This window comes from Paenibacillus polysaccharolyticus (assembly GCF_023714295.1).
Classification (GTDB): domain Bacteria; phylum Bacillota; class Bacilli; order Paenibacillales; family Paenibacillaceae; genus Paenibacillus; species Paenibacillus polysaccharolyticus_A.
Genome location: NZ_JAMAUN010000008.1, coordinates 230,685 through 288,004, shown reverse-complemented (window position 1 = coordinate 288,004; position 57,320 = coordinate 230,685). Strand labels below are relative to the sequence as shown.

The following is a 57,320-nucleotide window of genomic DNA, read 5'->3' as shown; positions in this document are numbered from 1 at the left end:
CTCCGTCTTTCCAGTTCCCTTCAGGCGAAGAAAACAAGTATTCGGTATTAGCTACCGTTTCCGGTAGTTGTCCCAAGCTTGAGGGCAGGTTGCCTACGTGTTACTCACCCGTCCGCCGCTAACCATCCGAGAAGCAAGCTTCTCTTCAAGTCCGCTCGACTTGCATGTATTAGGCATGCCGCCAGCGTTCGTCCTGAGCCAGGATCAAACTCTCCAATAAAGATGAATTTCAAAGCGTGGTTAAACGCGGTGAAACTCATCGGGGTATTGAAAAGAGCGATAAGCTCATTTTGAATCTGACGATTCATTGTAAATCAAAAGTTACTATCCATTTGTTCAGTTTTCAAGGAACTTGTTTACCTTATCTTGTGACAACTCACGTCAACCAGACAGGAAATTTATCATATCATGTTAACTAAGTTTCTGTCAACAATCTTTTTCGTCAATCTTCAAAGCTACTCGACTACCTTCTGTTTGAAGCGACAAGAAATAATATACCACGCTGTCATTCTTTTAGCAAGCACTTTATTCAACTTCTATTATATTGCAAGTAAGATCGTTCTTAAAGCCTGGAGAGAGTGATCGAAATGAAGCGAGTTTTAGCTTTGCTTAGCTAAACAAGGGAGGTGACAGCTCGGAAAAGATCAAATTTGAAGTAAGTGATCCAAAAACTTTATAATAAGGTATCTTTAGATAAAAGGGAGTTCCCCAAGGTTGTTAACAGTTCCAACTGCGCAGCAGCAGTAGCACGTTCACTTTTACATGCACCCTTCCTACATTCATCTGAGATCCACTTTTGAATTTTTGAATATTGATCTATTGCGATTTTGCTTTCAGCCTAAGATTTTGCTTTCTAGTTCAAATCCATAACGCGAGGTGAAAACACTTGAAACAGTGGTTAAAAAAGATGCGCAAAGGTTACGGCAAAAAACTCGTTTCCATTCATGCCTGGAATGCCTGGATCGTTGTGATTCTTTCCATTACGGGTCTCATATTAGTTGGTGGCTTCTGGCGTGAAACTCTGGGTATCGGACGTGTTTGGTTAAAATGGTTACATATCGCCGTTGGCATCGCCATGCTTATGCCTGTCGTGTATTACTTATTTTTGGCCGGTAAGCATTGGAAGCAACTTCGTAATAAGCCATGGCAAAAAGCAAATACCATTATCGTTCTTGCTCTTCTGATCGGATGGCTATTATCCGGCATCGTTTTATGGCAGTTCAAGCTGGCCGGCCCACGGTGGTCCAATGCCGCGCTTCTGATACACGATTTGCTCACATGGATTGGTTTACCTTATATCATCTACCACTCCATCACACGTACACGTTGGTTAAAAGACCCTGCACGTCGTACGATCCAAACCAATGAACCATCGATGCAGAAGCCAAGTGTAAATAAACCAGCCGCTCCCAACGCTAACAAAGAAGATTTGGACACACGCGACACACCAGCAGCTACACCTATTCTGCATGTAGACAAAGAATCGGGTAGAAATCACGCACCAAACATGGAGAAACCACAACCGGTATACACTCGTCGAGCCTTCATCCGCTCTGCTGTAGGTATAGGACTCGCCGTAACTCTTGGACCTACATTTGTATCATGGGTAGGTAAAAACCTCAAATTTGATAACAGCATAGATAGCATGCTTGAGACTGACCCCAATCGGATGGTTCCACTTCCGCAACCCTTGCCTTCTTCCTCTCCGCCGATTGGCGGGGGTGCCGAGGGACACTTTCGCGTATATACGGTCACACCCATTCCATCCTTTTCCAATGCAAACTGGTCATTTCGGATAGATGGTCTGGTGGAACGTGCTCAAATCTGGAATTGGGAACAGTTCGTCAAGCTTACACGCACCGTTCAAGTCAGTGACTTTCACTGTGTTACTGGATGGTCCGTGTACAAAAATACATGGGAAGGCATTCCCCTGAAGCTTTTTCTGGAGAAAGCCGGCGTAAAACCTGGAGCGCACAGCGTCAAATTTTATTCCGGGGACGAAGTATATACAGATGCAATCACATTAGAACAAGCTCAAATGGATGACATTATGATTGCGGTCATGCATGACGGCAAACCTATTCCTGCCGATCTTGGCGGACCTGTACGGCTCGTTATCCCGCAGATGTACGCCTACAAATCGGTCAAGTGGCTTAACCGTATTGAAGTCATCGACAGCGAGCATATTGGATATTGGGAAGAGCGGGGATACGACAAAGATGCATGGTTATCCGGTGCTTCTCAGCGCTTTCCAAATATAACGGGTTCATAACAATCTCCAGCATATACAAAAGAAGCCTCCCGACACGACATTTGCGTGTTTTTGGAGGCCTCTTTTTTTAAAGCTACTAGTGGCACGTGTCTTGTAATGCCTATGACAAGTGCTGGCACAAAACTTTAGATATCAACAGTCTACGGATTCAGCAGGCGTACCAATTCGTCCTCATCTTCGATAGTCGGAATACCGAGATCACGAGCCTTCGTTAATTTGCTGCCTGCCTTCTCTCCAGCTATGACAAGATCTGTTTTTTTCGATACACTCCCCGTGACCTTCGCACCCAGCGCTTCAAGTCTCTGCGTTGCTTCTTCACGCGTCAATTGATGCAGTGTTCCTGTAAGCACGACCGTTTTACCACTAAAGAAAGAATCCTCCACCACAACCGCTGGCACTTCTGGTGCCTGTGCTTTCACACCCAAATTCAGCATTTTCTCAATAGCAGCCTGCGTGAACGGATCGGCGAAGAAATTCACGATGCTCTCCGCAACAATCCCACCCACATCGGGTAGTTCAACTAATTCCTCCACGGTGGCGTTCATAATCGCATGTAGATCACGGTAATGATCGGCGAGCATACGCGTGGTGGATTTGCCAGTGTTCGGGATACCCAAGGAATACAGGAACGAAGCCAGGTCTCGGTCTTTACTCTGCTCTAGCGCAGCAAGAAGGTTGTTCGCTTTCTTTTCGCCAAATCGCTCCAGCTTCACGAGATCATCGAACTGCAATGTATATAGATCCGCAGGTTCACGCACATTCAATTCATCATATAGCTGAATCGCTGTTTTCTCACTGAAGGTCTCAATGTCCATGGCATCCCTGGAAGCAAAATGAGAGATACGAGCAACCGTCTGCGGTTTGCATGCCAGCTTGTTATTGCAGAACAAGTGTGCTCCGCGCTGCTCCAACGGGAATCCACATGCCGGGCATTGCTCTGGATATATGATTTCTTCACCGTCATTCTCATCCGTCACTTTGCCAAGAATCTCAGGGATAACATCATTGGAACGACGAATGAAGACACGTGAACCGAGCGCATATTTCAGATTTTTACGTTCAATATCACCCACATTGTTCAGCGTGCAGTTCTGCACGGTCACTCCAGCGAGTTCAACGGCTTCTACCCGCGCCAGCGGCGTCACTTTACCCGTCCGGCCCACATTCCACACCACTTCGTTCAATACGGTTGTTGTCTCTTCCGCTTCGAACTTGTAGGCAACTGCCCAGCGCGGGAACTTATCCGTGTAGCCTAACACTCCACGAGTTCGCATGTCCGTCAGCTTAATAACCGCCCCGTCAATGAGGTAATCCAGTTGTCCCCGATTTTCCTGAATTGCTTCGAGCTGCTCCATAACGTCATTGAATTCGTGGAAGTAGGTGAGTGATGGATTAACTTTAAAACGGTTCTCGCGCAAGAAGTCCATCATTTCCTGATGATTTGCGAACTGAATGTCGTCCGAGTATCCAACATTATAGAAATAGGCATTCAACCGACGCTCAGCTGTCGTTTTCGGATTCAGGTTACGCAGCGCTCCTGCGGCTGCATTCCGTGCATTTTTGAGCGGCTCGGCAGCCGTTTCATTATATCGATTCAGTACAGAAAGATTCATAATGCCCTCGCCCTGCACTTCAATCGTACCTCCGGTATACGGAATTTTGAGCGGAACAGATTTGATGGTTTTCACTTGTGCCAAAATGCCTTCGCCCACCGTTCCGTTTCCGCGCGTAGAAGCCTGCACCAACTCACCGTTGGTATAGGTCAGGTTCAAGGTCAGTCCATCAAACTTCAGCTCAATGACATAACCCGGTTCAGGCAACGGATTATCCGGGTTTTTGCTGTTATAGTCATTCACCAGCTTTAATACACGTGTATTCCAATTGCGAAGCTGTTCAATGTTCTGTGCTTTGTCCAAACTCCATAATGGGGATAAATGACGATGCGGGGTAAATCCCTTGAGCAGTTCGCCCCCTACACGTTGTGTGGGAGAATCCGGCAATATCATACCGCTCTCCTGCTCCAGCGTAACCAGTTCATCGTATAGAAGGTCATACTCCTTATCACTGATCTGCGGCTGATCCATCGTGTAGTACTGATAGTTGTGCTGGTTCAGCTCGGTAACGAGTTGCTCCATCCGGTGCATCGGGTCCATATTGGGCCATCCCTCCGTATATTTAATATATGTAGAACGAACATGCCTATTGTAATCGAGAGACATGGCAGAATCGATGGTCATGTCAGTCCAGTATCATACAATAGGCCGTTTATTCTTATTCCACTTTGGTAATCGGGGCAAATCCAGCGAGTAGACGTTTCACGCCGACTGGAGCCGGGAATGCAATCTGCAGTTCGGTATCATTACCACTGCCTTTGACTGCAACGATGGTACCTGTCCCCCATTTGCCGTGTTGCACTTTGTCGCCTGCCTTAAATCCTGCCGCACTTTCGGAAGAGGCCGATTTCGAAGCCGAAGTTGGTGCTGCAAAGGTTGGACGGGATGTACTCGTAGTTACCCGGGACGTTGGCCCAGATGAAGCTGTTGCGGATGAACCACTTCGGCTTTGTTGCTCAAACAGCTTGGACGCACTTGCAGCGCCGCCGAAATTGCTTCCACCACTGGAGCCTAAACCACGTCCTCCATATGAACCTCCGCCTGTGCTGGTTCCTCGGCGGTAACGGTCGCGTGCAATGGACGTATCTTCTTTAAGCTCATCCGGGATTTCGTCCAGGAAACGGGATGGCGGATTGGCCGTTGTACGTCCAAACAAGGTCCGCATCTGCGCACACGAGAGAAATAACTGCTCCTCAGCCCGTGTAATCCCCACGTAAGCCAGACGACGTTCCTCCTCCAGCTCTTCATTATCCATAAAAGCCCGGCTGTGAGGGAAGACCCCTTCCTCCATACCTACGATAAAGACAACGGGGAACTCCAGACCTTTGGCACTGTGCATCGTCATCAACGTGACCGCATCGCTCTGATCCTCTTCGTCATCGTTCATGCTGTCGATGTCTGCAATGAGTGCCAGATCGGTGAGAAACGAAACAAGCGTTTTGTCTTCATTATTTTTCTCAAACTCCATCGTTACCGACAGGAACTCTTCAATATTCTCCAGTCTTGCGCGAGATTCAATGGTATTTTCCTTCTGCATCTCGTCACGATACTGGCTCATCTCCAGAATCTTCTCGGTCAATTCAGTCACGGACAGATATTCAACCATCTGGTGCAGAGCTGCGATCATATCATAGAATTCCACCAGTGCATTACGTGTGCGACCAGCGAAACCAAGATCATCAACCACTTGCAGTACACGGAAAATGGAAACCCCGCGTTCTCCAGCTGCTGCAGCCAGCTTGGCTACTGTCGTATCTCCGATGCTGCGCTTCGGCACATTAATAATCCGGGTCAAACTGATATCATCGTCCGGGTTGGACAGCAGGCGCAGATAAGCCAAAATGTCCTTGATCTCTTTCCGATCATAGAACTTAATGCCGCCGACAATCTGATACGGAATATCAGACTTGATCAAAATTTCCTCGATAACCCGGGACTGTGCATTGGTACGGTACAAAATCGCATGATGCTGATAGGATTTGCCGTTTTTCACATTTTTACTAATCTCCGAGGTTACAAAATACCCCTCATCATGCTCGGAATCGGCACGGTACACCTTGATCTTTGATCCGCCTTCTTTGTCCGTCCACAGCTTCTTCGGTTTGCGGCCCGTATTCAGGCCGATGACTTCATTCGCCGCATTCAGGATGTTGGAAGTCGAACGATAATTCTGCTCGAGCAGGATCGTCTGTGCTTCCGGGTAATCTTTTTCAAAGTTAAGGATGTTTGTAATGTCCGCCCCACGCCAGCGATAGATCGACTGGTCACTATCCCCTACGACGCAGATACGGTGGTGGCTGTCAGCCAGCATACGGCACAACATGTACTGTGCACGGTTCGTATCCTGATATTCATCGACATGAATGTATTGGAATTTCTTTTGGTAAAAATCGAGCACTTCCGGCACTTCTTTGAACAGTTGAATGGTTGCCATGATCAGATCGTCGAAGTCGAGTGAGTTGTTGGCTCTGAGACGTTTCTGGTACATCGTATACACCTTCGCTACAATGCCTTCAAAATAGTCCCCTGCCTGCTTCTCATATTGTTCAGGGCTGATCAGTTCGTTTTTGGCTGTGCTCATCATCGCCTGAACGGCTTTGGGTTCAAACTTCTTCGTATCAATATTCTGATCTTTCATACAGCTGCGAATAACGGATAACTGGTCCGATGAATCCAAAATGCTGAAGTTGGATGTAAAACCGATCCGTTCAATGTCACGGCGCAAGATGCGCACACACATGGAGTGGAATGTGGATACCCAAATATCGCGGCCCTGAGATCCGCCTACCAGTTGGGATACCCGATCCTGCATCTCCCGGGCCGCTTTGTTCGTAAACGTAATCGCCAAAATGCCCCACGGGGGCGCTTTACGTGTTGCGATCAGATAGGCGATCCGGTGTGTAAGTACCCGGGTTTTGCCCGAGCCCGCACCAGCCATAATAAGCAGCGGTCCATCCGTTGCCTCTACAGCTTGCCGCTGAGGAGTGTTCAGCCGTGCTACGGCGTCATGTATATTTACAGGTTGCATGCATGCATGCTCCTTTCATTAGTTGGTCGTATAAGTGGGTCCTGCGGTTACACTTGTCACTCCGATGACAGAATAAGCTTTCAATCGCTGTTATTCCCGGATTTTTTAAACTATTTTCTAAAGGTGAATATCCGGTAATAAAGGCGAACGCTTCGCTTCTCCAGCTTATTTCTGTCCTCTCTGTTCGCGTGTAAACATAGTCGCCATATACTTTGTGGGTAGGTAAAAACACCAAGAAAACTGTAATAAATCTTCAGTTTGTTTAACGGGAGTCTTCGTTTCTTCAGATTACTCCTGTACTCTCCGTTCCTGTGTAAACATACATCATAATGCACATGGGCGGAAGGAGATTTAGGCACCTGAAAGCAATATTACTTAAATGAAATCAAATTAAATCAATAAAGGGACAAGGATCTATTTTAACAGATTCTAAAGGGGATGTGGGGGAATGGTAAACTAAACCGGTCAGGTGTTACTTTGATCGCCTTTCACAGCTTGTACCGTCTCCAACGCTTGCTGCAAATCGCCGTAGACCACATTGCCAACAACAACGGTATCCGCAGCTTGAGCAGCTTGTCCTGCTTTCTCCGCTGTATCGATTCCACCGCCATAAATAAGATGTGCTCGCTCCAGTTGTCTATGCGTCTCGGCAACCAGCTCCATATTCCCAAAAGTTCCGCTGTACTCCATATATATAATGGGCAGATTCAGCAACCGTTCTCCTGCCTGAGCATAAGCAGCCGCAGCCTCTATCGTCAGTTCCGTATCTGCTCCGGTTAACCTCGCCACAGTCGAGTCCGCATGAAGAATAATATACCCTTCGGTAATCAGCAAATCCCACGGGATCAAGTAGCCATAGCGCTCGATAGCCTGCTGGTGGTGTCCAATCATCCATCTGCTGTCCATTGTGTTTAGCACCATCGGGATCAGATACCCGTCAAACCCAGGCACAACAGCCTCCAGATCGGAAACTTCCAGCACACAAGGGAGTTCATAGCGACGCACCCGGGACATCATATCTACGGTATTATCGTACGTAACACCCGATGATCCACCCACGATAATCGCATCTGTTCCAGACATGCATACCTGATCCAATGCCTCATCGGTAATTTCCCTGTCGGGATCGAGCTTAAATACGTGTCTCCACTGCTTAATCATGTCTATCAACGAACATTCCTCCAGAGGTTCTTCTGCATCCTAAAAAGCTTGTAAACTAAGTCTAAGTCAGCAGACAGTAGGTGTCAATGTTCGTATAAAAGGCGAACAGAAAAAACACAGACTTTTCACGATTGATCTTCATAAAAAGTCTGTGTCCTTGAATTTGAGGACCGATTTAAGGTTTCCAAGCAAACCTTGTATTCATCTCTTCCATTTCTTGCTCTGTCAGGACATCGGAGTACACACCATACACACCCCATTTTTCATAATTAGCTGCCTGCTGGGTATCATTAATGGTATGCACGTAGGTGACTGCTCCGGCCTTCTTTAGTTTGGCAACAAAGTTCTGGTTCACTTTATATTCCGGCATCGTTACAGCATCAATATCATTGTTCTCCACAAATTGCACAACTTGGGCTTCTGTATCCTGTGTGGCATATAACGTGTAAATGATGGAGGGGAAGTTGTAGACTTCCTTTACCTTTTCAAGCATAGGTTCATTATAAATCTGTACTACGACTCGGCTTAGAGCGGATGAATCATGTTTCCTCGCTGCATTGACCAAGGATCGTAGCACTTGCTGGATATCTTCGTCCTTCTGCTCTTTGGTATCCGTTACGATATACATATCCGGGTACTTGGATAATACATTCATAATTCCATCGGCATCCATAGGCTGGTACATGCCAAGAATCGGTGTGTTCATAAATTCATCGTGTGTAAGTGCACCAGCCTGTTTATGCTCGGGCAACTCTTCATCTTGTCCAAGCATTTTGCTCATGTTAGCCGTCCACTCATGTCTGGCTACAGCTACGCGATCCGAAGTGAGCATGAAGTCAATTTCGAAGACCCGTGTACCTTTTTCATAATTGGAAATCATGGCTTCATACGCGTTCGTATAAGGCTGGTCCCGAATACTCCCCATAGCATGCGCGATTAATCGATAGTTCGCGAATCCATCACGTCGCTCCTCACTCTGACTATCATGTGCCCAAAAGAGTGTTCCCACAGTAACGAGCAACAGTGTCAAAACAGCGGCAATACGTTTCATATCATTTACACATCCTTTGCAGACGGATTAGTTCAAAGTAGTTTGCAAGTATCAAAAAATGGTTCTTACTATATAAGTACAAACTCCGCAGTGATCAAGTATGATATGGCACAACAAAACATATAATGTCATATTTCATTTTGGTAACTAACTACCCGAATTGCACATAAGCAAAACAAAAAGCCGCCCTAAGGCAGCCATTATAAGTATCAGATAGAAAATGATTAGCAATCAACGATGATAAGATGATAGCAATTAGAGTCGGAATTTAATGCGTCTGCCCCGTATCTAGCTCATGTAAAAATGCAACCAGCGCTGTTCTCCAAGGTCGCATAGCTTGAAGCCCGTTTATACGAATTCCCATATGATCCATTACGGAATACGCCGGACGAGGGGCCGGACGAGGAAACTCGGCTGTGGTACAAGGCAATAGCTCAGCTGTCGCTCTAAACCCACTGTGAGTATTGGCTTCCTCCGCAATAGCCTGTGCAAATTCAAACCATGTACAACTTCCCGCATTGGAAGCATGATAAATACCATATTTTTCGCTTAAAGCCAGCTCAGCAATTAGACGAGCAAGATCAACTGTATAGGTAGGGGAACCCTGTTGATCATGGACAACCTGAAGCTGCGGGCGTTTTTCCATAAAGTTCAGCATCGTTTTGACAAAATTATGGCCATGACTGCCAAACACCCATGACGTGCGAATAATGAACCACCGTGTGCTCAGACTTTGAACCAGCCGTTCTCCGGCGAGCTTTGATTTGCCGTATACGCTTTGAGGATTGGTCTGATCATACTCCTGGTAGGGCGTTGTTCCGATTCCATCAAAAACATAATCGGTACTGATATAGATCAGTTTGGCGTTCACCTTCTCAGCAGCAACTGTTATATTGCGCGTGCCAACAGCGTTAATGGCAAAAGCTGTATCGATGTCTGATTCCGCCTGATCTACCGCAGTGTAAGCAGCACAATGAATAATGACATCAGGTCGGTAAACGAGAATCTGATCCATACATTGTCGCTGGTCTGTGATGTCCATCTGATCCCGGTCACAGCCCAGTACATGGTGGCCATCTGCTTCAAATGTTTTCACGACATCATGCCCCAGCTGTCCGGATGCTCCTGTTACCATCACTCGAACTTTCATGCGCCCGAATCACCCATTCGCTTTCCATACTGAAGCTTCACATAATCCTGATACGTACCGGATTGAATTCTTTCCATCCACTTCTGGTGGTTTAAATACCACGTGATTGTTTCTTTAATCCCCGTTTCAAAATGGTGCACCGGTTTCCAGCCAAGCTCTGTCTGTAGCTTTGTTGGATCAATACCGTAACGCCGATCATGTCCCAGACGGTCTTGTACGTATTGAATCAGACTCGCCGGTTTACCCAGTTGCTCCAGCACGGTCTCTACAATGTGAATATTGGTGCGTTCATTATTACCACCAATATTGTATACCTCTCCCGATTGGCCCTGATGGATAACCAGATCAATGGCACGGCAGTGATCTTCAACATACAGCCAGTCACGAATGTTTAGACCATCACCATATACAGGAATGGCTTCCTCCTTCAAAGCACGAGAGATAATGAGTGGGATAAGTTTCTCCGGAAATTGAAACGGGCCATAGTTATTGGAGCAGCGGGTAATGTTTACAGGTAAACCGAAGGTCTCATGATAAGCTCTGACGAGTAGGTCGCCTCCAGCTTTGCTTGCGGAATAAGGGCTGTTCGGTGTCAACGGTGTCTCTTCTGTAAACAGTCCTGTCGGCCCGAGTGAACCATACACTTCATCCGTCGAAACCTGTACGAACTTGGTGATCTGATATTTTTTTGCTGCATCCAGCAGTACCTGTGTACCCATAACATTCGTGCGGACAAAAACATCGGGAGCCAGAATGCTACGATCGACATGGGATTCAGCAGCGAAATTCACAACCACATCGACACCTTGAGCAAAAATGGCATCCATCTGCTGGACATCAGAGATGTCAGCCTTGATAAAGGTATGACACGGATTGGATTCAACCGACTGCAAATTTTCCAAATTTCCCGCATACGTCAACGCATCCACATTGATGATTTCGTAATTCGGATGCTCCCGTAGCATATATAAAACAAAGTTGCTGCCGATAAAGCCAGCTCCGCCGGTAACCAGTAATTTCATGCTGTCTCTCTCCCTTTGCCTCCAGATACACATCATACCTGCAAGGTCTTGTCATTTATCAAAATTCAGCTCGGCATCTTTCAGCATCGGATGCTTCTGATCTTTATCCGATAAGATCGGCTCCGTGACGGGCCAATCAATCGCAAGCGCAGGATCATTCCACAGGATGCCACGGTCATGTTCCGGTGAATAATAGGCATCCACTTTGTAAACGACCTGTGTACGTGGCGTCAGCGTACAGAAACCATGAGCAAACCCTTGGGGAACTAACAGCTGACGCTGATTATGCTCACTGAGTATGACGCCCTTCCATTGCCCAAAGGTGGGCGACTGTCTACGTATATCTACAATCACGTCATAAATGGCCCCCGATATCACTCTCACCAGCTTCGTCTGTGCTTTTGGATGAAGTTGATAATGAAGTCCTCGTAGGATACCCGCTTCAGCTGACAAGGATTGATTATCCTGAATAAAGGTATGATGTATCCCATGTTCCAGCAGCATCTGCTCATTATAACTTTCCATGAAAAATCCGCGGTTATCTCCGTATATCTTCGGTTCAAGTATCGCTGCATCCTTCATAAATAGCGGAATTATTCTCATGCTCTCCCCCCGCTCTGCTTTTGACAGTATTTCTTCATTTTGATTATGTATATGTGAGTTGCCCCCCAAGTGTTTGTTCATTTGCCTCTGTCATTACACGTGCAAAAACCCAGCCGACTCGTCTTACGTCGGCTGGGCTGGGATGAACAGACTTGCATATAATATGAACTATACACCACAAAATACAATATTAATGTATAAAGTATAGAAATAAACCTCTGGTTCAATTATCGTTTCCCAACAATGTCTTCCAGATACTTCAGCAAATTCTCCCTCAAATCAGGATGCTGGAGTGCATAGTGGATGGAAGTTTCGATAAAACCTAACTTCTCGCCCACATCGTGGCGCAAGCCATCAAAATGATACGCAAGGATCTGTCTTTGCTCACTCAAACGTGACAAGGCATCGGTCAGCTGAATCTCTCCGCCGACACCCGCGGACTGTCTGCCCAATATCTCAAAAATGTCGGGAGTAAGAATATAACGACCCATAATCGCCAGATTCGATGGGGAATCGTCTGTTTTCGGCTTTTCAATCAAACGATGCGCTCTGAAGACACGTTCATCCGTACGAGTTAGCAACTCCCCATCGATAATACCGTATCGGGATACCTCACTCCAATCGACAGGTTGCACACCGACGATCGGGGACTGCAATTCGTCATAGACTTCAATCATCTGTTGCAAGCATGGGTGATCTGCTTCTACAATATCGTCCCCAAGCAGGACGGCAAACGGTTCATTACCAATAAACTTGCGGGCACACCAGATTGCGTGACCAAGTCCTTTCGGTTCCTTTTGCCGGATATAATGGATGTCAGCCATCTCGGAAGGTTTACGCACTTCGTTCAGCAGATCCCACTTTTGTTTATCTGCAAGATTCTGTTCAAGTTCAAAGGAATAATCAAAGTGGTCCTCGATTGCCCGTTTCCCTTTCCCTGTCACGATAATAATATCTTCAATGCCCGAGGCCACGGCTTCTTCAATGATATATTGAATGGTCGGCTTGTCCACGATAGGCAGCATTTCTTTCGGCATGGCCTTAGTGGCAGGCAGGAACCGGGTTCCCAGTCCGGCGGCTGGAATAATCGCTTTGCGAATACGTATAGGAAACACTCCTTTGGATGGATCAAAATAGTTTAGGGGTGATACGATTAATAAGTTAGTTAAATTGCGCTTTTCTCTATACATTACCACAGTTTATTGACAAGCGTTGTATAAAAATCAAGTTTGCTCTACACCATTAACAACTCGCGAATATCCTGCTCAGATAATGTGGTTGATTCTCCATCGCCTGGTTCAATGACCTCAGCAATCAAGTCCTTTTTCCGCTGTTGTAACTCTAAAATTTTCTCTTCAATCGTGCCCTCCGTCACAAGACGAATTACCTGCACAACTTGTTTCTGCCCCATACGATGAGCTCGTCCAATCGCCTGTTCCTCCACCGCGGGATTCCACCACAAATCATATAATATGACGGTATCCGCTCCCGTAAGGTTCAGTCCGGTTCCACCAGCCTTGAGCGAGATCAGAAACAGTTCAGCTTCTCCCTCATTAAATCTGCGGCACATGTCTACACGGCTCTGGGCAGGAGTTTGTCCATCCAGATAAAACAAGCTGTTCCCTTGTGCCGAAAGGGTCTGACGAATCAGATTAAGCATACTTGCAAACTGGGAGAAAATCAGAATACGTTTGCCAGCAGCCAAACAGTCTTGGATTGTCTCGAGCAGTTGCTGCATTTTCCCGGAATCCCCTTGATATCCATCTACAAAAAGTGCAGGGTGACAGCATAACTGGCGCAGACGCGTAATACCTGCCAAAATTTTGATCCGATTTTTTTGGAAACCGTTATCTTCCATGTCCTTTGTGGTTTCATCCTGAAGCTGAGACAGATAAGCGGCGTAAAGCTTTTTCTGTTCGACCGTCAGCTCCGAGCGTTGCACCGTCTCAATCCGATCTGGCAGTTCTTCCAATACATCCTTCTTCAAGCGACGGAGAATGAACGGACGTACCATGCGCGAGATACGTTCCGGCGGCAAGTCACGAAATCTTCTGTAGCTTGGGAACAAACCTGGAAATACGGCTTCAAAAATAGACCACAGTTCATCCAGTGAATTCTCCACGGGTGTACCTGTCAGGGCAAAGCGGCGCGGTGCCTGAATCTGTTTGACTGCCTGTGCCGTCTGGGACGATGCATTTTTGATCGCCTGTGCCTCGTCCAGAATCAAGGTGTGGAAGGTTCTTCCCAGATACGTATCCAGATCACGTCGTAGCAAGGGATACGATGTCACAATTACATCTGCCTTGTCCATATCCGCCAGCATGCTGGCACGTTCATCCTTCTGTCCTGCAGCGATTAAGACGTTCAGGTGCGGAGCAAACCGTGCAAACTCGTTGGCCCAGTTGTAAGTCAATGAAGCAGGCGCAACAACCAGTATCGGCGGATGTGTCATTCGCGTACGAATGGTCAGTCCGTCTTGGTGGGAGGTGTGCCAGGCAGTATTGACCAAGTAAGCCTGCTGAGACTCATTCATGATCCAATCATTAGAGATGTTGTTGTCTGTATCAGCCGGTAGCCCTGCCTCTTGTCCCTGCTCATACACGGGTCTCTCCTGTAATGAAGCTGTGATGTAGGCGATGCTTTGTAGCGTCTTGCCCAGTCCCATATCATCCGCCAGAATGCCGCCAAACCGGTAATGTGCGAGCGTTCTAAGCCACTGATATCCGCTTGCCTGGTAATCACGCAGCACGGGCGCCAGCGTCTGAGGTAACGGAAAGTCCATCCGGTCCGGATCACGCAGATCATCTAGGAAACGTTTGAGCGATCCTCCCCATTTCACATGACCCGAAACCACATCTCTGCCCGGAAGTTGCAACGCTCTCACGGCAGGCAACCGGATATGGCTGCTCTGGATATCCTTTGCTTCCAGTCCAAGCGCGTCAGCCATGTGAGCGAAGCTGCTCGCGCCATCATTTTCAAGTGACAGAAAGACACCGCTTCGCAGGCGGAAGAAAGCTTTCTTTTCCACAATGCTGCGCATCAGTTCTTGCAACTCTTGCTCGTCGACTCCCTCCATCTCGAAGGAAATCTCCAGCCAGTCCAGTCCTTTTCCCAGATCAGCACGAACCTTCGGCGGTACCGGATACGTTGGCATCATCGCTTTCACAGCATTCGGCATATAGATATCGGCCAGCTTCTCAAACTCAGGCAACAGGTGATACATCACATCATAGATGGCGTCCTCACGCTCGCTTGCCCAGACACTCCCCTCACGCTCCAGAAAAGAACGATCCAGTCTCTCGATGAGATTGCGTTCCTTGAAGCGGTCACGGATCAAGATGACTTTCTTTTCTTCCTCGTTAATTAAATACTCTGCCAGCGGGTTAATGACCATGACGCCATAATCGAATTCCAGACGTGCTGTAATGCGTTCCCGGTAAAAGTCGATATACAGTTTCGGTGACAACTCGGGTTCGGCAATCTGTTCGCGCACATGGGAATCAATCGACAGATGCCCCAATGTCCGCAGTTCCGGTACAACATGCTGCACAAACTCATCCACCTGCTGTGACGAGATATCAATGCTTTCTTTAATGCCGTAGGATGTGAGCGCACGGTTCAGGTCCTCCAGACTTCTCATCTGCGTCGGTTCTAACATATAGAACTGCCCCTCGACGACTGCCGCATCATATGCCGGAAGCAGAATCAACTCACGCAGTCCTGACACCTCCAGCTGATACCCTTCATTCGCCCCCTCTGCGATCCGGTAAAATAGAGGCAATGCTCCCTCGCTTAGGGTTAACGGACCGTTTGCCAGGCCTGTGCCCTCCATACGGCTATCCGCTTGCATAAGCAACTCCAGCAGTGGCTTCCAGACAATTGGAGCGATCAGGATATCGCGACCGTCCGAAGCACCCAGATAACCGGAAATCGATTCACGGTATGCCTCTTCACTCTGTCTCATACGAATGAGCATGGAAAGGATAGCCTGATCTTCCGCCCGAAACACATGTAGCAGCGGATCATAATGAAACAGCTTGGTGAAGGACATGGGCTCGCCCTTTTCAATACAGTTCAGGAACTGCTTAACCTTCTGCACGACATAGAGCCGTTTGTTGCCCACTTTTAATTCAAGCGCCAGCTTGGCTCCACCTTTATGCACATGTACCAGCTTGCAGATGAACTGTACCTGTAATTCTTCTCGTAGCATAGAGCGGGTAACCGGTGCTGTGTATTTTGACTCCCGTTCATGCGGCAATCTGCGATCCTTCGCAAACATGGATAAAATCTGGTCTGCCGTACGGTAGGACGGTTTATCCGCTGATCGGCCCCAGCCTGAGGCTGAACTCGGACGACCTGCCTGTGCAAAAGGAGAAGGGGACAACGACTGCGGCTTATGCTGCTGTGATTGATGAAGTTGATGAGGTTGCTCCAGTTGCTGCGATTGCTGACCTTGTGCAGTAGATATTAAATCTGAATAAGGCCGTTCCCATTTCTCTTCTTCGACCAGTGTGCCCACTTTTGACGGTGTCCCTCTGCCACTGGATGGCTCTGGCATGTCCTCACGTTCATGAATAACAAGCAGAACAGCCGCGATATGTTTGCAGTAGTCATAATAGTTGCCGTACGCCGGGCAGTTGCAATGCGCTTCAATCTCTCCCGCATCGTCCAGGTCTACCTTTACTTCGTAGGCTTTCGTCCCCCGAACAACAGCTTGATAATGACGTCCGTCTTCACTCACAGCCAGCTTACCAATCCTGCCAGACTGTTGATATTCTTCACCGTGTTTGAATGCCGTGACCCCGCACAGCAATTTGATATCCATCATCGTAAATGGAGCCACGCTTCACACCTCCTTGGTTGCCGATGCCGCTTTTATAGAAAAAACCCCAAGAGCTCCGTAAAGCAGAGATTGGGGTTGCTTATTATTTCACCAGTTGGCCGCGTGTAACGCCCAATTGGTTCGTTGCTTTCAGGGTTTTCCATACTTGTGTTCCGCTGATCTCGCCGCGTAGTGCACGGTTGTACAGGTCGATAACTTCCTTCACCTGCTCCGGTGTCTCTTCCAGGAACTCTACCCGGTAACGGGATACACCCAGATCCATAAAGTTAGTCAGATACTCTGCACCAGACTGTTCTACGGCATTATATACCGTGTTACGGCAGCCTTCATCCACACGTACCGGGTGAGACATCCCAATTCGGTCTTGCAGGGATGCCCGTTTTTCTTCGCAAGGACGTCCGCAGTTCGTATAGTCGGTGCCTTCACTCATAAACGTACAGTACACGCAGTGCTCCGTGTGGAACATCGGCAGATGCTGATGGATAACCACTTCGGTCTGACTTGTACGGGAGTTACCGAGCAGATCAACCATCTGCTGAATGTTCAGGTCATACGACGGCGTGATCCAGTCGCACCCTGCTTCCAGGAACAATTCCACTGCCTTGTGGTTGGCGATGTTCAAAGAGAAGTCACCAATCAGCTGTGGATGCTTCGCGTCCGGATTCATTCTACGGTGACGCAAGTAGAAGTAAAGCGCACCTGTATTGCGAACGAGTACCGCATCCGGCTCCAAACGCAAAATATTGTTGTGATAGCCGTTTTCGCCAGGCATATGAATACGCGGCGTAGCCAGCGCAATTTTGCGGCCTGCGGCATGTACGGCTTCCACGGCTGCTGGGAATTGCTTGATGAACTCGAAGTCGGCGTAGATCATGCCGACGCCGGCTTCCAGCGCTGCCTCCACTTGTGGCAGGCTACGGCACAGCGCGGTCAGCTCTGCTTGACCGCGAGCCACTGGCGATGCCGGTTGTACCGCGTCGCCGTACACGTCCACCGCCCGTTTCACGTAGACGGGCGGTTTCGGGCGCTCGCCCGCGAGTTGTTCGACCGCCTGACGGCGAATATTGTTCAACTCGCGCATCGGGATGATGACGTCACCGTGCAGATTGACGTCCAGATCCTCAAGCTGGAACACGGTGCCGCCGAGACGTCCGAATTGCTCCTCAAGCAATTCATGAGTCATCGGACGTTTCTGGGCAATGTCCAGTTCCATCTCCGAATCCACGCGCACGGTCGTTCCTTTTTGCACGTCGGTCCACCACGTGCTGAGCGGCTGGCCCGGGCTGCCGATGACTTTCACTTTGACCGGGAAGACACGGTAAGGCTTATCCGTGTCAAAGCTTTGACGCAGACGTTTGTCGAGCGCAGGGTCATTTGTTTTCCATACCTTGTCGCCCACCTTTACGCGGCGCAGATCCACATCGCTGCGGCCTGGCACGATGTCCACGATCCAGCCTTCACCGGCTTCGCCTTCGATCTTCACACCTTTGCGGCGTACATCATATACACGTCCGCCTTCTTCTTTTTTCGTTGGATCACCAGCGTCAAACACAATGCCGTCTCCACGTTTCACGGGTGCATCCAGTTTCAGCACAACACCATCACGCAGCACTTGATCTACACGACCCAGGTAAACGCCGCGGCTTTTCGGGAACGTCCCGTCTACCAGCTGTTTGTTGTTCGTGCCGTCCAGAAAACCATGTGTGAATCCACGCGAGAAGCTCTGTTGCAGCTCACGGATTTCTTCCTTGCTTGTCCGTGTATTGTCACCGTCGAAATAACGGTCAATCGCCTTGCGATATTTGCTAACTACGTTCGCCACGTACTCTGGCGTTTTGAGTCGACCTTCAATTTTGAAAGAAGTTACGCCCGCTTCAATCAATTCCGGCATGATATCAATGGCTGCCAGGTCTTTTGGAGACAACAGATATGCCACATCGCCCATCGGCTGATGAACACCATCCACCATCAGATCATATGGCAGACGGCAAGCCTGCGCACATTCCCCACGGTTCGCCGAGCGCCCGCCCCACATCTCCGAAGTCAGGCACTGACCCGAATAGGACACGCAGAGTGCACCATGCACGAATACTTCCATCGGAAGTTTCGCTTGATCACCAATCTTTTGAATCTGCTTCAGATTGTTTTCCCGTCCAAGTACGACACGCTCCATGTCAAACGGCTTCGTAAACTCTACCGCTTCAGGCGACGTAATCGTCATCTGCGTGGAACCGTGAATCGGAAAGTCCGGCGAAATCTCACGAATCATTTTGACCAGACCCAGATCCTGTACAATAACTGCATCCACACCCGCATCAACGCAAGCGTCGATGAGTTCTTTGGCATCTTTCAATTCATTTTCGAAGATCAATATATTAAAGGTCAGGAACCCTTTTACGCCATAACTGTGCAAAAACGCCATAATCTCCGGTAGCTCGTCCATACGGAAATTGTTCGCTCGTGCCCGTGCATTGAATTTTTCGACCCCGAAGAAAATCGCATCCGCCCCGTTGGCTACCGCCGAACGCATGCAATCCCAGTCCCCTGCAGGTGCCAGAAGCTCAACGTCTTCTCTTCGTATTGTTGCTGTTTTCATGTAGATCCTCCCCATACCGGCCTCAGCCAGTGTTCTTCCCTTGGTACCTGTATTTCGGTACGCCTGCATTGCTGTCAACGTCAAGTATCGCTATATCTATACATTATGTCTGTATTGCCTGAAATCAAGGCCTACAGTCTCTCTATTTCTCAAATCAGCAGTAATAACTCCTGAACTAGTATAGTGTACCACTTCTGCACCGACTCTTCTACGGTTTCCTGAAAAAACCGTTTGTCATTTTCATCATTTTTCCATAGAGATTTCACTCATTCTCAACATATTTACACACCTTATCCCATTCATTGTAAAATCACAGCCAAAGAAAAAAACCGGAAGGTTCTTAACCCTCCGGCAATTTCTACACATCTATTGTTATTTAATAAAAGTAAATGAGTTCACTGCTTTTTCCAGCATGGCTGCCTGCACTTGCGTGCGGTTCGCATCGTTCAGACCACTCGTGATCGTATACGTGATTCCATCCTTTTCAAACACAATCTGACGACCTGTATACGGCACACCCTTATCCACTTCATGGTACGTGAAGGAGAATGCCGGTACACCTGCAAAGGTCAGTTGCTCGCTGCGGATCAGATTGAAGCTTTTTCGCGTTTTGGCTGCCTCTGCATAGGCCTCTCTCAGCTGACTAACCGTCATCTCAATTGACTTGTCCTCTGTAGCTGCAATGGAGAAGTTGCCACCCGTGAAGGTATAAACGACAGGTGAGCTTTCAAACCGATCACTATACGGCGTCCAGTAGCGCGGTATATCCACGCTGTAATGATAGTTTTTGGACGTACGCGTGATCGTTTTCATTTTATCTGTCAGATATGGATCTTCATCCAGCTGACCGAAATTATCTTTTACCGTGTCAAAATCAATCTCTACACTCTTCATAATTCGTTCAAACCATGCTCGGTCTGCGGCCTGTCCTTCAGGGAACGTATACTCCGCGTAGTAACGATACCCGTTCTTCTGCAAAAGCACATCAAATTCCGTCTGCCATCCTGACCCGAAGTTATAACGGAATTCATTCACCTCGGCAGTTTCGCCAGAGATTTCCGTTGTAAATGAACCAATCTGCTGATAACTCTCAGTTGTAAAGGTTTCACGCATCCACTTCTCGAGCTGATCACTCCAGTCCTTCACCGTTGCACCGGACTTGGCTGAAGTCACTCGAAGTTGCAAATAAGCACCGTCTTTATCTTCATAAACCATATTATTATTGTCCATGAACCAGCCCGCTGGAACTTTTAATTCAATTCCGTAATCATCATTCCATGCCGCACGCATGTCGTCCTCCACCGTGGAAAGATCCTTAATAGTTCGATCTGACTGCGAATAGCTTGGTTCAAAAGAGTTGAGCAATGAAGCATGTTTGCCCAGATCTTTATAATTAATCGCCTCATAATCCGCCAAGTAGACATCATATTGACGACCGTCATGAATGTACTGGCGTAACTCCCATAACACGCCATCCGCATCTTTGACGACAACTCTTGCATAAGGATTATTCCCTTTAGATACCGCTTCACGGTCCAGTACCGTATCTCCTGCCTGTTTAGCCACCTGCACGAGTTGTGTCAGCAAGTCATCCGCATCCAGTACCACATTCTGGTCACTCACATACACTTCGAGAAAATAACTTTCATCCGTAGCGCCAAAGGTCATCATGCGTTCCTGTTCATTCGTTTGCAACACCAGAAGATCGGCTGGATAATGAATCGACCAGCCATAATAGCTGTTGCCAATTCTCGTTTTCCCTTTGTCCAGATCAATTCCGTCCTCATCCACGCTCTCACTCGTTTGAAGCAAACGTACGACGATCTCGCCCGAGCTATTCGGCGCAAGCGTTGCACCGATCCCTACCGCAACCGGGCGAAGAGGAACCATTAACACACCATTCACCATCTTGGGTGCAGTCCCCATCTCCACTTTGGCTCCGTCAATCCAGGCGATAGAACTGTCTATTCTCAAGGCCACAACGTGCGGACCTTCCTTGATTTTGATGACATCATTTTTTTCCAGTCGCACTTCACTGCCAAAAGCTTTTTTGAATACGCCGACAGGCACCAATGTCACGCCTTTAACTGTGAGGGGTTTCGTGATGTTTTGTTTTTTGCCATTCATAAAAGCACTTGTACTCCCTGCTTTGACACGCAGCTCATTGGTGATCAAATCATCAGCTGCCCATACTGGCAGAGCTGTGATTGCCAGCAACATCCCCGCTAATACACCCGTGCTTAGCACGCGTAACCATGACTTCTTCATTCCGTTCATTCGTCCTCTCTCAATTCGGGTTGCTTGCCGGGCTTTATTGTTCTTCATTCGTCAGAAGCGAATCATCGGACTGTTCCTCAAGAGAAGCTCGATCCACAAGTGTTAAAGTGCGGGTAACGATGTCTCCGTCCGTTTGCACCAGCAGCTTTACCTTTTGTCCAGGTAAGTAGGCTTTGAGCAGCTCATTGATATCAACTACCGAAGATACACGTTTGCCCGCAACGCTGTAGATGGCATCCCCTTCCTTGATTTTGGCTTTCTTCGCTTCCGGACTCAGTACGCTTGTAACCGTCAACGGATCTTCCGCAGGCAGACCTACAATGGCCGACCAGCTCTCTTCCAGCTGTAATCCGAGACTCGCCCGTTTGATCGTTCCATATTTAAAAAATTGATTGACGACAAAGTTCACGGTGTCTACAGGAATAGAGAACCCCATGCTTTCAATGCCCACTGCGGAGAATTTCATGGAGTTAATACCGACGACTTCTCCCTTCAAGTTCACAAGCGGCCCTCCGCTGTTGCCGGGATTAATCGCAGTATCTGTTTGAATTAAGCGGTAGGACGCTTCCACCCCACGGTTCAAACCACTGATCACGCCAACCGTAGCTGAGTTACGCAACGAAAAGGAGATCGGCGTACCAATCGCAATCACCGTCTCACCCACAACCGCTTGCGAAGCTTTGGCAAAGACCGCCGGTTTGAGTGCTTTGGCGTTGATTTTAATCAGTGCAAGATCACTTAACGGATCGCTGTATGTTTCTGTAATGTTATATGTATTCCCATCCGTTGTGACAACGACCGGATCAACCAACTGATCCACCACGTGAGCGTTCGTCACAATCCATCCATTAGCGCGAATGATAACGCCTGTGCCATGTGCCAGATTATAACGATCGTTTACCGATCCGTTCTGGTTTTCCGTCGTTTTACCTATAATCCCCACCACAGACGGAGACGCTTTCTCAATCACTTTGGGAATGGCTTCGCTTCCCTTATACGTATACGTTCCTGATTTGGCATCGTATTGTCCACTGCCGCCGAACATCATCAGCAGATCTTTGGTATTCACATACACCTGGCCGTCGATCACCTTGGCTTGCATGCCTGTCTTGGATGCTGCTGCGCCAGCCGTCGCTGCCATCACACCGATGGAGAGCACAACAACCATCATCATGGCTGTTGCCCGTTTTACTAACCTTTTCATGACTTCACCTGACCCTCTCTACTCTAAACATCCTTCTTGCGCGACTGGACAGCCGATTCTTGGCCGAATCTATCTTCTCTCTCATCTGCAATATCGGTATCCATCAATGTATCATACAAATTCTGGCTGTACAATCGTTTTAATTTTCGCTATTTTTCGACACAATCAGACTCTCTCATCTTATTTCCTTCGGAGAATACAGGCATGAAAAAACACCTTCCATATTCATCATGGAAAGTGTTCGAAGAGACTATTGCATGGTCTTATTTCTTTGCATCTTAATTTTACTATTAACCAAACCAACCTGTGATCATCGCGTAGTCTGTCATCAAAAATACCAGCAGACTGACAACTGTAAACCCGATAGCAAACAAATTTTTCTTCGGTGCCCGAAGGAGCCGAACCAATCCGATAAAAATCAGGATCGTAAACAAGATCACAAAAATATCAAATGCATTAAAATTCGATGTACTCGCTGTGGCAGCCTCTGCAAGCAGCATGGATAGACAGACCTCCTCACCATAGTTGAACAACCAACACATACCCTAAACTCTTCCTCTATGTTATCTGTACCCTGTTAGTAATGCAAGCCCTATCATCCAGAAAAATGAAAAAAATCCAGATTGACCGATTTGCTCGCAAAAGCTTATCCAGTCTAATATGTAAACACTTTCATTAAACATTCTTATTAACAGCTAACGGAAGGTAGACACAGAGAGCAGACAACATGTAAAAGGTCGTAGGAGTCCGGCAGGTGACATACCCAGCCACAATTATGGATAAACAGCACGATGTAGAACTAAGTAGATCCACGCGGTTTATGTGGTTCATGTAGTTCATTTATAGTTCATGGAGTTCCAAGAAGTTCCGGCAATGGAGAGCAGTTCTAAAAAGTTACCATGTAAGCACCATACTCTAACGATCACCACAGACCTTATTAGGACGATTATCAGCCGTTTCAAAATCTAACGATCATGAGAAACGCTATTTCACTCAAAATCGTCAAAAAACAGTCTAGTTCTCGCTTTTTCGATGAAATAACGTCGTCGGTGATTGTTAGAATTCTGATTTATCCGATTTTGCTCAAATAAACTCACCTGAGATCGTTAGATACTTAGCGCAATAATTCATACAGTTAACACACTAACTTAGACTCCTTAATGCCTCTCAAAGCTTCTTAATGCTTCTCAACCCCCCTCACTTTTAATAGTACTTCTTACTCCTCCTCCCCAATATAGTTACAAATTTCGTGGACTCGCCTTACCTTTTTTAAGTACACATTTCACCTTCCCTCAAACGATTCTCTACTTTTTAACATCACAAAAAAACCTTCCTCACCGCGGAAAAGAGGGCGGACTATCATCCACAGCCTATTTCCCACGGCAAAGAGGGCTTGCATTTTAAAGTAATTCAAGTTTATAGATTTGCTATGCTCTTACCCTTCCCCTTACTCTAACTACTCCGCCAGTTGCAGAGCTCTGCTCCGCTCTGTATCGCGCTCCAGTACAGGTTTTAGATACTTACCCGTATAGGATTCCTGCACTTTAATAATATCCTCTGGTGTTCCTGTTGCTACAATTGTACCGCCGCCGCTTCCACCTTCTGGACCCAGGTCAACAATATAATCGGCTGTTTTGATGACATCCAGATTATGCTCAATGACAAGCACAGACTCTCCTGAATCGACGAGGCGATGCAAGACGTTCAGCAGTCGGTCGATATCATCGACGTGCAGACCAGTCGTAGGCTCATCCAGAATATAGATCGTCTTGCCAGTACTACGGCGATACAGCTCGGAAGCAAGCTTCACACGCTGTGCTTCACCACCGGACAGTGTTGTTGCTGGTTGACCGAGATTGATGTAACCAAGGCCTACATCAAGCAACGTTTGCATTTTGCGATGAATTTTCGGAATGTTCTCGAAAAACTGAGTTGCATCCTCCACTGTCATTTCAAGCACATCTGCAATATTTCTGTTTTTGTACTTCACTTCAAGTGTTTCGCGGTTGTAACGTTTGCCTTTGCAAACCTCACACGGCACATATACATCCGGCAAAAAGTGCATCTCGATTTTTATAATTCCATCTCCACGGCAGGCTTCGCAGCGTCCACCTTTGATATTAAAGCTAAACCGGCCTTTTTTATATCCGCGTACTTTTGCTTCATTGGTCTGTGCAAACAGGTCACGAATGTCGTCAAATACACCGGTATAGGTTGCCGGATTGGAACGTGGAGTTCGTCCGATCGGGGACTGATCGATATCAATCACTTTATCGATATGCTCCAGACCACGAATCTCCTTGTGTTGCCCTGGACGTACTCGTGCACGATTCAAATCACGTGCCAACGTTTTGTACAAAATTTCGTTGATCAGTGTAGATTTACCTGAACCAGACACTCCCGTTACAGCGGTAAACACACCCACCGGAATCTTTACATTCAGATTCTTCAAGTTGTTCTCTTTGGCTCCGCGCACTTCCAACCAGCGATCGCCAACACTTCGGCGTTCGGTACGAATCGGAATAAACTTCTTGCCACTGAGGTACTGACCTGTCAACGAATTCTCGTCATTCATGATCTCCTCAGGTGTACCTTGTGACATTACTGTCCCGCCGTGAATACCTGCACCTGGACCAATGTCGATAATATAGTCCGCCGCCATCATCGTATCTTCATCATGTTCGACAACGATCAATGTGTTCCCGATATCCCGCATATGTGCAAGCGTGGAGATCAAACGATCATTATCCCGTTGATGCAGTCCGATACTTGGCTCGTCCAGAATGTAGAGCACGCCCATCAGGCTGGAACCGATTTGAGTCGCTAGTCTGATCCGTTGTGCTTCACCACCGGATAACGTTCCAGCAGCACGGCTTAGCGTAAGGTAATCCAGACCTACGTTAACGAGAAAACCCAAACGGCTGTTGATTTCTTTTAAAATCAGTTTGGCAATGGTCTGTTCTTTTTCGGTCAGTTGCAGCGACTCAAAGAAACGTCCCGCTTCACCGATGGACAAACTAGTCACATAAGCCATGTTGTGGTCATTAATGGTTACGGCAAGACTCTCTCGTTTCAGACGTTGCCCTTTACATGTACCACAAGGCTTGGCACTCATGTATCCTTCAATGAACTCACGGATACCTTCTGAACCTGTTTCGCGATATCGACGCTCCAGATTATTAACGATCCCTTCGAACGTAACTAATGCTTCTTTACGCTGTCCGAAGTCATTTTCATAACGGAAACGAATTTTCTCAGACCCTGTTCCTTGCAACAGCTTGTTCATCTGATCAGCAGGTAGATCCTCTACAGGAACATCCTGAGGGATATTGAAATGTTCGCATACGGATTTGAGAAACTGCGGATAATACGTGGACGTTCCTCCTGTCCAGGCATCAAATGCTCCTTCTTCAATCGATTTACTGCGATCCGGCACAAGAAGGTCCGGGTCAACAATCATTTTGACACCCAAACCATCACAATCCGGACACGCACCAAACGGGCTATTGAATGAGAACATCCGCGGCGCAAGCTCATCAATACTGAATCCACATACCGGACAAGCAAAGTTGGAACTGAAGCGCAGTTCTTCTTCACCGATAATATCCACGAGTAGCTGCCCGCCGGACAGATTAAGTGCCGTTTCAATGGAATCTGCCAATCGAGCTTGGACATCCTCCTTCACAACGATCCGGTCAACGACAACATCGATGGTATGTTTTTTGTTTTTCTCCAGCTGGATGTCCTCCGACAGGTCACGCAATTCCCCATTAACCCGAACACGGACAAACCCCTGTTTAGATACATCGGCAAAAACGCTTTTGTGCTCCCCTTTGCGTCCCGCAACAATTGGAGCCAGAATCTGCAACCGGGTACGTTCAGGGTATTGCATGATACGATCGACCATCTGTTCTACGGTTTGGGATGTTATCTCAATCCCGTGATCCGGACAATGCGGATGACCGACACGAGCAAACAGGAGACGCAGATAATCATAAATTTCAGTAACGGTTCCTACCGTGGAACGCGGGTTACGACTTGTTGTTTTCTGATCTATTGAGATCGCAGGCGACAAACCCTCAATCGAATCGACATCCGGTTTCTCCATCTGACCTAAAAACTGACGTGCATAGGCAGACAATGATTCTACATAACGCCGTTGTCCTTCGGCATATATCGTATCAAACGCCAGCGAGGACTTGCCTGATCCGCTCAAACCAGTTAATACGACAAAGCGGTCACGCGGAATGGTAATATCGATGTTTTTCAAGTTATGCGCTCGTGCGCCTTTGATGACAATGTTCTCGCTCGCCAATGGTATTCATCCTCTCATTGCTTTTCTATTCTATATAAGTTGATTCTTTACACGTGTACACTCCAATGACAGAATAACCTTCCAATCGCTGTTATCCCCAGATTTTTTTAATTTCCACTTATTAAGGGGAAAAATCTGTTGATAAAGGCGAACGCTCCGCTTTTTCAGGTCTCTTCTGTCCTCTCCGTTTCTGTGTAAATGATTTGTTCAACTTACATATAAACCTCTTAACCAAATTCGTCATTTTTATCAGTATAGACCTGATTTTACGATTTCAACATGTCTTATTATCGGGTCAATGGATACATTTATTTACTTCAATCTACTCAATAAGAGAACGGCCAAACTGGCCGTTCTCTCTTATCATCCAAGTTCAATCACTATCGACTTATATCTATTCTGCTCGCAATTCCAGCAATGCATCACGAAGCTCGGCGGCACGCTCAAACTGCAAGTTTTTGGCTGCATCTTTCATCTCCGCTTCCAGACGCTGAATAAGCGACTGGCGCTCCTTCTTCGACATCTTCTCGGCGGCGCCGGTCAGATACTCGTTTTTGGATTCAGCAACCTTCGTTGCCTCAATGACATCACGCACTTTTTTGCGAATGGTCTGCGGTGTAATGCCGTGTTTTTCATTGTACTCCATCTGAATGGTACGGCGTCTCTCGGTCTCTTTTATCGCTTTATCCATGGAATCCGTTACTTTGTCACCATACAAAATAACTTTACCCTCACTATTCCTTGCGGCACGCCCGATTGTCTGAATCAGGGAACGCTCGGAACGCAGGAAACCTTCCTTATCCGCATCCAGAATAGCCACCAATGAAACTTCCGGCAAATCCAGACCTTCCCGCAGCAAGTTAATACCAATCAATACATGGAAGGTACCCAGCCTCAGATCACGCAGAATGGACATCCGTTCCAGTGTTTTGATCTCCGAGTGCAGATATCTAACCTTAATGCCAACTTCCTTCAGGTAATCCGTCAGGTCTTCCGACATCTTCTTGGTCAGCGTAGTAATCAGCACACGCTCGTCTTTGGCAATCCGGTCGTTAATCTCTGCAATCAGATCATCGATCTGTCCTTTTGTTGGACGCAGCTCAATAACAGGATCAAGCAGGCCAGTAGGACGAATGATCTGTTGCACCATCGTATCGGTATGCTCAATCTCGTAAGGCCCTGGTGTCGCCGATACATAGATGATCTGGTTCATCTTTTCTTCAAACTCTTCAAACTTAAGCGGACGGTTATCCAGTGCAGAAGGTAAACGGAAACCGTGATCAACTAGCACAGTCTTCCTCGCTTGGTCACCATTGTACATCGCGCGGATCTGCGGCAATGTAACGTGAGACTCATCCACCACGATCAACATATCATCCGGGAAGTAGTCCATCAGGGTGTATGGCGTATCCCCGCGTTCACGGAAGGTCAGCGGTCCGGAGTAGTTCTCGATCCCTGAGCAGAACCCGACTTCCTTCATCATCTCGATATCGTAACGTGTACGCTGCTCCAGTCGCTGTGCTTCCAGCAACTTGCCTTGCTCGCGCAATACTTCAAGCCGTTCTTCCAATTCACGTTCGATGTTCACCAGCGCCACACGCATCGTTTCTTCTTGCGTTACGAAGTGAGATGCCGGGAAAATAGCAATATGCTCGCGCTCACCGATTAATTCTCCGGTTAAGACGTCAATCTCGGTAATTTTCTCGATCTCATCCCCAAACAACTCTACTCGAATGGCATGTTCACCCTTGGAGGCCGGGAAAATCTCAATAACATCGCCACGGACACGGAACGTACCACGTACAAAGTTAATATCATTCCGCTGATACTGTATCTCTACAAGGCGGGACAAGATCTGATTGCGCGGTTTCTCCATTCCTACTCGCAGAGACAACAACATACTGGAGTAGTCATGAGGTGACCCCAAACCATATATACAGGATACACTTGCTACGATAATGACATCACGGCGTTCGAACAAGGAACTGGTCGCGGCATGTCGTAACTTATCAATCTCTTCATTAATACTCGAATCCTTCTCGATATACGTATCTGAGGAAGGAATATAGGCTTCTGGCTGGTAGTAGTCATAATAACTGACAAAATACTCAACCATGTTATTCGGAAAAAATTCTTTGAATTCACTCGCCAGCTGTGCTGCCAGTGTCTTATTGTGCGCAATGATCAACGTGGGTCGCTGTAGCTTGGCAATAGTCTGCGCAATGGTAAACGTCTTCCCCGTGCCCGTTGCACCCAAAAGCGTCTGGTATCTCTTCCCTTCCTGAACACCCTTCACCAATTCCTGAATGGCTGCAGGCTGATCACCCTGGGGAGAAAACTCTGACTCGATTTCGAACGTTTTGTCGCTCATAATAATATCGCTCATTGCCGTATCTCACCCTATCGTCTAAAATAATAGTCACTATATATTGTCGAAGTTCCCCGAATTTCCAGTTGGGAAAACTTATAGTAATAGGAATATTTGTTCCCGTTCAATTATACCTTGTTCGTTTTAGTGATGCAAACGTGAAATGAAGATAGGAGTGGGTTAATTTATGGATATTGCGACACTTATCGGTATAATTGCCGGAATTGCCGCAGTTATCAGCGGTTTTCTGTGGGAAGGCGGCCATATGTCCGGCCTGTTACAAAAAACGGCTGCTCTAATCGTGTTCGGCGGCACCATCGCTGCCGTTGTAGCCAGCTTCCCTGCACATCGTCTGCGAACGATCCCTGCTGCTTTACGTATGGCCTTTGGACGTCGTGCTCAGGATTCCAAACAATGGGTCGAAGAACTGATCGAGATGTCATCCATTGCCCGCAGATCCGGTGTGCTTGCTCTGGAACGCAGAGTTGTGGATCATCCCCATCCCTTTTTACAAGATGGCATTCAGATGGTTGTGGACGGTACAGACCCGGATGTTGTTCGGCAGATTCTCGAGATGGAAATTGATTCTGTAGAGCAGAAACATGAGAATTATGCCAAAATATTCGAATCTGCCGGTGGTTATGCCCCAACGATGGGGATCATCGGAACCGTAATGGGACTTATTCAGGTACTCGGAAGCTTAACCGATCCAACCGGACTCGGACCAGCCATTGCCGTTGCCTTTACAGCCACTCTATATGGAGTTGCCAGTGCTAACCTGATCTTTTTACCTATCGCTTCCAAAATCAAATCCAGAGGTGCTGACGAGGTGCAAGAAATGGAGATGATGCTTGAAGGAGTGCTTGCCATTCAAAATGGCGAAAATCCACAGCTCGTTCGCAAACGGCTAGAGTCTTTTACACTCTCGCACCGCCAGGTCTTGCAATCTCCGCTCGCAAAGGAGGGATTAGATGAGTCGTCGCAGTAAACGGCGTGCCAAACGCGAAGCTGCTGACCATCGGGATCGCTGGATGATTACCTATGCGGATCTCATTACGTTACTACTGATTTTTTTCGTCATCATGTACGCCATGAGCAATCTGGACACCGATAAATACGACGTCGTGACCCAATCCCTTCAAAGCACTTTTAATAAATCCGACTCCATACTTGAACTGGGGGACGGACTCGGGGAGACACCGGGTCAAACCATCACCAAGCCCCCCCAGGGAAGCTCAGAGGATGATCAAGACTCGTCATCAGATTCGGACAAAGATACCCCTATTGATAGCAACCGTCCGCTCACGGAGCGAGAAGAACAATTCAGGACTCAGGAACAGGAATTACAAAATCTGTTCAATGTGATTACCCAATATATCGAAGATAATAAACTGGATAATCAAATTTTCGTGGCAGACAAACCGCAAGGTATCTCCATTACGCTCAGTGATCGTTTTCTGTTTGATCAAGGACAAGCTGCCTTGAAAAAAGATGCTGCACCTACACTTAGCAAACTCGCCAGTTTGTTTCGTAATCTTCAAATGGTGGTCAGTATTGAGGGACACACGGATAACGTCCCAATAGGAGCCAATTCCGCGTACAAGGATAACTGGGAGTTGTCCGGTGAACGTGCGTTATCAGTACTACGCTTTTTCATCGATCAGGAGAAACTCGCCCCCGACCACTTCCAATATGCAGGGTATGCGGATACCAGACCAACCGGAGACAATACAACAGCAGCTGGGAGACAGAAGAACCGCCGGGTTGAAATCACGGTGCTTCGCCAATTACAGCCATAGTCAGTTATCCCGCAAAAAATACATGCCTGACCTCTGCCTCTATTAACCGACTATACGAAGTCATGTTACAAAAAAACAACTCAGTAAAAAGCACGTTTGACGGTATTCATCCCGTAAAACGTGCTTTTTTGACTGTATTCTAAATTACCGTTGCTCTTACTCTTACTCTTACTCTTACTCTTACTCTTACTCTTACTCTTACTCTTACTCTTACTCCTGCTCTTACTCCTGCTCTTGCTCTTGCTTTCACTCTTAACTCTTAACTCCTAACTGACTCCCTCTATCTCTTTTCCTATTTACGCTACAACCAATTTACGCATCCATCCCCGGTTGATTGGGACGAAGAATCACGGAACCGACAGTCAGCAGGATCACGGCCATGGCAAACAGGATCAGCAGCGGCAGGGTGATGTCTGCCAACGTGCCTCCGGCGGAGATCGTTTCGACTGCCTGAATCGTCCATTTTTGCGGTACGAAGTTCGCCAGCTTCTGCATATACTCCGGCATGATGGATAACGGCCAGAAACAACCCCCAATCATACAAGTTGGTACAATGATGAGCGAGTTCAACATACTGGCATTTTTCGATTCACGGATCAGGCCACTCACGGCACTCGCTAATCCCATCGATACCAGCATAAACGCTCCAAGAATCAGAAAATGAATACCAAACGGAATCCCTGCATCATAATGCAGTACCCAACGGCTTATGCCGAGCACGATTGTAATCTGGATAACCCCAATTGCAAGACTACCTAGAAAATTTCCTAGTGCGATCTCATATGACCTAACTGGAGCGGTATACATTCGAGCCATCGTACGTTGCTTTCGGTCGTCCATAATAACAGCCACCGCGCTCGTTAACAGTCCCATCATGAACATAATCGTGAATCCGGTGACGTTGTTTAACCCTGGCTTTGGATATAGCTGCAGATGTAATGCTTCTCCAGATAGTTGATGCCTCCCAATCTCTTGCAGAATCTGTTCGAGTTTCCTCTCCTGATTCTTAGCGTCAGCGTTAGAAGACGACAGGGCAGCAGATGTTTGTACCGCAGTAGCAGATTGTTTCAACCCATCGGCAACCCCCTCGGCCGCTGCCCGAAGGATGTATGAGCTTTCGCTGACACGCATTTCAATCCACTGGATCTCTGCGGGCTTGCCCTGTAGCAACGATCGAGTGTAATTGGCGGGAATCACAATCCCCATGCTTCCTTTTTGGCGAACGATATCCGATTTCACTTCTGCCTCGTTACTCGCAGCTTTGAAGCTGTAGTCTTTCGTACGAGCGAGCTCTTTGATCATCCATGATCCAGCGATCCCCTCATCCATATTGACATAAGAAACAACCGCACGACTGGCCTGCTCACTTCCAAAAAGAGCAACTGCACCTGTCACAACAAGGCATGGTAGCAGTAAAAATGCAACAAACCCACGTTTACGTCCCAGTGTTCTCCGGATCATTAACCAAGCGATATGCAGACTATTCATAACGATATCCAACCTTTCTGTATATCACTGCAGCAGCTACTGCTAGCACTGCACACACGGCCCCAAGCATGAAAATATTGTGCATGACCTCTTGCAAAGTTGCACCCAGCATCATACTAAGAAAACTTTGAAGCGCCCAATGATTCACCGTGAATTCGCTAATGCGCTGTACAAAATCGATGGCGATCGGAGTAAACCCGCCGCTAATAAAAGTCATCACGATGATAATCCCCTGCATTAATGCAGTAGCTGAAGCAGCACTTTTACTAACCAAGGCTACAATAATGCCCAAAGTCATTGACGCCAGCGTAATAAGTATACAGATTAGTACAATCAACCACGGATGACCACCCCAATTCACACCAAATAATAGGTTGGTCATGACGATAATAATGATCGCTTGTAAAAAGGCAAGCAAACTGTTACCTGCAACTTTGCCAGCAAAGATCACTCCATTGCCTACTGGCGTTGCCTGAAGACGCGCGAGCGTTTGTTTGTCGCGCTCCGTAAACAGGCTGTTAACGGTGGTCATGCCAGAGTACAGCATAAACATCGCCAGCATGGCTGCTGCGTAATATTGTGAAGCGCTGTAGGATTGACCGGAATTCCCCGGGCTACTGACCTTAATATTTGGCTGTGCTGATGGCAATCCAGTGCCATCCTGCGTTGAAATCGCCATCACCGTTTCTGGCCCAAGGACTTTTGCAATGGCAGCCTGTCGATTCAACTCATCCGTAAAGCTAGTGAATACGGTCTGCCCCACTACATTAAGTGTATTGTCTTTTCCAAGTATCCATTGTAGCTTAACGGTTTTTCCTGCCATCCATTGTTGCACCATATCCGAAGTCATGATTACCGCAAAATCAAGATCTCCTTGTTTTAACGCATCCATCGTTTCGTCCTGTGAAGACATGTTTTTCACTTTTATCATTTGGGCTACTTCAGGTGCAGCCACAAAGGCTTTCAGGGCTTCACCTACCGGAGAGGATATCGCTTCATTTGATTGCACAATCCCCACGCGCAACGTATCAGGCGTCGTATCTTTTCCTGTTCCCATCGCGCTCGATAATGCCGTTCCCAAGATAAAAATTAATAATAAAGGCAGAATGAACAGATTAATCACTACAGAACGAATTTTCAAAATACGTCTGAGTTCAAAGATACAAATATGCCATATGCTCATGCCATCTCCTCCTAGTCTCGAAGCGTACGCCCGGTCAGATTGAGGAAAAGCGTTTCGAGATCCGGTTCTTCGACCCGGAGAGATTGAATGGACATGTCATGCTTGCTGCAAATAAACAGCATATCTTGCAGCGCCTGCTGTGCCGAAGGCAGCATAATCGTTAATGTGTCTTCCGTGACTTCTACTGCCCGTACACGCGGGTGAAGCTTAAGTTCTTCCACAGCACCGGCATCCAGGCCGGAGGTGATAAGTACAATTTTTTCCTCCGATGCAACGCGTTCCCTTAACTCAGCCTCGGTGCCACAAGCAATAATCCGGCCTTGATCCATGATAGCCACCCGATTACTGATCGCTGCAACCTCCTCCATATAATGACTTGTATAGATGATGGTCGAGCCCATCTTGTTGAGCGTTCGCACCGATTCAAGAATGTGATTGCGGGATTGTGGATCAATGCCCACGGTGGGCTCATCCATAATGATCAGATCCGGCCTGTGACTGAGCGCACATGCGATGTTGAGTCTGCGTTTCATGCCGCCCGAGAAGGTGGCTGGAGCATCCTTGGCCTTATCTTGCAAACCGACAAATTCAAGAGATTCCTGCACTCTTTCTTTGAGCATCTTCCCTCGTAATCCATAGAGCCGGGCAAAAAAAGTAACATTATCCGCGGCACTCATCGTTTCATACAAAGCCAAATCTTGCGGAACCAGTCCAATCTTACGCTTCACATCGAGTGGTCGCTCCTTCACCGATATGCCATCCAGTCTGATCTCTCCCTGATCCATGCTGAGCAGACCTGCAATCATGCTAATGGTGGTGCTTTTTCCCGCTCCATTCGGGCCAAGCAGACCAAAAATCTCTCCCTTTTGCACACTTAAGTTGAGGTGATCCACCGATAACTTGCTGCCATACCGTTTTACAACGTGATCCATTTCCAATATGTTCATCTACGTATGCCCCTCCCATATGAGCTCTTACCGCGATATTCCTATGTCTATTGTATCGAATGTCTCCCCTTGGCGAAGGTACATAAAGTCATCATTCAAAGGTGACTTAAGTCATCTCCTGATGTTGCGGTGGCCTATGTTATAATCAAGGATGCGTTATCGTCTTATTCTCCATTATGTTAAAAAAGGATGTCATCTACATATGCCCTTGGGATTCCTGCAATATGGTTTATTAGTTGTACCTGCTGTGTTGTTCAGTTTGACCCTACCTTTACATGGCGAAGCACTGTACACCTTTTACATCCTCATCTCGACCTTACTCGCTGTAGCGAACCGCTTTACCCGTTCAGGCGCACAGCAATCACTGTTATTTCTGGCAGAAATAATGTGGGCCAGCTGGTTGATCGCGCTATACGGCCCCTTTATGATTTTCATCTCTCTATCGGTTCTCTATGTTTATATGTATCGGCTCGATGGATCTGTAAGATGGTTCATTCTAGGGATTCAGCTGATTACAACAAATCTCGCACTGTATTGGCATGTTGCAACTCCAACTACGCTCAGTTCTGGAGCGATGGAAGTTCAAATGAACACCATGAGCTGGTTCTCGGACTCTGTGAAGATAAACATTGGCGTAAACCTGCTCCTATGGATGACAGCGGCTCTCTCCTGGCAAGGAGCCAAAGCTGCAAACCGTCGTCAGCAACTGGAGCATGTGTATGACGAGTTACGGCACAAGCATTATGAGCTACAAGAGACTCGTGCACAATTGCTGTCATTTTCAAAACAATTAGAAGATGCGGCTCAGGCAGAAGAGCGTATTCGAATATCCCGTCAGCTTCATGATGATATCGGACATCGGCTAATACGCACCAAAATGATGTCAGAGGCTGCCTTGCTCACGCTACCTTTGAATAACGAACAGGGTACTGCAATGGTCAAGCAGATTCGAGATCAGCTGGCTGCAAGTATGGATGATATGCGTAACACCCTTCATAAACTTCGTCCTGATTTTCATGCATCCGATGCCTACGCTTTGGATCGTCTATTAGAAGAAGTCGGTCGCGATACAGGGATACAGACTCATTACGAGATTATTGGTCAGCCACACACTCTCTATCCAAGTACGCAGATTGTGTTGTACAAAAACGCCAAAGAAGCTGTAACGAATGCCATTAAACATGGAAAGGCCACTTCCATTTGTTTGCAGCTGGCTTTTGGGCATCAGGAGATTCGTATGAGCATCAGTAATGATGGCAGCATGCACTCCCTTTTAGATACAAGTGTAACAACGGGCCTTGGGCATGAGGGTATGCGTCAGCGTACACAGTTCATTGGAGGTACCATTGAGGTTCAACCCACCGCTCCATATACCGTTATCACTCGAATCCCCATTACAAACAAAATGAATTTACTGTAAAACGGAAAGGAATATGCTCATGCCAGAACCGAACAATATCACTCAGAAAACATTGTCCGAGCAACCTTCAATGATTCAAGTCCTCCTTGTCGATGACGATCCCTTCATCCGGGAAAGCCTGAACGTGGTGCTCGGCCTCGATGCGGATATCCACATTACGGATACGGCTTCCAATGGGACGGAGGCACTTGCGTGCCTTGAATCAGGAACACCTGCAGATGTTGTACTCATGGATATACGTATGCCCGAATGTGATGGGGTCGAAGGAACTCTTCTGATCAAAACCCGTTTCCCCGATATCCAGGTACTGATGCTGACAACTTTTGACGACGATGAATATATCATTCAAGCTATACAGAACGGTGCGAGTGGTTATCTACTCAAAAACGTCCCTCCTGCCCGTATCGTGCAGGGCATCAAAACCGTCCATAACGGGGATATGCTGATCCACCCGGATATTGCACGCAAACTCGCGGGTTTGCTTCGAACGCCGGCTTCTCCTCCGGTAAACGAGCCACTTGAAACGCACGGGCTTACACGCATGGAGCTTTCCGTTGCCGAAGCTATATCAGAAGGACTATCCAACAAAGAAATTGCCACTAAATTGTTTCTCAGCGAGGGTACCGTCAAAAACTATGTAACTGAAATCCTGGGTAAGCTGCATTTGCGTGATCGCACCCAGATCGCCATTTTTATTTTGAAAAAATAAAGCAAAAAGGTACTCCCTCACGCCAGCCAAGGCGTTTGGAAGTACCTTTTATTACATTTCGACTGACCCTTTGTCACTCACGACAGGGGCTGGTGGTAAAGCCAGTGGAGCTTCGTCGATACGCTGCTGCTCTTTCCGGCGTGTGAATAATTTGAGCGTAATCACATGAAACAACGTCACCGGACGTGGCTGAACTGCCCATGCTTCATGTTTATCCGGTGCCATAATCACACCAAGTTGGTGGTGCTCGCCTTCGTATATCGCTCGTTGCATAAACTTGCTCTCTCCCTGATGATTACGCACCTCCAGCTTGCAAAAAGCCGGATTCATCCGCAGTGCCCGGTGTAGCTCTTCGGGAGAATGAACGAGTATACCGTTCACTTTATACAATGTCTCCCCTGCCTCAATTCCGAGCTCTGCTGCAGGACTCTCTGGAATCACACTCAGTACCTTGAGTCCATGCTGAGGGTGAACAAATGCAGGACTAAGTTGCTGCTCTTCCAATGCACTGTACCACACCAGAAGCTCATGTCCGGCGAAAGCTACCAAAGCCGCAACGACTGTCAAAGGTGACCACCATACGGCAAGCACACTGAACACAAGCAAAGCCAAGCTATACAGCATCAGGCGTTTAGCTGAAATCTGGAGTTTACGCCCAAGTAGCATACTTTGTGTATTTTCGCTAAATCCCAGCAAGATGGGCAGCGCCATTAGCGTGTAGCCTTGACCTGCATGAAGTAGCGGAGTCCACGCCATTTCTGTGATGCCTCCGGTTGTCGGAACAAGAATCAATAGCGGAACCGCCCAAAAGAGCTGGATCTGATATCCGCCTACCAACTTCCCACGTTTGCCTTCCATCAGAAACGGAGAGGCCATAGAGACACCTTGCATTCGAGCTAATGCAGCTTCGCCCAAGTGCAGCAGCGCAGCCAGAACGAGCAGCACAGGCATGTCCAATGCACGAACTGTGTCTACAGCCTGTCCAAGCATACCGACAGGCTGCCAGCTGGAGGCCACATTTAAAGCAAATTGCAGAATCCCCAGTGCCCCCGCTGCGTAGGCGAAGCACAAATAACGGATACGGATTAAAGATAAAACCAATGCTGCAATCCATATGCTGATTACACTACCTAGCGTAAGATAAGTGCCAAGGAAAAGAGATATCATGGACACAATTACACCAATGACAATTCCCCCAAGAACCGCTCGAATCGCCTGCGTGATCGAACTCTGCATACGTACATGGAAGAGTTTCCGTTCCTGCAGCAACTGACGATGATAAATTAAAGCAATCAGAATCACTGCCATATAATAAAACGGCTGAATCAACAACTGTAACAATGCTTCCCCTAATACAGTTAACCAAGGCCATACCCATTCCATTGTAGCATTTCACTCCTCTCCTTCAGCCGGTTCAGAAAAAAAGAAGGCTGAAAATCAGCCTTCTTTATGGCTTCGACACAGCGGACGAAATATCCTTTGAGACATTTTCGATCGCGCGTTTCAGCTGTGTATCATATTGAGGATTGGCAATACGTTCAATCAGAGATGCTTCCAGAGACTCTGCCGTTTTCTCATCGATTTGGCCAGTAACCTGAATGCCTTTTTTCTTCTGGAACGCCTTGACGGCTTCTTCGGTCTTCTGGTCGTAGTATCCGTCCACACGATCCGGCTTGAAGTCAAGTCCTCTCAGCATCGTCTGCGCACTCTTCACATCCGTGCTATTGCTGTCATATTTCAGTGGTAGCTTCTCTTTATTAATCGGTGCAACCGAGAAATAATCAGGCTGGTTCACTGCGATATCCGGCTTGATGCCTTTTTCATGAATCCAAGTGCCGTTTGGTGTCAGCCACTTGGCAATCGTAATTTTCAGCAAGCTACCGTCGCCCATCTGTTTGTCATAGCTGGTCTGCACGGTTCCTTTACCAAATGAATTCTCACCCACGAGTGTAGCGCCAGCAGATTGTTGCAAAGCTCCTGCCAGGATTTCGGAAGCACTCGCGCTACCTTTGTTCATCAAGACGGTAATAGGATAAGGTTTGGCTGATCCATTCGATTTACTTTGTTCCTTCTTGCCATTTTTATCTTCAACCTGAACGATGACTTTACCCTTCGGTACAAACTGTTCTGCTATATCGATAACGACTTGCAGTACACCGCCCGGGTCATTCCGTACATCGATAATCAGGCCTTTCATATTCTGCTTCTCGAGCTTAGCAAGTTCTTCCTTAAAGCGTTCACCTGTATTCAGTGAGAACTGCGTAATGTTGATGACACCAATACCGCCATCTTCCATATGCGCATAGACGGTTTCCAGATCAATATCATCACGAACAATCGTGAATTCAATCGGCTCTGTCGATCCCGCACGTTTCACCTGTACTTTGGCTTCGCTACCCTTTGGACCTCTAATCTTGTTAACCGCTTTGTTGAGCTCAAGTCCTTGAAGCGATTCGCCGTTAACGGACATAATGATGTCTTTGGCACGGATACCAGCTTTTTCAGCAGGTGAACCTTTGATTGGGGAAACGACAACGACATTACCGTCTTGCGAGGAAACCTCTGCACCAATACCGGTAAATGATCCTTCGATAGACTCTTCGAACTGGGCTGCTGTTTCCTGTCCCATATAGTTGGAGTAGGGATCACCCAACGATTCCATCATGCCGTTAATCGCACCATCAATCAGCTTGGTACGGTCAACATCTTTATAATAGTTGCTGGAGATCAAATCCATTGCGGTTTCAATCTTTCTCAAATCGTTCTTCTGCTGTGAGCTACCGGTCACACTTGCCAGCAATCCTTCGCCGGGTCTAACTTGATTTGTAATACCCGGATAAGTCATTAACACGAGCGTTAATAGACTTCCGCCAAGCAGTCCCATAATAACAAACAGCAGCGCCGATCTTTTTTTCATCATCCGTATGTCACCGCCTTTAGTTTTGAAGCGCATCCGATTCGGACTGCCCCGAATCATTCCCTGAACATGCCAGCTTAGTATATGTCTAGCTTGTACGGATTATGATTTTTCCATTCGAAGTTTAAACTATATCATTTGAACTAAAAATTTTACACAGCCCACTCCAATGACAGAATAACCTTACAATCGCTGTTATTCCTCTCCGTTAGAGTGTAAATGAATAGTTCAACTTATATTAAGTTGCATCGCATTAAATCAGACAATCTACAAATAGTTCATCGGATTCACAGCTGTTCCATTATCTCGCACTTCAAAGTGCAAGTGGGGCCCAGTTGAGTTCCCTGTATTGCCGGACTCGGCAATAGTGTCGCCTTTACTTACCGTGTCTCCCTTGCTGACCTTGAATCCACCTTCACGCAAGTGACCGTACAATGACCACAGGCCTCCGCCATGATCAATAATAACCGTATATCCATAACCACTATACCACTCAGCCATAATGACGATCCCGCCGGAAGCCGCATGAACCGATGTGCCTACTGGAACAGCAAAGTCGACACCTGCATGCAGTTTACCTACTTCCCCTGTAATCGGGTGAATCCGCGGACCAAACGGTGAAGAAATGCGTCCACCGGAAACAGGTTTTGCAAAAATACCGTTGCCTGATGAATAGGTCACTTCACTATTGCCACTGGAGCTTACACGCGTTGGTGCTTTGGCTGCTGCTTTGGCACGTGCCGCAGCTTGGGCCCGGGCTTTGGCTGCCGCTGCCGCCTGTTGCTCACGCAATTTATTCTTCTCCTGTAACAGAGCTGAGCGTTTGCCGGCAATCTGCATTAACACAGCTTCCTGCTCTGCCGTCAACTCTTCGGATTGTTCAATTTTAGCATCATATGAAGCCAGAAGCACCTGCTTTTCTTTCTCTTTTTCGTTCAGCTGTGACTTGCGCTGTTTCTTCTGGGAATACAGACTTTTGGCTTCCGCATATTGCCGGTCCAAGTCTGCCTTTTTCTCTACTACTAGCTGCTTGTCCTTTTTATGTTCATCCAGGAGATGCTGATCCTGATCTACAATCGTTTTAAGCGAGTCCGCGCGGGTCAGAAAATCGGTAAAGCTGGTGGAAGATAACAGAACATCAAGGTAGGATACTGCCCCATCCGTGTACATCAGGCGTACACGTGACTCTAGCAGTTTTTCTCTTGCGACGATGCGGTCTTCTGCCGCTTGCAGATCTTTTTTCGTTGTACGAAGATCTTCCTCCGTATTTTCAATCTGCAACGATACACTCGCCAGCTCATCACTTACAACATTGATCTGTTCCAAGACAACCTTCAGATAAGCATTGGTTTTGTTCTTGTAGTGCTGCGCTTCCTGTTTGTTGGCCGCAGCCTTTTTTTGTTCCTGCTTGGCGGAAGCCGCCTTGCTCTCCAATTGCTGAATCTGTTGATCAATATCGCTGATGCTATTCTTGGCATATCCGTCAGAAGGTTGAAACGTCATACCGGCCAGTAACATAAAGGCCAGCAGCGAAGCGGTTTTTTTCAAAATGATGATCCCCCATCCTATGAATTCACAAGAAAGCAACCCTGCACAGGTGGTGAATAGCATGTTCTTTGCTTTCTTTCATCAAAACAACAGTTGCGTCTTTCCTACATATCGTCAAACAGCATTCAATAATGAACCTGTTTTGGCTTTCTTTTCGACATTTTCTGCTAAAACCATTATAAATGGCACATGATGGACCCACGCACTCACGGACAAAACAGCTTACACTGAAATGGCGCAGGCGTGGGTAGCTCCATTAAAGTTACACTTTGAGCGACTTGCGGATGGACAGTGTACTGCCCAAAATGCCAACGAGCACACCAAGGCCAATCAGCAACGTTCCCATCAGTGGCCAGATTTCGCTGAGTGGAATCAGATTCAGCATCTGCATGAAGACATCCTGACCAATCGTTGACATCAGTTGACTGTATCCGAAGAACAAAACGGCGACCGTGATGATGGAACCGATTAATCCAATCAATGCCCCTTCAATAAAGAAAGGCCAGCGAATAAAGGTGTTGGTCGCACCAACCAATTTCATAATACCAATCTCCCGGCGGCGAGCCAGAATCGTTACGCGAATCGTATTCGAGATCAGGAACATCGACATCAGGCCTAGTCCCCCGACAAAAATAAATCCAATATTACGAACAAGCTTCGTAAATTTGAACAACACATCTACCGTTTCCTTGCCGTAGTTCACTTTCATGATCGGCTTCTCGGCATGTTTCTCGTTTAATGCTTCAATCTTCTGCGCGACAAAATTGACCGTTTCCGGCTCGATCACTTTGACTTCAATCGTATCAGGCAATGGATTGTTATCGACATCGAAACCACCGAGAACATTATCGGCATTTTCGCCTAGACGATCACGGAATTCTTTTAATCCTACATCCTTCGGAACAATTCGAATCTCGCTGACTTCAGGCATGGCACTGATCTCCTGACCAATGACATTGCGCAGGTTCTCGTCCACATTCAGTTCCAGAAACGTACTAATCTCGACCTGGCTGTCTACCTGATTGGCCATAGAGTTCACGTTAAGCACAAGCAGCATAAACACGCCAAGAATAAACAGAGAGACGATAATCGACATGACGGATGCCACGGACATCCAGCCATTGCGGAATACGTTCTTGAAGCCCTCCCGCAGATGTCGCAAGAGAGTACTAAAATTCATAACCGTATTCCCCTCTCATCTGATCCCGTACAATCTGTCCGCGTTCAATGGCGATAACCCGTTTACGCATCGTATTAACAATATCTTTGTTGTGTGTTGCCATCACAATCGTTGTGCCCCGGAAATTGATTTCGTCCAGCAGTTGCATAATGCCCCATGACGTCTCCGGGTCCAGATTCCCTGTAGGCTCGTCCGCAATAATGACGGAAGGATTGTTCACAATTGCCCGAGCGATTGCAATCCGTTGCTGTTCTCCGCCTGAGAGTTGTGAAGGTTCCCTGTTAGCCTTGTTACGCAGTCCTACCAGATCGAGCACTTCCATCACACGTTTCTTGATATTGCGCTTCGGCGCTTCAATAACTTCCATCGCAAACGCGACATTCTCAAATGCCGTCATCTTCGGCAGCAGACGGAAATCCTGAAACACAACGCCGATGTTACGGCGCACATAAGGAATTTTCCGTGGTTTTAACTTACCAATATTAAATCCATTAATGGATATTTGCCCTTTGGTCGGCACTTCTTCTCTGTACATCAGCTTCATAAATGTCGATTTGCCTGCACCGGATGGACCAACGATATAGACAAATTCATTGCGGTCGATCTTCACCGATACCCCTTGTAATGCGTGGGTACCATTGGCGTAGGTCTTCCACACGTCCTGCATTTCTATCACATCATCACTTCCTGCTCGCATAGTTAGCCATTATCATTTCGACACAATCCCGGCATTTCCTTTAAAAAGACCTGAAATTCATCAGGAAAAATCCATCCTGTCCCTCTTTTGATGGTGAAGCATGGATTCATATGAAGTTTATTGTAACAAATTTGTTACCTATTGAGTACCCGAAAGTTTTCCACTCTTGGATCATATAGATAGAGAGTGTTACGAATTCCGGAACAACAGAAGCCAAAAGGAGCGTTTGGTTATGAAAAAAATACATGTAACGGTCATCGCCTTGTTTTCCCTGCTCTTGATCGGCTCCGCGTCCTATGGATTGCTCTATATGTACGTGAATCAACCCAACTTACCCAAAGGTGTACAGGTCGGGGGCTGGACAATCGATGGCAAACATCGCAATGACGTACTTTCAGAAATGCACACCCGTATTCAACAATTGCAGGACTGGCCCGTCACACTGGAACTGACTGAACCCAACCCAATGACGATGTCACATACCGCCGCCGAACTAGGAGTGAGTTACAGTGCAGACAGCTTCAAGGCCGCAGTACAACAACTGGATGAGGGGAACCTGTGGGAACAGGCGTATGCACGGTATCAATTCCCCCAAACCTTCCCTCTGGATATGAACTACAATGAACAAACCTTTCAACAATTGCTTAGTCCTGCTTGGGAAAAAGAAACTTTCGGTATACCGGCAGAAGCCGTCCGCCGGATCACCGCAAATGATCAAGTGCAGTACATTCCGGAGAAAAACGTGCGCCGGATCGATTGGAAAACACTTAGCACCCTCATGCAGACCAAGTTGCATAGGAATCTGAGCGATGTAATGGATGGAGTAAAACCGGAACCCATCCGCATTCTGTTACCTCTATATACCTTGAAACCAGAGGTAACGATCGATTCGCTGAAGCAGGAAGGCATCGAGCGAAAAATCATTCAATTTTCCACAGAGCTGGGAAATAGTAGTCAAGGTCGGGTACATAATGTCAGCGCGGCTGCTCAGGCCATCAACGGGATGATTTTGTCGCCTGGAGGTGTGTTCGACTATGAGAAGGTAATTCGCAAAGCGGAGAAGGAATATGGTTTTCGGGAAGCACCGGTCATCGTGAATGGCCGGCTCACACCCGGAATCGGCGGAGGAATCTGTCAGGTGTCCAGCACCGTATATAATGCTGCTCTGCTAACGGGCTTAGATATTGTGGAACGGCGTAATCACTCGTTGCCCGTTAAATATATACCGAAAGGGTTAGATGCCACCTTTGCCTCGGGCGCCATTAACTTTCGTTTTCGAAACAACACCGAGAAATCCCTGTTGATCCATGCCAAGGTGCAAGGCGGGCGCATGGTGGTGAAGTTTTTCGGCACATTCCCCGAGAACGTCAGTTATGCGCTGGAGTCTCGTACGATTGAAACGCTCAGTGTACCCGTAAAGTATGTATCCAGTAACGTGCTACCCGACGGGGCCCAGCAAGTGCTTCAGAATGGACAGCCCGGGTACATCGTTGAGACGTTACGTACGAAGAGGGTCGATGGCAAAGTCGTTGAAACCAAAACAATCTCACGCGATACTTACAAAGCACAGAGCCGTCTGATTGCCCGCTCAGGTCATATTAGCATGCCTGATCCACAGCAACCTTCCGTGGTGGAGGATGGCATTCGTGAGGGGAATCAGCCTTAAATTAAGGTGAAGGTATATAAATTGAGATACATGTTATTTACACGGAACACTCCAAGGACAGAATAACCTTCCGATCGCTGTTATCCCCGGATTTTTTGAGATTCCCTTTTCCAAAGGGGAAAATCCGGGGATAAAGGCGAGCGCTTCGCTTCTTCAGGTTTTTTCTGTCCTCTCCGTTATTGTGTAAATGAAAGTTAAACCTATATATTGAAGTAGGCAAATGTAAGCCTTAAAAACAACTAACGAATGATCCTTAAAAAGTAAAAATGCACCTGTCTCATACCCTTGTACGGGATATGAGACAGGTGCACTAGATTTACGGATTTGTAAAATCCGTTTATTGCATAACCTTTTGTTTCCTTAGCTTAAAGCTTGCAAAACGTTATAACTCAAGACTCACCGGATCTATGCTTCAAATACACGGTCGGTGATGGCTTAACTTCGTTCTCCTCTGCTTTAGTGCCCACCTGTATACTCGTGTTGTTCTTCTCCAACAACCATTTTCTCTTTCCCCATGAAGAAGGAAGCGATCAGTGCAAGGGCTGCAGGAATCACTGCCCAGGCAAACAGCTGCACAATGGAAGAGGATAACGCACTTGTGATGGACTCCAGCACCTGTGGAGGGATCCCCTGGCGCAGCTCTGGGGATAACAGTGCATGCGGATCCGTCAGATCCATCCCGGCAGGCAGACCACCTGCGGGCGCTCCAGCCGCTGCACCAGCTTCTCCAGCGGCGCCCGCCATGTTATCCGTCATTTTGCGCGTAAAGACCTGACTCTGTACAATGCCAAAGATTGTGATGCCCATCGTCATGCCCAAGGAACGAAGAAAGTTCAGCGTGGAACTGGCGGCACCGCGTCTTTGTGGTTCAAATGCATTCATAGCCGCATTGCTAAGTACGGAGAAAGATGCACCAACGCCAAGACCAATCATGACCATGTATACTCGAATGGTCCATAGGGATGAACCTTCATCCAATGTGGTTAATAAACCTAGCCCAACTACAAGCAAAGTCAGCGTTGGAATCATAATATTGCGGTATTTCGTTTTGGTCATGAGTACGCCGCCCATGGAAGCCGTCACTACGGAACCCAGCATCATAGGCAGAAGGACAAGACCCGAGTTGGTTGCTTTACCACCGAGTACGCCCTGGATGAAAATCGGGATATATACCGATGCCGTAATAAACGCAGCGCCACTGAACATGGCAATGACGTTACTTGACCAGTACACCCGCTTGCGGAACATACCGAATGAAATAATTGGCTCCTTGGCCTTCGTTTCTGCATACAAGAAAATCAACGCCAGCACGATAAATCCGGCAAACAGCCCCAAGATCTGTGCAGAGTCCCAAGCAAACGTCTTGCCACCCAGCTCCAGCGCAAAGATCAGGCAGACCACAGCACCGATAAGTGTAACGGCACCCAGCCAATCAATCTGCTGTGACTGATGCTGGTGAGATTCCTTATAGAACAATGCGATAAAAAGAAATGCAATCAAACCGAGCGGCAGATTGATATAAAATACCCATTCCCATGTCGCATACTCTGTGATGTACGCGCCTAGAAGCGGCCCGAATACACTCGAAAGACCGAATACCGCTCCAAACAAACCACCTAGCTTACCCCGTGATTCAGGCGCAACCACGTCAAACATAATCGTAAACGCGATCGGCACCAGTGCTCCTGCACCAATCCCTTGAATCGCTCTATACATGGTCAGCTCCACGATGGATGTCGCAGTTCCACACAATGCGGAGCCAAGCATAAATACGATGATCCCGAAAACAAAAAACTTTTTACGTCCATACATATCCGACAGTTTACCGAAGATCGGCATACCTGCCATCTCGGCCACCATGTAAGCAGAGGTTACCCAGACGAACTTGTCGAGTCCGCCGAGCTTGCCCACGATATCCCCCATAGCTGTAGCCACAATGGTATTATCCATAGAGGCCATTAAGATGCTGAGCAGCAAACCTGCCAACACAAATCCAATTTTATTGTTGCGTGCAGCCATTGTTGTTAATCTCTCCATTCCCGTTCTATTCATATGACTGCATTATTATATCCAAAAAGAAGTAACAAGCAATCAGTCCAAGGACCGATTGCTTTATAGCAAAACCTTCTACCTTAAGGGGATAACTTATCAGCTCTGCTGTTAAAAGGTCATAAGGGTCGTCTTCCATCTCTCCTCTTCCCTGCTCCCTTCTAGCTAAATTCGCTCGCTGTTGCCCACCTTTGCCTCCGGATCAACGAATAGTTCGCCAGAGTACTCCACAAACTTGATGTTGCAGCCACGCCCGATGTGGACTCGATTCCCTCGAACCGTATCCGCTTCAGTATCTTCAAGTACAATCTCATCGCCCTCAATCAATTGTGCCCTAAAGGACGGTGCACCGCCCAATCCGAGCGCTTTCCAGAATCCGCTGCGTTCCTTGCGCCGGATGTCAATCCGCTCACCGCCTACTTCTCTTGCTGAAGAAGAGGTGTACAAACGAATCTCTACAATGTCGGCATTAAGCAATCCGCCCACTTTAATATTGCCCTGAACGTTGATCACTTCACCCTGCACATCCCCGTCAATCGTTGCCATACCGCCGATATCGACACGTTCACTGTCCACTCTGCCCCGCACATTACACTTTCCGTTCACTGTAAACTCAGGCGTAGACAAATCACCGTTAATGGTGCTCATACCATCGACACGAACCCGATTGCTGACAAGTGGACCATTGATGGTACACATTCCGTTAACCATCGTATTCTCGGCACGCGCTACACCGTGGACTCCCAGTGTTCCGTTGACATCGAGAGACTGGGTGCGCAGTTCTCCCTCCACTTTGGCCATTCCGTTGATCGTTGTGCTCTCGGAGACGAGGGAGCCGTAGATTTTCAGCGAGCCGTTAACACTAAGGGAGAAACAATCCAGGTCACCATCCAGTTTAGCCATACCGTCAATATTTACTCGGTGATAAGAACCGCCTGTCGTTTTGCGTGACCCTGTAACATTCAGATCGTTTCTCAAGTGACGTTCTTCCATTGCAAAATCCCCCTCAGCCCAATTTAATTTTCAACTCTTCCATGAACGTTGCCAGCGGAATGCGAAGTACCACTTTTACCCCTTGATCAAAATAAAGCTCAGCTCCCGAGTTCACTACCATAAAGGCAGGTATGCCCATCTTGCGAATAAGCATCAATTCACTAGCACGGTCACGAAACCGGTAATAGTGTTCAGACATTACATCAATCAGGAGTAACCCCTCCTGTTGAGTGATATCCCCGCTGAGAAGCAGCTTTTCAAGCACATAAAGCATCATAATCTGTTCGAGACCATATAATGACTGCTGGCGACCAGCCTCGTTTAACAGATCAAGCGAAGCTAACGAAACAATGTTTCGATCCAGCAGTTGTTGGTCTGACATCTCCACCTCACCAAGTGTTGGCGAGAACACATCTGCCAGTTCATCCAGCGACAACCCGTCTTTCATATGAATAATCTTGTCGATCCGCTGTAAAATCTGCTGTTTAGGAAAAAATGTTTCCTGTCCCGTAAAAGAAGACTTTCGAATAAACCACTCCTCAGGAATCAGGTTTTTTCGTTTCCAGCGATATAATTGACCGTATGAAATGCCTGTCAGGTCAAGTAGCTCTTTTTTGGAGATCAAATCATCCGTCAATTTCAGGACCCCCTTTTCATTAAAGTCAGTGTAACAAAACATTGTTACGTTGTAAAGATACGAGGGTCATATGTGATGCAATATTCTATTCTTTGTTTATTTATTTCTTTGTTTTGTCCAGAAAATGGATTATACAACGGATATTCGCACAGGTATCGAATACGTTTTACATCCTGTCATTGCGTTTACTTTATTTTGGGTATAACCTTGAATATAAGCTGATATATTTCAGTTTTCTCACCTTTTCCATGGCATAATAACATCCTTATTCGACTTCCATTTATGAAAGGGGTTACTTTTTGGTATGGCACTCATTAAATGTGATTTCTACTCAGATGCCCTCGGATTAAGTACAAGCATGCATGTGATTCTGCCACAGCAGACCCACAATCAGATCGGAATGGAAAACGTCACTGGTTCTGGTCTGCACCCAACCCTGTATTTGCTTCACGGGATGTCCGATGACGATTCCATCTGGCTACGCCGCACTTCGATTGAACGTTATGTCGCTTCACTCGGAATTGCGGTCGTTATGCCTCAGGTTCATCGCAGTTTCTACACGGACATGGCAGAGGGAGGACAATACTGGACATTCATTAGTGAGGAATTGCCTAAACTCGCGCGCTCCTTCTTCCCGCTGTCACCGAAACGCGAAGATAATTTCGTTGCTGGCCTATCCATGGGCGGATACGGTGCCTTCAAGCTGGCTCTGCGAAAACCGGATCAATACGCTGCGGCGGCAAGTCTTTCGGGTGCTCTTGACATGGCCGCTCATTTGAGCAACGACGCCCCATCCGCTTTACGGCAGGCCGAACTGTTACGTATCTTCGGGCCTCAATTTGCAGGCTCAGAGAACGATTTAATCCATTTGCTCCAGGAGAGTAAACATAACCCGGCTCCACGGCCACTCCTCTATCAATGCTGTGGTACAGAGGATTTTCTGTATGAAGATAATCAGACATTCCGTAAAGCCTGCGCCGAGACAGACTTCAAGTTAACTTATGAGGAAGAACCCGGGGAACATGAATGGGGTTACTGGGACATGAAAATTCAGAATGTGTTGAAGTGGTTACCGCTGTCTAAAAGAGACTGAGGCACATAAGAGAGGCCTCCCTCTCTGTATTAATTGCCGACTAAAAAAGCAGGCTTAAAGTGGACTGTGCCTCCTCGGTTACTATAACTAACCTGGGGGTACAGTTTATCTCAGCCTGCTTGTAATCATATTAGGTCACTCTATCAATACGCCGCTTTTCCTTCTTCTGGTAGCAACGCTTTGATCCGAAAGGCCATCCGAAGACGCAATGTCTCCTCCGGGTCTTTCAGGCTACGACCGATAATCTCTTCGCATTTTTCCAGTCGATAAATTACAGTATTCCGGTGAATATAAAGCCGCTTTGCCGTTTCGGCAAGATGACAATGCGTTTCCAGATATACAGACAATGTATGAAGCAACATATGGTGATCCTTAAGTGTCTCATCTTCGAATCCTTGCATCGTATCCACATAAAATTTTCTCAGATGATCATGGGGAATCAAACGTAAAATTTCAGATACTTCCTTCGGCTGGTACATTTCGATAAAGCGCATTTTTCCCGATATACTCCCGAAATAGAGAGCTTCATTCGCCTCTTTAAAAGATAAAGGAATCTGGCTAAGTGGCTGGGCATAACTGCTAAGACCAAATGACAGCTCCGATTCGTAATACATGGCAATTTTACGTTGCAGACGTTCCAGTAACTCGATAAAGGAAGGTTTGACCATCTCCCACTCTTCAACCAGCGGCATGAGTAGCACATAGGATCGGTCATGGGTGAACAAATATATAGGATGGCGGAAGTGTGCTAACTCCCCTTGAAGATGTTCAGCAATCTGATCCTGTTCTGCCTTGTATTGCATGAATGACGTCGCTCGATCCTTGCTATTCAGCTTGCCGACCACACAAAGGTATCGTTGATCGCTGGACAATCCGAACTCCCTTGCCCGGTTTGCAATCTCCTCGTTGCTCGAGAAGACCCCTCCAATAAAGTTAGTAAAAAACTCATTCTGGATTCGGCGCCGATTCTGCTTCAATGCATTATCCTTCATTAATTCAAACGCAATCACATTCGTTGCCTGTTCAATGGTCAGAATGCTTGAACGTTCAGCAGGTGATATGAAACCGGTAATACACAGGAAATGCACTTGTCTATGGGTGTATACGGGAAATAATGTTAACGTTTCACGTTCCTCACCTAACAAGGAAAATGCCGAGAACACGGAAGGGGCTACATGAATTTGACCACCGCCAGATAATAACATCTCCAGTTGTACAACCGTTTTAGCAGGAACTCGGCCGAAGATTGGCTGCAGATACGGCCCGAGCAAATATACAGGAAATCGCAGCAAAGCAGATAATTGATCAAGCAGCTTAGGTATACCTTGACCGCTCATAATTTGTTGGGTGAACTGACGATGGGTCTGTATCGCATTATGCAATTCCGTTGTTCGCACATCGAGGATATGGCTCAGAGATTTGTTGACAATATCACCTAGCGAAGGATCAACAGGCAGTTCCACCAGGGGCAGATCCAACTCGTTTGCCAGCTGAACTGCGGATTCAGGAATGTTGCCGAGAAATCTTTTGCTTTTGATACCTAGCCCTGCACATTCCTGTTGCCCCATCTCACGAATCAGTTCAAGCAGAGCCGGCAGGTCATCCTTGAAGTGAAAAGCCGTCGTAATCAGTAACTCATTACTTTTCAAGTACGGAATAATATCAGGAGCATCCATCATATTGACGGTATGAACCTCCCGATGCAAACCACCGCTTCCCCCTACCACGATTGTGCCGTTGAATACAGCCAGCTTCAGCAGGTCACTCATTTTCATCCTTCTCCACCCCTATGGTTAACATGCACAACGAATTAAGCTATTCTTCTACATTTTCGTGAATGATTTTTAACTTTTTTTATTTTACGATGAATTAAACGCAATGCCAAGTTAATTAATCTAACATCGGTCGGAAAGCTAGCGTTGCCGGAATGGGGGATACTGCACTTGATGATTGAACAACCAAAACCATCTGCCTTGTCTAAGCAGATCGAAGAGATGGTCGAATGGCTGGCTTCGTACGGAAAAGACAACAGCGGCGGTGTAACCCGTTTGCTCTATGACCCGGCTTGGAGCGCAGCTCAGAAGGCGATTCAAGCTAAAATAGAACAACTTGGTTTATCCGCACGCTATGACGATGTCGGCAATTTGTTTGGTCGGCTCTCTGGACGTAATCCTGAAGCAAACGTAGTGTTAACCGGGTCTCATGTCGACACCGTGATCGGCGGTGGCAAATATGACGGAGCCTATGGGATCATTGCAGCACTCATTGCTGTGGAACATTTGCTCACACATTATGGTCAGCCACTCAAACCTATTGAAGTGGTATCGTTGTGTGAAGAAGAAGGCAGTCGTTTCCCAATGACTTATTGGGGCTCAGGCAACATAACGGGAGTAAAAGAGCGCGAGGCCATCCACCACATCAACGATGTAAACGGAACCCCCTTCGAACAGGCCATGCACGAGGCAGGATTCGGACTCGGACTTCATGCGCAGCCAACACGCAAAGACCTGGAATGTTTTATTGAACTGCACATCGAACAAGGCCAGGTGCTTGAACGCGAAGAGAAATCAATCGGCATCGTCAGTCACATCGTGGGGCAACGCCGTTATAACATTACGGTATACGGTGAGAGCAACCATGCCGGGACAACACCTATGCAGTGGCGTCGTGATGCGATGTTTACTTCAGCCGAGTTGATCCGAATATTGATGCATCGGGCCAAAGCCCATGAGTCTGGACTTGTCGCCACCGTTGGACGCATGGAAGTTAAACCGAATGTAGGTAATGTCATTGCACGCGAGGTCACCTTTAGCCTGGATGTTCGTCACAGTGATGCCAAGATCATTGAGCAATTTTGCGAGGCATGCTTCAGTGACTTCGAGACCATCGCCTCTGAACATGGAACAACGGTCGCTTGCCATAAGTGGATGGATGAACCTCCCGTTGCGATGGATTGCACGTTAAACCAAACGGCTGAGGACATTTTAAAAAGCGAAGGTATTTCATACAAAAGAATGACAAGTGGCGCAGGACATGACTCACAGATTTTCGGCACGTATTGTGCAACAGGATTATTTTTCGTTCCAAGCCAGGGCGGCATTAGCCACTCCCCCGCTGAATTCACCCATACGGAAGATTTGCAGCGCGGAGTTCGCCTGTTAATCGACCTGTTATATAAGCTGGCATATTGAATGAACAACTAGAACCAGGAGGCGATGACGAGATGACACAGTACCGGGAAATTCATGCACCTTTGAGAACCATTATGACCCCAGGACCAGTCGAGGTTGACCCGAGAGTTTTAAGAGCTATGGCAACACCCATTCTGGGCCAATTCGATCCGGAATTCACCCGAATGATGAACGAAACGATGGACATGTTGCGGCAGACATTCCAAACGACGAACCAGTGGGCCTTTCCGGTTGATGGCACTTCACGTTCCGGTCTGGAAGCCGTGCTGTGCAGCCTGATCGAGCCAGGGGACAAAGTGCTTGTTCCTATCTTCGGACGCTTCGGCCATCTGCTGACTGAAATTGCCGAACGTCACGGCGCAGAACTCCATCTCATGGAATGTCCATGGGGAGAAGTATTCGACCAACAAGCAGTAATCGATGAGGTAAAACGAGTTCAGCCGAAAATTTTAGCCATCGTACATGGCGAGACTTCAACAGGTTGCATGCAGCCACTGGACCAGATCGGTCCAGCTTGCCGAGAACGTGGTGTATTAACGGTCGTTGATGCTGTTGCTTCCATTGGCGGCGCCCCCGTCAAAGTAGATGAATGGCAACTCGATGCCGTGATTGGCGGCACCCAAAAGTGCATATCCGTCCCTTCTGGTATGGCTCCTGTAACTTACAACGAGCGGGTTGAACGCATTCTGGCAAGTCGGAAAAAGGTAGAACGTGGTGTTGCACTTGAGAGTGATCGCCGGGATGTCGCACATCCAATCCGCAGTAATTACTTTGATCTGAGCCAGTTGCAAGATTACTGGGGGCCACGACGGCTGAATCATCATACAGAGGCAACATCCATGCTGTACGCACTGCGTGAAGGCTTGCGCATCCTGCTGGAAGAAGGACTTGAAACACGCTTCGAACGTCATCGATTGCATGAAAAAGCACTGATGGCAGGTATACGAGGCATGGGTCTGGAGCTGTTCAACGATAAAGCATGGAAGCTTCCAGTCGTCACCTGTGTGAAAATTCCTGCAGGGATTGATGGCGAGTCTGTACGAACTACACTTCTGACCCAGTTCGGCATTGAGATCGCTAGCTCATTCGGACCGTTGCATGGACAGATCTGGAGAATCGGCACCATGGGTTACAGTTGTCGGAAAGAAAACGTACTATTCGTCCTATCCGCTCTGGAAGCTGTGTTAATCCGGCATAAAGCTCCGATTGTGATCGGACGCGGGGTGCAAGAGGCCCTTGACGTTTACGAGCAAGCAGAATAAAGCGCCGAGGGATTTAAACATCGCATAGGAGCACTGTTATTGGTCAATTAGAATCAAGGCTATTTATTAATATTGAAAGGATTCCGGGAACTGCCGGAATCCTTTTGTACAATTCAGACTTCGTTAAGATACATCAACTGCATCATGGATTACCTATGTGCACGGGAAACATTCTCAACGAGGCTCCACACGGAAGGTGACACATGCTTAAAATCAACTGGCTCTGCTCCGGTCTGGGCGGAATGCAATGGCTGTTTTTCTTATTTACCAATACGGTAGTTATACCTATTACAGTTGGGGCGGCATTTGCATTGCCACAGGAACGAATTCAATTTCTGATCCAGTGTTCATTCATCCTCACCGGAATCGCATGTGCTGTACAAGCATGGCTTGGACATCAAAGATCCGTCATGGAAGGACAGTCGGGGTTATGGTGGGGTGTCATCCTGAGCCTTAGCGCATCCGCCCCCTCCCTTGGTATATCCTTGACGGAACTCGGGGGTAGTCTCGCCGTCGGCATTCTGATCTCGGGTGTGATCACAATCCTGATTGGCTTATGCGGTCTGGCTACGCCTTTATCGAAATTATTTACGCCAGGAGTCATGGCTGTATTTATGTTCTTACTTGGTTGCCGACTGAATATCATTTTTCTCGAAGGTATGCTTGGTATTTCATCAGGCTCTTCCGACAAGGCGAACGTCATTCAACCTGCCGTCTTCCTACTAGCCGCAGCAGTGGCTGTTTTGGTTGCTGTCTTATCCATAAAAGCACGGCCAGCCATAGCGCAGTATGCTTTGCTGATTGGTATTTTGGGCGGCTGGGCATTACATGTATTTATCTTCGGCAGCTCTGGGGGAACATCCAATTCAGGAACACTCGATGCAGTCTGGTTCCCGCTTGGGGAACCTGCGGGTGGATTGAACACTGGCGTAATCGCGATCGCCGTGATTGCCGGTTTAATCAACATTTCAAACACATTTGGTGCCCTGAAAGGTACGGATGCTATCTATGAGCACGAAGCGGCCAGCAGCCAGTATAAACGTTCTTTTACAATCAGTGGCATCCTTGCAGTGATATCAGGTGTGCTCGGACTCGTTCCATACGCTCCATATGTTAGTTCTGTCGGCTTTCTCCAACAAACCCGTATGCGAGAAAGACTTCCGTTTGTTATTGGGGGTCTGATGTTTGCAGCTATCGGCCTGATTCCAGCCGTCACCGGTTTGCTGACACAACTTCCGCTCAGTATCGGAAGCGCTATACTATTCGTGACATACCTTCGCCTGTTAGGTTCTTCACTCCAGTATTTCGGACAGCTTCATATGGATGCGGCAAACCTCTACCGGACGGCTGCGCCATTATTCATAGGTATTATCGTTATGGGATTACCGTCGGAAATTTTTACAACATTACCCCCATTGCTACGTCCACTGCTCGGAAACGGGCTTTTGGTAGGTATTTTACTGGCTTTGTTATTGAACCAAGTCCACTCCCGCTCCTCCCTGAGTGCACTAAGCCCTAGTATAAGAACGAAAGGGGAATAACTAATGAATCATTCAAATCAAGAACAGACAGAAACATCTACAATGAAAACGGGTCAAAAAAAAATAACCGATGCGCTCCAGCCTAATCACTGGGGGGCATACGTTAATGCAGACATCAGACTTCCAGCTAATCAAGCTGGCTCACTAAGTGGACTAACCTTCGCAGTCAAAGATGTTTTCAATATTCAGGGAGAAACAAGCGGAGCAGGCAACCCGGATTGGCTTCGCACACATGATCCTGCAACCTCTACTGCCCCTGCATTGCTTACCCTGCTGGAGAATGGCGCAATTCTCGAAGGCACAACACAGACGGACGAACTGATGTACAGTCTGAATGGGGAAAATGCTCACTACGGTACACCAACCAACCCTCTCGCTTCGGATCGGATTCCAGGCGGTTCATCGAGTGGGTCTGCCGTTGCAGCAGCGGCAGGACTGGCCGATTTCGCCATCGGAACGGATACGGGTGGGTCCGTACGTATCCCCTCTTCGTATTGCGGACTGTACGGCTTCCGCCCAACGCATGGTGCCGTGTCGGCAGAGGGGGTCATCCCTCTTGCACATAGCTTTGATACTGTCGGCTGGATGAGTAAGGATATCACTATTGTACGTAACGTAGGCAACGTGCTACTGAAAGAAAAGCTTCTTTTGAAGGAAAATGGATCAGAAATTACAACTGAATTAGATACGAAGCCGTTCACTCAGTTCTTCATAGCGACAGAAGCATGGGAGCTGCCAGAAGCTGAAGATTGTTCGCTTTTGCTCTCAACATTACACGGAATTGAGGGATGGCAGCCGGAAGGTTATCAATGCATTAATCTAACCGAACCCGGCGAGAGCTTGGCAGACTGGTCAGCGGCGTTCCGTGTTCTTCAAGGGCTGGAAATTGCGCACGAACACAGCGACTGGCTGACAAAAGAACGCCCGACATTTGGCCCAGGAATCGCAGAACGTTTTGAGTGGGCTTGCTCCCTTGAAAAGTCTTCTAGCGAGGCCGAAGTGAAGTTGCGCGCTCGCGTACGGCGTAACCTCGTTGACTTGTTAGGAGAAGAGGGTCTGCTTGCCATTCCAACCGCACCGGGCCCGGCTCCCCTTCTGGGATTGAAAGGTCCTGAAGCAGAAGCTTACCGTGCCAAAACAATGCAACTCTCCTGTATCGCCGGCCTTTCCGGCCTGCCCCAGGTTACAGTTCCAGTTCACCGTCTCGATGGACTGCCCCTCGGGTTATCTTTTATCGGTGGTACGAACACAGATCTTAGGTTATTGCATTGGACGGCAAAACAGTTTGCGGAAGAGGTGTGCCGATGAAACTTGTAACGATTGAAGATAAAGGGCGAGAACAAGTGGCATTTTGGACGGATCGAGGCATTACTCCACTGGCTTGGCTGAACGAGCAATTCGGCACAAGCTGGGATACAGATCTGTTTACTTTGCTGCAAAAAAATCAATTCACCGCACTACGTAACTGGTACTGCAATGAACACGGACAACTTGCTT

Annotated in this window: 39 protein-coding genes and 1 rRNA gene (1 of these 40 only partly in view); 12 read left to right on the top strand and 28 right to left on the bottom strand. The window is 47.4% G+C overall.

All coding sequences use genetic code 11. The annotated features are described in order from the left end of the window. A 16S ribosomal RNA gene (locus M3629_RS19605) occupies positions 1-220 on the bottom strand; the annotation flags it as partial. Positions 221-886: 666 nt separating this feature from the next. On the opposite strand from M3629_RS19605, the gene M3629_RS19600 reads away from it, so the two are divergent. After that, entirely contained in the window at positions 887-2,272 is a 1,386-nt protein-coding gene (locus M3629_RS19600; RefSeq protein WP_251509668.1) for a molybdopterin-dependent oxidoreductase, read from the top strand. A 140-nt stretch (positions 2,273-2,412) separates the two neighbouring features. Here M3629_RS19600 and ligA read toward each other — a convergent pair whose 3' ends face one another. From ligA to uvrB, 15 genes are all read right to left on the bottom strand, one after another. Then, positions 2,413-4,425: an NAD-dependent DNA ligase LigA gene (gene ligA / locus M3629_RS19595; protein WP_251509667.1), complete on the bottom strand. Its 2,013-nt coding sequence runs from the start codon at positions 4,423-4,425 to the stop codon at positions 2,413-2,415. Between the two features lie 118 nt (positions 4,426-4,543). Further along, on the bottom strand, positions 4,544-6,913 hold the full coding sequence (gene pcrA, locus M3629_RS19590; RefSeq protein WP_090923054.1) for a DNA helicase PcrA: 2,370 nt from the start codon (positions 6,911-6,913) through the stop codon (positions 4,544-4,546). Positions 6,914-7,378: 465 nt separating this feature from the next. Then, the gene (locus M3629_RS19585) at positions 7,379-8,083 is read right to left on the bottom strand and encodes a heptaprenylglyceryl phosphate synthase (protein WP_251509666.1); all 705 of its coding nucleotides are present in this window, start codon (positions 8,081-8,083) and stop codon (positions 7,379-7,381) included. A gap of 166 nt (positions 8,084-8,249) precedes the next feature. Beyond that, positions 8,250-9,125 carry a phosphatidylinositol-specific phospholipase C/glycerophosphodiester phosphodiesterase family protein gene (locus tag M3629_RS19580; RefSeq protein ID WP_251509665.1) on the bottom strand — a complete coding sequence of 292 codons (876 nt, stop codon included), beginning with the start codon at positions 9,123-9,125 and terminating at the stop codon, positions 8,250-8,252. Between the two features lie 268 nt (positions 9,126-9,393). Then, a complete protein-coding gene (gene rfbD / locus M3629_RS19575) occupies positions 9,394-10,275 on the bottom strand; it encodes a dTDP-4-dehydrorhamnose reductase (RefSeq protein WP_251509664.1) in 882 nt (293 codons plus the stop codon). Continuing rightward, on the bottom strand, positions 10,272-11,297 hold the full coding sequence (gene rfbB, locus M3629_RS19570) for a dTDP-glucose 4,6-dehydratase (RefSeq protein WP_251509663.1): 1,026 nt from the start codon (positions 11,295-11,297) through the stop codon (positions 10,272-10,274). Before rfbB ends, rfbD begins: the two co-directional genes overlap by 4 nt. Before the next feature lie 51 nt (positions 11,298-11,348). After that, positions 11,349-11,900 carry a dTDP-4-dehydrorhamnose 3,5-epimerase gene (gene rfbC, locus M3629_RS19565; RefSeq protein ID WP_251509662.1) on the bottom strand — a complete coding sequence of 184 codons (552 nt, stop codon included), beginning with the start codon at positions 11,898-11,900 and terminating at the stop codon, positions 11,349-11,351. A gap of 227 nt (positions 11,901-12,127) precedes the next feature. Continuing rightward, positions 12,128-13,006 (bottom strand): UTP--glucose-1-phosphate uridylyltransferase GalU, encoded by an 879-nt coding sequence (gene galU, locus M3629_RS19560; RefSeq protein ID WP_251509682.1) that lies wholly within the window; start codon positions 13,004-13,006, stop codon positions 12,128-12,130. A 128-nt stretch (positions 13,007-13,134) separates the two neighbouring features. Beyond that, positions 13,135-16,743 (bottom strand): SNF2 helicase associated domain-containing protein, encoded by a 3,609-nt coding sequence (locus M3629_RS19555; RefSeq protein ID WP_251509661.1) that lies wholly within the window; start codon positions 16,741-16,743, stop codon positions 13,135-13,137. An 82-nt stretch (positions 16,744-16,825) separates the two neighbouring features. After that, positions 16,826-19,339 carry a U32 family peptidase gene (locus M3629_RS19550; protein WP_251509660.1) on the bottom strand — a complete coding sequence of 838 codons (2,514 nt, stop codon included), beginning with the start codon at positions 19,337-19,339 and terminating at the stop codon, positions 16,826-16,828. A gap of 372 nt (positions 19,340-19,711) precedes the next feature. Continuing rightward, a complete protein-coding gene (locus M3629_RS19545; RefSeq protein ID WP_251509659.1) occupies positions 19,712-21,607 on the bottom strand; it encodes a stalk domain-containing protein in 1,896 nt (631 codons plus the stop codon). Between the two features lie 43 nt (positions 21,608-21,650). After that, positions 21,651-22,820 carry a S1C family serine protease gene (locus M3629_RS19540; RefSeq protein WP_251509658.1) on the bottom strand — a complete coding sequence of 390 codons (1,170 nt, stop codon included), beginning with the start codon at positions 22,818-22,820 and terminating at the stop codon, positions 21,651-21,653. Positions 22,821-23,110: 290 nt separating this feature from the next. Next, on the bottom strand, positions 23,111-23,320 hold the full coding sequence (locus tag M3629_RS19535) for a hypothetical protein (RefSeq protein WP_090923015.1): 210 nt from the start codon (positions 23,318-23,320) through the stop codon (positions 23,111-23,113). Positions 23,321-24,276: 956 nt separating this feature from the next. Further along, entirely contained in the window at positions 24,277-27,135 is a 2,859-nt protein-coding gene (gene uvrA, locus M3629_RS19530; RefSeq protein WP_251509657.1) for an excinuclease ABC subunit UvrA, read from the bottom strand. 394 nt (positions 27,136-27,529) lie between these two features. Continuing rightward, positions 27,530-29,521 carry an excinuclease ABC subunit UvrB gene (uvrB, locus tag M3629_RS19525; RefSeq protein ID WP_090923011.1) on the bottom strand — a complete coding sequence of 664 codons (1,992 nt, stop codon included), beginning with the start codon at positions 29,519-29,521 and terminating at the stop codon, positions 27,530-27,532. Between the two features lie 169 nt (positions 29,522-29,690). Between uvrB and M3629_RS19520 the strand changes: the two genes are divergently transcribed. Together M3629_RS19520 and M3629_RS19515 are read left to right on the top strand one after the other, a co-directional pair. Further along, positions 29,691-30,491 carry a flagellar motor protein gene (locus tag M3629_RS19520; RefSeq protein WP_090923009.1) on the top strand — a complete coding sequence of 267 codons (801 nt, stop codon included), beginning with the start codon at positions 29,691-29,693 and terminating at the stop codon, positions 30,489-30,491. Then, a complete protein-coding gene (locus tag M3629_RS19515) occupies positions 30,475-31,302 on the top strand; it encodes a flagellar motor protein MotB (RefSeq protein WP_251509656.1) in 828 nt (275 codons plus the stop codon). The genes M3629_RS19520 and M3629_RS19515 overlap by 17 nt, the downstream gene beginning before the upstream one ends. 312 nt (positions 31,303-31,614) lie before the next feature. Here M3629_RS19515 and M3629_RS19510 read toward each other — a convergent pair whose 3' ends face one another. The 3 genes from M3629_RS19510 to M3629_RS19500 are packed head-to-tail and all read right to left on the bottom strand — an operon-like array spanning position 31,615 to position 34,920. Continuing rightward, positions 31,615-32,790 carry an ABC transporter permease gene (locus M3629_RS19510; protein WP_251509655.1) on the bottom strand — a complete coding sequence of 392 codons (1,176 nt, stop codon included), beginning with the start codon at positions 32,788-32,790 and terminating at the stop codon, positions 31,615-31,617. Beyond that, the gene (locus tag M3629_RS19505) at positions 32,783-33,973 is read right to left on the bottom strand and encodes an ABC transporter permease (RefSeq protein ID WP_251509654.1); all 1,191 of its coding nucleotides are present in this window, start codon (positions 33,971-33,973) and stop codon (positions 32,783-32,785) included. The genes M3629_RS19510 and M3629_RS19505 overlap by 8 nt, the downstream gene beginning before the upstream one ends. An 11-nt stretch (positions 33,974-33,984) precedes the next feature. Further along, positions 33,985-34,920: an ABC transporter ATP-binding protein gene (locus tag M3629_RS19500; protein WP_285888932.1), complete on the bottom strand. Its 936-nt coding sequence runs from the start codon at positions 34,918-34,920 to the stop codon at positions 33,985-33,987. A gap of 202 nt (positions 34,921-35,122) precedes the next feature. Between M3629_RS19500 and M3629_RS19495 the strand changes: the two genes are divergently transcribed. Together M3629_RS19495 and M3629_RS19490 are read left to right on the top strand one after the other, a co-directional pair. Beyond that, a complete protein-coding gene (locus M3629_RS19495; protein WP_251509653.1) occupies positions 35,123-36,340 on the top strand; it encodes a sensor histidine kinase in 1,218 nt (405 codons plus the stop codon). Positions 36,341-36,410: 70 nt separating this feature from the next. Continuing rightward, the gene (locus M3629_RS19490) at positions 36,411-37,049 is read left to right on the top strand and encodes a response regulator transcription factor (RefSeq protein WP_154891343.1); all 639 of its coding nucleotides are present in this window, start codon (positions 36,411-36,413) and stop codon (positions 37,047-37,049) included. A 51-nt stretch (positions 37,050-37,100) separates the two neighbouring features. On the opposite strand, the gene M3629_RS19485 is transcribed toward M3629_RS19490, so the two are convergent. From M3629_RS19485 to ftsE, 5 genes are all read right to left on the bottom strand, one after another. After that, complete coding sequence (locus M3629_RS19485) at positions 37,101-38,432, bottom strand: PDZ domain-containing protein (RefSeq protein ID WP_251509652.1); 1,332 nt, start codon at positions 38,430-38,432, stop codon at positions 37,101-37,103. Positions 38,433-38,496: 64 nt separating this feature from the next. Then, on the bottom strand, positions 38,497-39,969 hold the full coding sequence (locus tag M3629_RS19480) for a S41 family peptidase (protein WP_251509651.1): 1,473 nt from the start codon (positions 39,967-39,969) through the stop codon (positions 38,497-38,499). 264 nt (positions 39,970-40,233) lie between these two features. Next, the gene (locus M3629_RS19475) at positions 40,234-41,514 is read right to left on the bottom strand and encodes a murein hydrolase activator EnvC family protein (protein ID WP_251509650.1); all 1,281 of its coding nucleotides are present in this window, start codon (positions 41,512-41,514) and stop codon (positions 40,234-40,236) included. A 262-nt stretch (positions 41,515-41,776) separates the two neighbouring features. Next, positions 41,777-42,694: a permease-like cell division protein FtsX gene (gene ftsX / locus M3629_RS19470; protein ID WP_251509649.1), complete on the bottom strand. Its 918-nt coding sequence runs from the start codon at positions 42,692-42,694 to the stop codon at positions 41,777-41,779. Continuing rightward, positions 42,684-43,370: a cell division ATP-binding protein FtsE gene (gene ftsE, locus M3629_RS19465; RefSeq protein ID WP_251509648.1), complete on the bottom strand. Its 687-nt coding sequence runs from the start codon at positions 43,368-43,370 to the stop codon at positions 42,684-42,686. The genes ftsX and ftsE overlap by 11 nt, the downstream gene beginning before the upstream one ends. Before the next feature lie 253 nt (positions 43,371-43,623). On the opposite strand from ftsE, the gene M3629_RS19460 reads away from it, so the two are divergent. After that, the gene (locus tag M3629_RS19460) at positions 43,624-45,057 is read left to right on the top strand and encodes a VanW family protein (RefSeq protein ID WP_251509647.1); all 1,434 of its coding nucleotides are present in this window, start codon (positions 43,624-43,626) and stop codon (positions 45,055-45,057) included. A gap of 456 nt (positions 45,058-45,513) precedes the next feature. Here the strand turns inward: M3629_RS19460 and M3629_RS19455 are convergent, their stop codons facing one another. The 3 genes from M3629_RS19455 to M3629_RS19445 form a co-directional block, all read right to left on the bottom strand. Continuing rightward, positions 45,514-47,076, bottom strand: coding sequence for an MDR family MFS transporter (locus tag M3629_RS19455; protein ID WP_251509646.1), 1,563 nt, complete (start codon positions 47,074-47,076; stop codon positions 45,514-45,516). 195 nt (positions 47,077-47,271) lie between these two features. Continuing rightward, positions 47,272-48,099 carry a polymer-forming cytoskeletal protein gene (locus M3629_RS19450; protein WP_251509645.1) on the bottom strand — a complete coding sequence of 276 codons (828 nt, stop codon included), beginning with the start codon at positions 48,097-48,099 and terminating at the stop codon, positions 47,272-47,274. 13 nt (positions 48,100-48,112) lie between these two features. Continuing rightward, positions 48,113-48,736 carry a YhbD family protein gene (locus M3629_RS19445; protein ID WP_251509644.1) on the bottom strand — a complete coding sequence of 208 codons (624 nt, stop codon included), beginning with the start codon at positions 48,734-48,736 and terminating at the stop codon, positions 48,113-48,115. 304 nt (positions 48,737-49,040) lie between these two features. On the opposite strand from M3629_RS19445, the gene M3629_RS19440 reads away from it, so the two are divergent. Next, complete coding sequence (locus tag M3629_RS19440; protein WP_090922985.1) at positions 49,041-49,829, top strand: alpha/beta hydrolase; 789 nt, start codon at positions 49,041-49,043, stop codon at positions 49,827-49,829. 143 nt (positions 49,830-49,972) lie between these two features. Here the strand turns inward: M3629_RS19440 and M3629_RS19435 are convergent, their stop codons facing one another. Beyond that, positions 49,973-51,604, bottom strand: coding sequence for a PucR family transcriptional regulator (locus M3629_RS19435; RefSeq protein ID WP_251509643.1), 1,632 nt, complete (start codon positions 51,602-51,604; stop codon positions 49,973-49,975). A gap of 171 nt (positions 51,605-51,775) precedes the next feature. Here M3629_RS19435 and allC point away from each other — a divergent pair, with 171 nt between their 5' ends. From allC to M3629_RS19410, 5 genes are all read left to right on the top strand, one after another. Then, positions 51,776-53,020 carry an allantoate deiminase gene (gene allC, locus M3629_RS19430; RefSeq protein WP_251509680.1) on the top strand — a complete coding sequence of 415 codons (1,245 nt, stop codon included), beginning with the start codon at positions 51,776-51,778 and terminating at the stop codon, positions 53,018-53,020. Between the two features lie 32 nt (positions 53,021-53,052). Continuing rightward, positions 53,053-54,282 (top strand): pyridoxal-phosphate-dependent aminotransferase family protein, encoded by a 1,230-nt coding sequence (locus M3629_RS19425; RefSeq protein WP_251509642.1) that lies wholly within the window; start codon positions 53,053-53,055, stop codon positions 54,280-54,282. A gap of 203 nt (positions 54,283-54,485) precedes the next feature. Then, complete coding sequence (locus M3629_RS19420) at positions 54,486-55,823, top strand: uracil/xanthine transporter (protein WP_251509641.1); 1,338 nt, start codon at positions 54,486-54,488, stop codon at positions 55,821-55,823. A gap of 42 nt (positions 55,824-55,865) precedes the next feature. Beyond that, positions 55,866-57,131 carry an amidase gene (locus M3629_RS19415; RefSeq protein WP_251509679.1) on the top strand — a complete coding sequence of 422 codons (1,266 nt, stop codon included), beginning with the start codon at positions 55,866-55,868 and terminating at the stop codon, positions 57,129-57,131. Next, positions 57,128-57,320: the 5' portion of a fumarylacetoacetate hydrolase family protein gene (locus M3629_RS19410; protein WP_251509640.1), read on the top strand. Its footprint extends 680 nt past the window's final position; only the first 193 of its 873 coding nucleotides appear in the window; the start codon lies at positions 57,128-57,130; its stop codon lies off the right edge, out of view. Before M3629_RS19415 ends, M3629_RS19410 begins: the two co-directional genes overlap by 4 nt.

Excerpts from the sequence above, each read along its gene's own strand:
- M3629_RS19505 (WP_251509654.1), bottom strand. The coding sequence starts at position 33,973 with ATGAGCATATGGCATATTTGTATCTTTGAACTCAGACGTATTTTGAAA.
- M3629_RS19495 (WP_251509653.1), top strand. The coding sequence starts at position 35,123 with ATGCCCTTGGGATTCCTGCAATATGGTTTATTAGTTGTACCTGCTGTG.
- M3629_RS19545 (WP_251509659.1), bottom strand. The coding sequence starts at position 21,607 with ATGAAGAAGTCATGGTTACGCGTGCTAAGCACGGGTGTATTAGCGGGG.
- M3629_RS19510 (WP_251509655.1), bottom strand. The coding sequence starts at position 32,790 with ATGAATAGTCTGCATATCGCTTGGTTAATGATCCGGAGAACACTGGGA.
- allC (WP_251509680.1), top strand. The coding sequence starts at position 51,776 with ATGATTGAACAACCAAAACCATCTGCCTTGTCTAAGCAGATCGAAGAG.
- rfbC (WP_251509662.1), bottom strand. The coding sequence starts at position 11,900 with ATGAGAATAATTCCGCTATTTATGAAGGATGCAGCGATACTTGAACCG.
- M3629_RS19515 (WP_251509656.1), top strand. The coding sequence starts at position 30,475 with ATGAGTCGTCGCAGTAAACGGCGTGCCAAACGCGAAGCTGCTGACCAT.
- M3629_RS19535 (WP_090923015.1), bottom strand. The coding sequence starts at position 23,320 with ATGCTGCTTGCAGAGGCTGCCACAGCGAGTACATCGAATTTTAATGCA.
- rfbD (WP_251509664.1), bottom strand. The coding sequence starts at position 10,275 with ATGAAAGTTCGAGTGATGGTAACAGGAGCATCCGGACAGCTGGGGCAT.
- M3629_RS19550 (WP_251509660.1), bottom strand. The coding sequence starts at position 19,339 with ATGAAAACAGCAACAATACGAAGAGAAGACGTTGAGCTTCTGGCACCT.
- ftsX (WP_251509649.1), bottom strand. The coding sequence starts at position 42,694 with ATGAATTTTAGTACTCTCTTGCGACATCTGCGGGAGGGCTTCAAGAAC.
- M3629_RS19480 (WP_251509651.1), bottom strand. The coding sequence starts at position 39,969 with ATGATGAAAAAAAGATCGGCGCTGCTGTTTGTTATTATGGGACTGCTT.
- M3629_RS19425 (WP_251509642.1), top strand. The coding sequence starts at position 53,053 with ATGACACAGTACCGGGAAATTCATGCACCTTTGAGAACCATTATGACC.
- M3629_RS19500 (WP_285888932.1), bottom strand. The coding sequence starts at position 34,920 with ATGAACATATTGGAAATGGATCACGTTGTAAAACGGTATGGCAGCAAG.
- M3629_RS19435 (WP_251509643.1), bottom strand. The coding sequence starts at position 51,604 with ATGAAAATGAGTGACCTGCTGAAGCTGGCTGTATTCAACGGCACAATC.
- M3629_RS19580 (WP_251509665.1), bottom strand. The coding sequence starts at position 9,125 with ATGAAACGTATTGCCGCTGTTTTGACACTGTTGCTCGTTACTGTGGGA.
- M3629_RS19415 (WP_251509679.1), top strand. The coding sequence starts at position 55,866 with ATGAAAACGGGTCAAAAAAAAATAACCGATGCGCTCCAGCCTAATCAC.
- M3629_RS19540 (WP_251509658.1), bottom strand. The coding sequence starts at position 22,820 with ATGAAAAGGTTAGTAAAACGGGCAACAGCCATGATGATGGTTGTTGTG.
- M3629_RS19420 (WP_251509641.1), top strand. The coding sequence starts at position 54,486 with ATGCTTAAAATCAACTGGCTCTGCTCCGGTCTGGGCGGAATGCAATGG.
- M3629_RS19455 (WP_251509646.1), bottom strand. The coding sequence starts at position 47,076 with ATGGCTGCACGCAACAATAAAATTGGATTTGTGTTGGCAGGTTTGCTG.
- M3629_RS19485 (WP_251509652.1), bottom strand. The coding sequence starts at position 38,432 with ATGGAATGGGTATGGCCTTGGTTAACTGTATTAGGGGAAGCATTGTTA.
- M3629_RS19440 (WP_090922985.1), top strand. The coding sequence starts at position 49,041 with ATGGCACTCATTAAATGTGATTTCTACTCAGATGCCCTCGGATTAAGT.
- ligA (WP_251509667.1), bottom strand. The coding sequence starts at position 4,425 with ATGGACCCGATGCACCGGATGGAGCAACTCGTTACCGAGCTGAACCAG.
- M3629_RS19520 (WP_090923009.1), top strand. The coding sequence starts at position 29,691 with ATGGATATTGCGACACTTATCGGTATAATTGCCGGAATTGCCGCAGTT.
- uvrB (WP_090923011.1), bottom strand. The coding sequence starts at position 29,521 with ATGAGCGATATTATTATGAGCGACAAAACGTTCGAAATCGAGTCAGAG.
- pcrA (WP_090923054.1), bottom strand. The coding sequence starts at position 6,913 with ATGCAACCTGTAAATATACATGACGCCGTAGCACGGCTGAACACTCCT.
- M3629_RS19460 (WP_251509647.1), top strand. The coding sequence starts at position 43,624 with ATGAAAAAAATACATGTAACGGTCATCGCCTTGTTTTCCCTGCTCTTG.
- M3629_RS19490 (WP_154891343.1), top strand. The coding sequence starts at position 36,411 with ATGATTCAAGTCCTCCTTGTCGATGACGATCCCTTCATCCGGGAAAGC.
- M3629_RS19450 (WP_251509645.1), bottom strand. The coding sequence starts at position 48,099 with ATGGAAGAACGTCACTTGAGAAACGATCTGAATGTTACAGGGTCACGC.
- rfbB (WP_251509663.1), bottom strand. The coding sequence starts at position 11,297 with ATGAAATTACTGGTTACCGGCGGAGCTGGCTTTATCGGCAGCAACTTT.